Here is a 57,671-nt window from a genome sequence, read left to right on the forward strand (position 1 = left end):
GTGAAGTAAAAACACATTAGGAGTCTCCTACTATGAATGCAAAGTTTAAGCCTCTGGGTCTTGTTGCTGCAGTAGCAGCTGCGACCGCTGGCTACACTGGCGTTACCACTGCACAGACTGACGTGGCAGGCAATGGCCTGGGCGACGTTGGCCTGATCCCTTACTACACCGTACGTGACGGCTTCGTCACCGGTGTTCACGTGACCAACACCAGCGATCGCACTCAGGTTGTCAAAATCCGCCTGCGTCGTGGTGTCGACTCCATGGATGCCCTCGACTTCAACGTCATCATGTCTCCGAAAGACGTGTGGACCGGCTTCCTGCAGGACGAAGGTGACAACATCGTGTTCAACACGACCGACACCTCCTGTACTGCTCCGGCTGCTCAGAGCGGCAAGTTCACCATGCCCGGCATCTACCGCGAAGGCGCGGAAGAAGGCTACATCGAAGTTATCGCCATGGGTGCGCCCGAGAGCGAAGATGACCCGATCGCCGTTGCTGCCAAGCACACTTCCGAAGGCGTTCCCTTTGACTGTGCCGGTGTACGCTCCAACTTCTTCGCTGGCGGCACCTTCCAGGGTCAGCCCCGCGGTGTTGCAGCGCACGACACTACCAACCAGATCGGCGTAGCTACCGGTTCTCCCGATGGCGAAACTGTCTACACTCCCCCGGGCAACCCGCTGCAGGTTTCTTTCTTCCTGCGTGACGCGGCTTCTGGCCTGGAAATGGGCAACCAAGCCGTCATGCTGGAAAACTTCCTGGTTGACGAGCCGGCCATCACCAACCAACAGTTCGGTCTGTTCAGCGGCGACCTGCTGGGCTTCGACTACCCCGACCTGAACGGCGGTGTACCGGGCACTGGTAACAGCGGCAAGTTCGTCGAGCTGCGCAGCGCGATCGGCAATGCTTCCGTGATCAACGACTGGTCTGCCAACGCTGACCTGAACGTGGGCACCGACTGGGTTATCACCTTCCCCGGTCAGTACACCATGCTGGATCTGCCCCACTACTTCGCGTCTTTGCTGACCGAAGGCACCGAGGACGAGATCCCCTGCAACCGTGGCAATGCCCAGCCTGCAGGTACCTTTGAAGGTCTGGAAGGTGGCTGTGACCACCGCGATATCCCGGCCATCGCGTCCTTCGACGTCTATGACCGTGAAGAGCAGCAGCGCGCTCTGCCCGACGGTGAGCTGGTTGTATCTCCCCAGCTGCCCGGCGCGGAAGTCCGCACCCAGCTGCCCTACGAAGTTAACGTTGTACAGTGGGGCGCCGAGCCCGTACTGGGTAGCGTGAACTCCGACATCGTGGTTCAGGTTCCCGAGAGCCCCTTCGGCTGGGCGGAGCTGAGCGTTTCCAGCAACACCAGCGGTGACCTGGCTGTGTGTGAAGCCACTTCCAGCAACTCCGGCGTCAACATCGCTGGCGGTGCGAGCGAAATCGTTGCTGCGGTTACTGCCTACGGCTGTGACACCACCGGCGTTGTAGCTGGCGAGATCCCGAAAATTGGCTTCGTCGCTTGGGAGCGTAGCTTCCCCGGCAACCCCGATGCCAACTACGGTCGCGCTATCGAGCACGCCTACGGCAGCGGCTTCTAATCGAAGCTAACCCGTTTAGCTGAGAAGCACCTGAAAGCCGGCACCGCGAGGTGCCGGCTTTTTTATTATTTGCAGACCACGTCAATCAGGAAGGGAGTACCATGTTGAAACGCCAACTCTGGCTGGCCCTTGGCCTCTGTGTATCCGTGTTTGTCCAGGCTGGAGAAGAGATCGTGATTCGTGACGGCGATGTCACGGTTACTCGCGCCGAATTTGAGGAAATTGTCGAGCGTTGGAGTCGCGACATGCGTGAAGCGGCCGCCAATGATACCGGCGATCGCCTGGAGTTGATCAATATCGCCGTGACCAACAAGAAGCTCGCGCAGGCAGCGGACACGTTGACGCCCGAGGCCGATGGCGAGGATTACTGGACCCTGTATTTCCGTGAACAAAATCTCAAGCGCCGCTTCATGATCGATCGCTTCGTGGCCAATGTCGAGGTGCCCGAGCTGTCCGATCTGGCCCGCGAGCGCTATGCAACCGAAAAGGACAAGTACGCGAAGGTGCCGGAGAAGCGCCTGACCTCGCACATCCTCTGGGTCTGTCCCCCCGGGCAATGTGAACGCGAGCCCGTTCGCGAGGAGGCCCGGGAAGTGCTGGCGCAGCTGCGCGACGGTGCCGACTTTGAAGCGATGGTGGAAAAGTATTCCGGTGATCCCGGCTCTCGCAAGAAAGGTGGCCGCTTTGAGAAATGGTTCAGCCTGGGCGAAAAGGGTGTCGAGCCCCGCTACACCGGTGGTGCCTTTGATATCGAGGAAGTCGGTGCCTATTCCGACCTGGTGGAAACCCAGTTTGGTGTCCACATCATTCGCCTCGACGACGTTCAGAAAGCGCACTACAAATCCTTCGAGGAAGTTCGCGACCTGATCATTCGCACGCTGCGTGGCGAGTACGTCAAGGCCGCGGTGAAGGACTACGAGTCCAGTCTGTCGCTGAGTGACGAGGTGCGTATCGATGGTGCGGCGATGGAAGATATCTTCGCTCCCTACAAGAGCGCCCCGTAAGCCATGTCGGTGCTGCTGGTGGTCGGCATGCACAGGTCCGGAACCTCGGCCCTGTGCGCTGCACTGCGAGCCTGCGGCGCCAGCTTCGGCGACCGTCTCCTGGACCCCCTCGCCGGCGTCAACGACGAGGGTTTCTGGGAGGATGCCGAGGTCGTGGAATGCAACGAGCGACTGCTGGCAGCAGCCGGCGGCAGCTGGTACGCCCCCGGGGATGCGGTCCTGGGGGGAGACTGGCCTGCCGCCGCGCTGGCTGACTTCCGCGCCGATGCCCAGCGCATCCTGGGCCGGGGCTTTGGCAGTCCCGATAGCCTCTGGGCAATCAAGGATCCGCGCTTTTGCCTGACCCTGCCGCTCTGGCTGCAGGCCTGCGAGGCCACCGGCCTGCAGCCGCGCGTCTGCTATATCAGCCGTGCGCCGCGGGAAGTCGCGGGATCACTGCTGCGGCGCGATGGCTTCCCCGAGGCCTACGGCCTGCGCCTGGATCTGGCCTACCGGCAAGCGGTTATGGCTGCACTCCCGGTTGAGACCCTACGTGTCGATTACCCGGCATTGCTGGCCTCTCCTTTGTCTGTCCTGGCGCGCTTGTCCGAGGCTTTGCCGCTCACTGTGGATGAGGCGGCGCTCGCACGCGCCGTGCGTTCCGATTTGCGCCATCAGCAGGTCGAGACCGGGGGTTCCCTGCTGTCCCGCGCCGATATCGGGGCGGAGGAGCTGGCAGACCTGGCGGCACTGATTGATCAGCAGTATTCCCTGCAGGGTGCACTGCAGGGAATACTGGACGGCCTGGTTGCCCGGGGCCGTGAATTGTCTGCCATCGGTGAATCCCATAGCCGGGCCCTGGAGGCCATCGCGGCGAAGGATGCGGACATCGGCAGGCTTGCTGCCGAGCTGGAGGAAGCCCTGGCGGTGATTGCGGGTAAGGACCGTGATATTGAGGGCCTTGCGACGGAGCATCGCCAGGCGCTGGCCACAATCGACGAGCGCGATGCGCAGCTCCGCGAGCTGGATGGCCGGTTGGCAGAGATCGGTACCTTGCACAGCCACGCGCTGGAGGTCATCGCCGACAAGGACACCGAGATTCAGGCCTTTTATCGGCTGCCTGTCCTGGGTCCTGTGTTGCGCCTGGTACGCTGGTGGCGCCAACGCCGGCTTGCCGGGGGTGAGGGATGAGCGGGATAATGGCGTCGGGTTTATCAGAATGAGTTGGAGACAGTGCGTCTATCTTCCAGACAACGCGAGGTGATCAACGAAGTGCTTCGACGGCATTTCGGTGAACAGACCCGAGTACTTCTGTTTGGCTCGCGCGTCGACGATAGCAAACGTGGTGGCGATATTGATCTCTACGTTGAGCCACAAATTCAGTCGCCCGCAGTATTGATCGATGCCAAGTTCGCGGCTCTTGTGGAGTTGAAGCAGAAGCTGGGAGACCAGAAAATCGATCTGGTGATTCATCGTCCGGAAACGCCCTTGTTACCTGTTCACCAGGTGGCGCTCCGTGAGGGTGTGGTGTTGTGAGTGCGGAAAAAATCACCTCACTGCTGTCGATCTGCCAGCGTCACGCGGAGCGCCTTCAGTGGGCCATGAGTCAACTGAGTCACTTGCAGCCCTTCGATCCCGAGCGGCTAGAAAAAGTCGATGACACGACTATGGCTATCATGGACCAGTTCGCCTCACGCTTTTCAAAGTTACAGGATGCAATGGGCGCTCAGTTATTACCCGCGGTTCTGGATCTCACTGCGGAGCAGGGCGAGCTGACGACATTTATCGATAAATTGAACAGGCTGGAAAAAATGGGCGCCATTCACTCCACGGAGCGCTGGATGATGTTGCGGGAGATGCGCAATCAGTTTGCCCATGACTATCCCGAAGAGCCCGAAATACAGGCCAGCTTGCTGGACAAGGCCTTTACTCAATCGAGGCTGTTGCTGGACGAGTTTGAGCGTGTGAGATCGTTTATAAACCGTTATCTGCCAAGCACTGCGGCGACCTCCTGACGTGCGCGAGATTGACATCGTCATCCCCGTCTACGATGGGCTGGAAGAAACGCGCCGCTGTCTGGACACTGCTCTGGCGACCACGGACCCCGCGTGGTCGCGCCTGGTGCTGGTCAATGACGCCTCGCCCAATCCGGCCATCACGGCGCTCCTGCGCGAGCTGGCAGAGGCCCACCCCGAGCGTATCGTGCTTCTCGAGAACCCGGAGAACCTGGGCTTTGTCGGGACTGCCAACCGGGGCATGCGCCATGATCCGGCGCGGGACGTCCTGCTGCTGAACAGCGACGTCGAAGTCGCCAACAACTGGCTTTGGCGTATCCGCGAAGCCGCGGAGCGCCATCCCGATGCGGCCAGCATCACGCCCTTCGCCAATAACGCTACCATCTTCAGTTTTCCCAATTTCTGCAAGGACAATACACTGCCCTTCGGGGCCGATCTCGCCACCATCGACGAGGTGTTCGCCGAGAGCTTCATCGCAGAGGATGTCTACGAAGTGCCCACGGGTGTGGGCTGTTGCATGTACCTGCGGCGGGAGGCTTTGCAGGCCGTGGGCGACTTTGACGAGGCGACCTTCGGGCGCGGTTACGGCGAGGAAAATGACTGGTGTCAGCGAGCCATTCGCGCCGGCTGGCGCAACCTCCACCTGGCCAACTGCTTCGTCTTTCACAAGGGTGGCGTCAGCTTTGCCGAAGAGCAGAGCCCTCGGATTGCGCGGGCAATGGAATTGTTGGACCAGCGCTACCCCCGCTACCACAGCGACATTCAGGCCTATGTCGCCGCCGACCCGGCGCGCGCGGCGCGCACCCGTGCACTGCTGGGCCTGTTTGCCCGCGTGTCGCGCCCCAAGGTGCTGTTTATTTCCCACAAGCTTGGCGGGGGAGCCCAGCAGCACGTGGATGAACTGGCCCGCCTGTATCGTGATCAGGCGCTGTTCCTGCAACTGACGCCGGAGCGGGAGGGCGAGTCGGTCGTACTGAGCGTCTTCGAGGGTGGTCAACGTTTGCTGGACGGGCTGCACTTCGTGGTGGACCGGGACTTTGAGACGCTGGTCGCGCTGCTGCGCACCCTGGGTGTCGGACGCCTGCATTTCCATCACACCATGGGTGTTCATCCGCGCCTCTGGGTGCTGGCAGAGGCACTGGGCTGCGGACACGACCTCACGGTCCACGACTATTACCTGGTCAACGGCAATCCCACCCTGACCGATGCCGATGCGCGCTATGTGGAGGAGTCCGCCGCGGACTTTGATCGGCGCTGCGCCGATCACTATCCGCTGCCGGAGGGTGTCACCCCCGAGGGTTGGCGGGAGGGCCAGTCCCTGTTGGTGCATCGCGCGCAGCGTGTCATCTTCCCCTCCACTGACAGTGCCGAGCGATTCCAGCGGTATTTTTCCCTGGCGGAACCGGTGGCGGCCTGGCACCCTGATTTTCAGGCCTCCCAGCCCTATCCCGAGCCAAGCTGGCAGTGGGATGGCAGCCGCCCGCTGAAGGTATTGGTGGCGGGCGCCATCAGTCGGGAGAAGGGAGCCGATGTGCTGGAGGGCGTTGCCAGGGCGCTGAGTGCTCAGAATATAGAGTTTCACCTGCTGGGCTATGCCTACCGAGCGCTCGACCGGAGCGTGATCACACACGGTCCCTATGCCGCCGAAGAAGCCTGGCAGTTGATCGAGGAGATTGCGCCGGACGTAATGTGGTACCCGGCTCTCTGGCCCGAGACCTACAGTTACACCCTGAGCCTGGCCCTGCATCTCGGACTGCCGGTGGTGGTGCCCGATATTGGGGCCTTTGTCGAACGGGTGGCGGGGCGTGAGCACAGCGTGATCATGCCCTGGGCCACGCCGGTGTCCGGCTGGCAGGGTTTTTGGGAAAGTGTGCTGTCGGATCAGGTACTGCCGGCCCAGGTATTGCCCGAGACGTCGCCGCGGTCACCCGCCCGACGGGATTTTTATCGGGAAGACTACCTGTCGCCGGTGACCGCCCGGAGCGGCGAGCTGCCGGCGGCCTTGTGGCTTCAGCTCACCGGCAACCTGCGCCCGGGCCTGCCGGTGCTGGGGCGGCGAGAGCGATGGCTGGGTCGTCTGTGGCGCCTCAGTCGCCATCCCTGGGTCGCCCGGCTGGTGGCCCTGGTGCCCTTTCGGCTTCAGCAGTGGCTCAAGCGCTGCCTTTCCCGTCGGCCAATGCACGAAATCGTGCGCTGAGCCTGTACAATCCGGGAAACACGCGAGAGAAGTTGAGTTCCGTGGCAACCGTCTACCTCCATATCGGCGCCCCCAAGACAGCGACATCCAATCTGCAGGCCATTCTTGCCGGTAGCCAGAAGGTGCTGCGCGCCCAGGGTGTGCTGTATCCCGAACAGTGCCGTCATGGCGACGCACACCACGTCCTGGTGGCGGACCTGATCGACAAATACCAGTCAACGCGCATGCCGGACCTGTGGTACGGCGATTTCCCGCGGGGAGAGGCCTGGTCGCGTCTGGCGTCGGAGCTGGCCTCCGCAGGGCCGGACATTCACACGGCGATTGTCAGTACCGAGCTGTTCTTCGGGCAGTCGATCAATATTGACCGAATGCTGGGGGATATCCGGGCCGCGCTCAGCGGTCACGCGGTGAAGGTGATCATGTACCTGCGCCGCCAGGACCAGCTCTACGCCTCTTTTTATAACCAGGATGTGAAGGGCGCACGGCAGTGGGCGGGTACCGCCTATGAGTTCTATGAAACTCACCAGATTTTTCAACGGGATTACGATCAGATCGCCGACCTCTGGGGGCGGGCTTTCGGGGCAGAGAATCTCATCGTGCGACCCTATGAGCCAGAGCAGTGGCTGAACGGCGATATTGTGGCCGACTTTTGTCACAGCACTGGCATATCTGCCCTGCCCGCAGCCCCCCTGGCGGCCAATGAGAGCCTGGGCGCGTCGCAGCTGTACATCAAGCGCTGCCTCAACCACGTGGGTTACGAGAAAGTCGATAACGATGCCGTGCTGGGCCTGTTGCAGAGGCTTTGCCCCGAGCCTCCACTGAAGACAGTGCGTTACGTCAATCGGGCTTGCTATAACCGCCTGCGCAAACGGTGGGAGGCGACCAACCAGCGCCTCGCCGGGATCTACGGCAACCAGGGGCAGTTCTTTCGCCAGGCGATCCCGGCGGCCGCGCACGTGGAGGCGCCGGAAACGGAGGAGGACCGCCTGCTGGAGTTTGTGCGCGCCGTGCGCAAGGCGGGGCGCGGGCGACGTCTTGGCAGCTTTCGGAGTCTGTTTGCCCGGGCCAGTCTGCTGATCATCGCCGAGCAGAATCTGTGGGCGATGGTGCCGCGGGATGAACGCATGGTGCTCGAAGACTGGGCACAGGACAGCCCGCGGGCACAAGCTGCAGCGGTGAGAGCCTGATGCTTTCGTCGCATCCACCGCCGGCCCTGCCCACAGCGGGACTGCTGGAGCGATGTGGTCCACACGAAAGCCGCATCCGGGAGATATTCACGCAGTTTGACTACCGCAACGACTTCCAACCGGTAAAGGAGCCTGTCTGCGCGTTGCTTTTTACCAACCGCTCCGGATCGACCCTGGTCACCGAGTATCTGCGTGCCACGGGCCGTGTGATGGCGATGGGGGAACCCCTGAATCACCCGATCGTGGCGCGTCGCGCCGAGAAGTTCCAGTTGACGGGCTTCCCCGAATACATGGCGCACGAGTACCGGCGCTGGCACAAGCCAGGGGCGATCTACGGCTTGAAGGCTTCCTGGGATCAGGCACTCATGCTCTGGCGTGCCGGCATCGTACCCGGCTATTTCCAGGATGTACTCTGGGTTCGCGTGCGTCGGCGTGACCTGCTGGGGCAGGCGATCTCCTTTACCATTGCCGAGCAGACACAGCGCTGGCACAGCTTTGATGCGGGCGAGCGTCCGCCACCGCAATACGATTTCCTGCGTATTTTGCGACGTGTCCAGTCCCTGGCCCAGGCCAACGGGGCCCTGGATGCCCTCTGTGCGACGCTGGATTTGCAGCCCTACGAGATCGATCACGATGCCTTTGTTGCAGAGCCTGAAGCTGGCACGCGCCGACTGGCGCGACACCTTGGCCTCGGCGAGGTACAAATCGACCCCGAGGCCTTGCGCATGAACCGTCAGCGGGGCTCCCTTAACCGGGAATTTCGCGAGCGCTTTTTGCGTGACTACCGCGCGCAGGTCGGCCGCGCCTCGGACCCGAATTCGCCGTGAGTAGCGGGTCCGGTCAGTCAGCGGATACTGCGGTCGGTTGGCGGCAGGCACTTTTCAATCGCCGCATGCTGATCTGCATCTTCACCGGGCTGGCGTCGGGTATGCCCCTGTATGTGTTGATTCAGCTGGTTCCGGCCTGGTTGCGGGATCAGGGGGTGTCTCTCACCGAGATCGGCCTGTTCGCCCTGGTCGGTATTCCCTACACCTGGAAGTTTCTCTGGGCCCCTTTGATGGATCGCTGGGTGCCGCCTCTGCTGGGGCGCCGCCGTGGCTGGATGTTCCTGTGCCAACTGGCGCTGATTGTCTCCATCGGTGTTCTGGGGCATTTCGACCCCCGCGATTCGACCTGGATGATCGCCTGGCTGGCTTTCGCTGTGGCCTTCTTCAGTGCCAGCCAGGATGTGGCGCTGGACGCCTTCCGGCGGGAGATCCTGCCCGATCGGGAGCTGGGGCTCGGCAACTCCATCCATGTGCAGGCCTACCGGATCTCCAGCCTGGTACCGGGCTCGCTGTCACTCATTCTTGCGGACCTGCTGCCCTGGGCGGTGGTGTTCTGGATCACCGGGGCGTTCATGCTGGTGGGGGCGGCGATGAGCCTTGCGGTGGACGAACCGAACTCCGAACTGCCCCTGGGCAAGGGCCTGCGAGCGTCGGTGATCGCGCCCTTCCGCGAGTACCTGCAGCGGCGCGGCTGGCACGGTCTCTTTCTGGTGCTGGGCTTCATGTTCCTGTACAAAATCGGCGATAACATGGCGACGGCCCTGGCCACGCCTTTTTATCTGGATACCGGCTTCAGCATGACCGAGATAGGCCTGGTGGCGAAGCACGCGGCACTCTGGCCGGCCATTGTCGGCGGGCTGTTGGGGGGCGTCGTCATGTTGCGCCTGGGTATTAATCGTGCACTTTGGGTCTTTGGCGTCGTGCAGGTGGTCAGTATCCTGGGATTTGCCGTGCTGGCCCAGAGCGGACCGGTTCTCTGGTTGCTGGCGGCCGTGATCAGCTTTGAATACCTGGGGGTGGGCATGGGCACTGCCGCCTTCACCGCCTTTATCGCCCGGGAGACCAGCCGCATGTATGCCGCGACCCAGTTTGCCCTGTTCACCGCCCTGGCGGCCCTGCCGCGAACCTTTGCCAATGCCAGTACCGGGGTCATTGTGGAAACCGTGGGCTGGTACCACTTCTTCCTGCTCTGCGCCCTCATCGCACTGCCGGGGATGCTCCTGCTGCTGTGGGTTGCCCCGTGGCGGGAGCCGCAGCCGTGAGTGCCCGGCCGCAGCGCGTGATCGCAGTGCTGGGCATGCACCGCAGTGGTACCAGCTGCCTGACCGGTTCCCTGCAGGAGGCGGGCCTTGAGCTGGGCAAGTATCACGCCTGGAACCCCTACAATTTGAAGGGCAACCGGGAAAATCAGGATATTGTCGATCTTCACGATGCGCTGTTGGCCGCAAACGGCGGCGGCTGGGATCGGCCTCCCCGGCGGTGTCGCTGGTCGGAGGCATTCCAGGACCGGGCCCGCGCACTATTGGCTGCCCACGCCGAGGTGCCGGTCATGGGGTTCAAGGACCCGCGCACGCTGTTGGTACTGGATGGCTGGAAGGCCTTGATACCGGGGCTGGAGTTTGTCGGCATCTTCCGGCATCCTGAGGCTGTGGTGCAGTCGCTGGAACGGCGCAGTCAAATGCCCAGGTCGCAGGCACTGGAGCTCTGGTATCGCTACAACCGGGTGCTTCAGCGCGAGCAGCGTCGCTATGGATTTCCTCTCTTGTGTTTCGACGAGGAGGAGGCGGCCTTCAATCGGAAGGTTGACCAGGTGGTTCGCTATCTGGGTTTGAAGCCGCCGGCGCAGCCACAACGGTTTTACGATAATCAATTAAAAAATTTCGCCGCCCGGTCAGGGGCCCGAACACCCCTGAAAGTTCGCTGGTTATACGGGAGCCTGCGGCGCGCGAGTCTGTAACGGATGTGTCATGCTGTCACGACTTTTCGGAAAGGCAGATAGGAACAGCCCGGTCGGTCGAGGACCCATCATCAGCATTGTGGTGATTGTCTACGACATGCCGGAGCAAGCGGAGAATACACTGCGCTCCCTGCTGCCGGGCTACCAGCGCGGGGTGGAAGGCGAGGAGTACGAGGTGATCGTCGTTGAAAACGGCTCACCCCGCACCTTGTCCCGGGATTTTCTTGCCACCTTGCCGTTCAATTTTCGCTATGTGCTGCGGCATGATGGTGAGCCGAGTCCGGCCCGCGCGATCAACCATGGCGCCAGCCTGGCACAGGGGGAGTTTGTCTGTGTCATGATCGATGGCGCTCGCATGCTGACACCGGGAGTGGTCCGCAACCTCTTGCTTGGGCACCGGGTGGCCGACCGCGCCGTGGTCGCCGTTCCCGGCTACCACCTGGGCTATGAGCTGCAGCAGCAGGCGGTCAATACGGGCTATAACCGGGCTTGTGAGCGTGAGTTGCTGCATTCGGTCAACTGGCCGGATAATGGTTATCGCCTCTTCGACATCGCCTGTTTCAGTGGTTCCAGTGCTCCCGGATTTTTCCTCCCCAATAGCGAGAGCAATTGCATCAGTTTGCCCCTGGACCTGTGGCAGGATTTGGGAGGTTACGACGAGCGATTTGATTTGCGCGGTGGAGGCCTGATCAACCTGGATCTTTACAAGCGGGCCTGCGAGGCCCAAGGCGTACAGCATGTCATTGCGCTGGGCGAGGGGACTTTTCATCAGTTCCACGGTGGCGTAACCACCGGTGGCCAGTCCACATCGGTGCGTGAAAACTACATTGCCCTTAGCCATGCACAGTACCGCGAGCTGCGTGGGCAGGAGTTCCGCAGTCCCCAAACACAACCCCTGTTCCTGGGAGAAATTCCGCCCTAGGCGCAGAAGTTTGTCTATTATTCTGCCGCCCGCATTCTGGCCGAACGGGGTGAGCTTAGTCCGTCGGGGGAATCCATCCGTCCCGGCGCCGTGGCCTGAGGAAAGCGAGTGAGTTCTGTCTATTTTCCCCCTTCCCTGCAGCATTTCGAGCCCCGCCGTATGGTCTTCTCCACCTGGGTGGACCATCTGCCGTTTGCCTACGACCTGGTCACCGCCCTGCGGCCCGAGGTGGTGGTGGAGCTGGGTGTTTATAATGGTTTGTCGTTTTTTACCTTCTGTCAGGCCATGCAGGAAAACGACATCGACGGCGTGGCCTATGCCATCGACTGCTGGGAGGGGGACAAGCATACCGATCACTATGACGACAGCATCTATCGCGATGTGCAGCAGCACGCCCGGGAGCACTATCGGGGCTTTGCCTACCTCTTGCGGATGTATTTCCACGAAGCACTGCGCCACTTCAATGATGACAGTATCGACCTCTTGCACATTGATGGCCTGCACACCTACGAGGCCGTGAAGGAGGACTTCACCACCTGGTACCCCAAAGTGAAGCCAGGCGGCATTGTCCTCTTCCACGATGTCATGGCGCGCCTGCAGGATTTTGGCGCCTGGAAGTTCTTCGAGGAGCTGCAGGCCGAGCACGCCGAGACTTTCCGCTTCAATCACGGCTTCGGACTCGGCGTGTTGCGCAAGCCTGGCGGGCAGCCGCGGGAGACCGAGTTGACCGGGCTGCTGTTTGACCGCGATGAAGCGTCGGTCAAGCGGCTGCGCCAGTTCTACACCCATGCGGCGCACTTTCTCGAGGCGCGACGCCAGGCCAAACGCCTTAAAGAGCTGATCGGGGCGAAGAAGAAGGGCGGGCAGGGCAAGCAGGCCGCGGATGGCTGAGGGCCGCCCGTGAGGGTGAGTGCGCGGGCCGCTCTTGCCCTGGCGCTATTGCTGGCGGCGGTAGCTGCCGGCCACGCGGAACCCGCCGTTCCGCGGCCCAATCTCCTGCTGATCGTGGTCGATGACCTGGGGGTGAACGACCTCGGGGCCTGGGGCAACACGGAGGTGGTAACGCCCAATATCGACAGTCTCGCCGCTCGGGGCCTGCGTTTCACGCGACACTACACCGATACCACCTGCGCGACCTCCCGAGCCATGATGCTGACCGGACAGGAACCGGCGCGCCTGGGTTTTCGGCCGGTTCACCAGGGGATATCACCGGAAGTGGTTACCCTGGCCGACGCGCTGCGGGAGCAGGGCTACTCTACCCATCATGTCGGCAAATGGCACCTTGGCTACAGCACGCGCTTGGCCTGGCCGTTGTCGCAGGGCTTTGATACGTTTTTTGGCTTCCTCGACCAGCATCTCCTGCGCGGCCCTCATCCGCCGGGGACTTGGCAGCCAGGCAGGCCGACTCACCGCAATCCCTGGTTACAACGTGACAACCAGCCCCCGCAGGCGACTCGCGGCTGGCTGGACGACTTGCTGGTGCGCGAGGTGGAGGCCTTTCTCCACCAGCGGGGTCGCGGGAGCGAGCAGCCCTGGTTTCTGAATCTCTGGCTCTATGCCCCGCATACACCCCTGCAGCCCATGCCGGGCTTCGCAGGGCGTTACCCGGATACGCCCCGGGGGCGGTATCTCGCGCTACTGGAACAGCTTGATCACCACGTGGGGCGGGTACTGTCGGCCCTGGAGGTCGCTGGCCTGAGCGGGAACACGCTGGTTCTGCTCGCCAGTGACAACGGCGGGACCGAGAAAGCCTACCCCAGTAATGCGCCCTTCGGCGGACGCAAGATGGACTATCGCGAGGGGGCGGTGCGCACGCCGCTGATTCTCGCCTGGCCGGGAGAGGTGGAATCCGGCGTCGTCGAGAACACGGTCACGGCCCTGGATTATCTGCCTACACTCCTGGCGGCTGCCGGTGGTTCGCCAGAAGCCGGGCTTCGCGGCCGCGACCTGCTGAAGGTTCGCCGAGATTTGGCGCCCCCGGCGGAACCGCTGTTCTGGGAATCGGCGAGTATCGCCGGAAACAGCTGGGCTGTGCTCTCCGGCGATGGGCGCTGGCGCCTCAGTACCTTCCTCAATGCATACCGGCAGTTGAATGACCTGCAGGCTGATCCCGCTGGTCGCGTCAATGTCATGCAGCAAAACCCCGACCGTGTCCGGGCACTTACCCGTCAGTTTCGGAACTGGCAGCGAGTGACGCGGGAGCTGCCACTGAAGATCGATCGTCTGGATGAGTCGGGAAAGGCCCGGGTTACCGGCCAAAGTCTGCAGCGCGCTCCCGGGTTCGCCGGCCATACCTTTGCCATCGGTATCCGCGGCGAGGGGGACGGTGTTCTGGCCAGCCAGGCCGGACAGTGGTTCCTGATGCGCCTGGGAGGCCAACTGCAGGTGCGTATTCACGATCACGACCTGCACTCGCAACCCGTTGCCTGGCAGTCCGGGGCTTGCAATAGCCTGGTTCTGAGCAGTGAGTTTCGTTTCAGTCTAATGTTGCCGGAAACCGATGTTGCCGAGCTGCGCCTGTTCGTTAATGGCGAGGCGGTATTGTCCGAGCGACGACCTCGTCCGGCACTCCCGCCCGATGATTTTTTGCAGCCTTTGCTTATCGGGCACGGCGAAACGGGGCCGGATTTTGCCGGCAGGCTCGGTCAGCCGCTTGTGTACAATCGCAGTGTGGGAATCCTTCCCGCGGACCGGCAGGAACTTGACAGCGAACTCGCTCTTCTGGCCGAGCGCGTATGCGAGACGACATGATTCAACAGACTTTCGAGGAGCCCGAAGCAACCCGGCAGGCACTGGAGCGGGCTCAGGCCCTGGCTGGCAGGGGGCAATGGCGGGCAGCCGTGGAGGCGCTTCAGCTTGCCGAGCAGGCAAGGCCGACCGCGCTGCTGCAGCGTGCGCTGGTTGACCTGCGTATTCAGGGGGGGCGTGCACTGGCGGGTAGCGGGCAGGGGCTCGCCGACCCCTTGGCCGCTGGAACTGAACCCCGCAGCGGGGCGGTAGAACGGCAGGCACACCGGGCCGCTGGTCTGCCCGAAGTGACCGCTGCCGAGCTCAATGCCGCTGTGGTGCGCGAGGCCCTGTCCGAGCGCGGCGCACTGCTGGTGCGGGGGCTGGTCGACCGCGAGCGCGCGCTGTCCCTGCGCCACCTGGTTGATCGGGTGATTGCCGCGCGGGAGCAGCGGGTACCCTGTGAAGAGTCTTCAGCCGCATGGTATGCGCGCTCGCCCGAGGTGCACGGTGGCCCCGCACGTTTTTTTGCAGCGCCGGGTGAGTCGGTGTCAGCCAGTAGTTCACTGTGGACGGTCGATTCGCCACTCGCTACTGCGCGGCTTCTGACGCTCTACCACCAGTTGCGCCTGCCGGAACTGCTGAGCACCTACTTTGGAGAGCCCGCCCTGCTTTCGGTCAAGAAATGGGTGCTGCGCCGCGTGGCACCGGACAATGGGGCCGAGGCAGGCTGGCATCAGGATGGGCGCTTCCTGGGAGAGGGCATCGCGACGCTGAACCTTTGGCTGTCCTTGAGCGATTGCGGTGGTGACACGGAGGCCCCGGGAATGGAAATTGTCGCCAATGGTCGCCGCGATATCCTTCCCACCGGCAGCCACGGTGCGGATTTTGACTGGACCGTGGGGCAGGGCCTGGTCGACCAGGTGGCACCGGACACCCGCTTTGTCCCCCGCTTCGCGCCAGGCGATGCACTGATTTTTGATCACTTCAACCTGCATCGCACTGCTTTCGGAACGGCCCACACTCTGCCGCGTTACGCGATCGAGGCCTGGTTCTTCGCGCAGTCGCGGGCACCTCTCAAACAGCAACCGGTATTGTTCTGATGCGTGTGTCCGTCATTGTCGTGGGCTATCAGATGCAGCGGGAGTTACCGAGAACCTTGCAGGCGCTGTCACCCCGCTATCAACTGAACTGTGAGCCGACGGATTACGAGGTCATCGTGGTCGATAACGGCTCTCCCGAGCCACTGGAGACCTCGCTGCACAGCGTTCCGGAGGATCTCTCCCTGCGCTGGCTGCGCCTGGATCCGGCCCCGGTGTCACCGGCGCAGGCCCTGAATCGCGCGGTCGCCATGGCCCGCGGGGATATTGTCTGCCTCATGGTCGATGGGGCCCATCTCCTGACACCGGGTGTGCTCGACTGGGCCGGGCGCGCCTTTGCCGCTTTCGATGAGCCGGTGGTGGCGGTGCGCTATTTCTACCTCGGCCCCGGCGAGCAGCCCGAGACCGTGAAGTCGGGCTACAACCAGACCCGCGAGGATGCGCTGCTGGACAGCATCGACTGGCCGCGGGATGGCTACCGCCTGTTCGAGGTGGGTACGCCCCTGTGGGGGGGCGCGGAGCGAATCACCTGGTTCAACCGCATGTTCGAGTCCAACTGCCTGTTTATGCGTCGAGACCTGTTTCTGGCTCTGGGTGGGGCCGATGAGCGATTCGATCTGCCCGGGGGCGGTTTTCTCAACCTGGACCTGTACAAGCGTGCGGTCGACAGCGAGGGTGTGGTGCCGGTGCAGCTGGTGGGTGAGGGGAGTTTTCACCAGGTTCACGGCGGTACTACGACCAACAGCAGCGATACACTGCGCGATGCACGGCTGGCAGATTACCTCGCCCAGTACCAGGCATTGCGCGGCCACCAGCGCCTGGTCAGCGACAAGCCTTTGACCTTTCTCGGTCACCTGCCTACCCAGGCGTCGAAGATCCACCTGCGCAAGCGGGGGAACCCGGTCGACTGAGTGGGTTGCGGTGGGGTCGCTCCGGGTTCCGGGCGATCAGGCCGTGGGGGCTTCGTCGGACCCGGGCGCGAGATCTCCCCAGGCGAGAGGCACCTGATTGCGGGGAAAGCTCTGGCTGCCGAAGAACCAGGTTTCCAGGGCGTAACGGGTTTGATGCAGATCTTCGCGAAACTGGGTGCGGTGCAGGCAGTAATGGTCAAAGAACAGTGCGTCACCGGCCTCGAAAACCGGTGCGACGGCTGCGCGACCGGCAAACTCGCGATCCACGGTATCGGGTGCCACCGACCAGCCAAAATAGGCGTCTTCCGCGCTGACAATCTCATTCAGGCGCGCCGGAATCAGGTCCAGGCCGGGGGCACCGGTGTCGCCCCCGCAGCGGCTCAGTGGCAGCCAGAGGTTCACGCTGCTGATATCCGTGCCCATGAAGGCGCCGTCCTGGTGCCAGCCAGCGGGGGACACCGGCAGCACGCTCCGACGCAGTACCCACTTTTTCGCTGTCAGGCAAGGCTCCTCACCCAGATAGCTACGCAGTAGCTCATAGAGCCCGAGCTCGGTATAGAACCGGAGCAGAGCCTCCGCCACGACCGGTGCCTCCACGCACATCGCCGAACCGGAGGTGTTGTGGAAGCCGCGGGAATAGGCGAGCTCGGCACCCTGCATGATTTCTCGCAGTATGTCCGGTGGATCGTAGTAGGCGCCACGGGGTGTGTCGTCGGCGGGCGTGCCCAGGGCGGTGGCACAGCGGTCAATGACCCGGTCACATAGCTCGCGTAGCTCGGCTGCTGTTTCCGGGGCAATCAGGCCGCGCACAATCATCGCACCGTGATTGCACAGGCAGTACTCGAGCGTGGCCGGGTCGAGCTCCTCGGGCTGGATTTCCGGGATGCCCTCGCACAGTGTCAGTTGGCGCGCTTGCGTGTGTGGAAGGAGTTGGCGCGGCCTGGCGCTGGGGCTGCGCTCGCGGAAGGCCGCGATACGCCCGTTGAGTAATTCCCGGTCTTGATCGTGCTCACCGTTATCGAGCACCCGCAGGGTCGTGCTATACATGGGGATATCCGGATCTCTTATTGTGCAGTCATTACGCGGTGATGGGTTCTGAACGTCGTTGACCATAGCATAGCCAAGCCGCGTGGCGGGTGACGTCATGGTGTCGCAACGGCTTTTTTGTCGGTCGCAGTACGCGTGCCCGGTGTCGGTGTTTTGCGCTTCCAGCGCAGGAAGGGGCGCTCAATCATCTGATAGGTGACCCAGGCGCAGAGAACAGAAAGTACCAGTGCCAGGGCAGGCAGGGCGAGAGCTTGCCAGGATGTAGAGTACTGCGCTTGTCCGAGCCAGTCCTCCAGGGCCCGTATCAGGAAAAACAGGATCGGCACATGGTTCAGGTACACGGAGTAGGAGAGCTTGCCCAGGGTGGCCATATGGCGGTTGAGCAACAGCGCGCTGCCGAGGGGGCGGTAGCTCAGCAGCAGTGCAGCCAGCAGAGCCCAGACGCCAGCTTCCCAGGTGTGCCGGAGGTGCCATAGACGTTCGGCGTTCCAGTCCCCCAATGCTGCGCCACGCTGCAGCAGGTAGGTCATTGCCGCCAGCAGAACACATGCCACGACGGTACTGAGCAGGCGCCCATCCCGGTTCGGGGTGCTGCTGCCAAAGCGCACATACCACCAGCCCAGTGCCACACCCACGGCAAAGGCGGGAAGGCGTCCGAACAGTGATTTGGATGCAAACCAGGAGACCATGGGAGTGGCGGGTGCAATCGCCAGTGCCCAGTAAAGATAGGCGAGCAACCAGATGCCGAGCGCGAGGTAGAGCAGTGTCCGGGCATGGCCGCCGCGCAGATAAAGCCAACAGGCAAGCGGCAGCAGGAGGTAGAACTGAACTTCCGTGCTCAGCGTCCACCACACGGCGCTGAATGGGGTGATGTCGAAACCGACGAACTGGAATGTTGCCGCCTTGAGTGCCGGGCCCCACTGCCCGCTGATGCCGGCAGCCAGCAGCACGAAGCTCAGATACAGTGGCAGGATGCGCAAGGCCCTGGCTCTCAGGTAATGCGGTATCGAGGGTTCCGGAGCACCCCGCTGCATCTGCAGCCAGGGTAGGCTCAGAAGGAACCCGCTGAGAACGAAGAACAGCGTGACACCGGTGTTGCCGGCAACGACCCAGGATTCCAGAGGGCCCGGCGCGGTGCGCGGCTCTCCCCACGTCATGCTGTAGGCGTGGAACAAAAAGACCATGAGAATCGCCAGGCCACGCAGGCATTCGAGCTCGAAACGGTAACTGGAAGGGCGGCGCAGCCCCTCTACGAGATCTATCGTTGTGTGTGTTTCGCGGCTCATTGCATCAGTCGGCAGCGCCTGCGGCTGGCCCGGGAGTTGTTCCGGATTTGCTCCGCGCCGCGATGCGGCGGTCATAGGCCATGCGTTGCCGGACTGCGTCATCCCAGTCTTCGGGCGCCAGCGCGTGCAGACTCGCGTCCCAGCTGGCCAGGGCATAGGTCTTGCGGCGCCAGTAGTACTTCAGCGACGGATCCCGCCAATCCCGGTAGATCGCCTCCCAGGCCTGTCGCTGGAAGTGTGGCTGCAGGGATTGTGCGGTGAGGGGCTCGCCCTCGCGCTGGAAACGGTAGTCCACGGAAAGCCGCATGCAGTCGGTCAGATTGGGCAGTGCCCGGTGCACGGTGAGGCTGTGAAATATCAGCATGTCCCCCGCCGCCATGTCCCCGGAGACCCAGGGTAGCCTGGCGTGTCGCGCATCCATCGCACACTGCCGGTGGCCGGCTCCGAGTGAAAATTTCAGCGGCAGCAGGCCCAGCTTGTGGGAGCCCCGGAGGATTGCCAGGGGGCCAAGCGCCTGTGGGCAGTCTCCCAGGGGTAGCCAGCTGGCGTAGAGTTCCGTCGTGCCCTGGTTGTTGGGGAAGTCCTGGTGCGGCGGTGTTGTCCATTCCGTGTTGGCGGGAAAGACCAGGCGGCAGATGGACAGCGGATGGGGAAAGGCACTGGGGCCAAGCAGGGCGCGCATCGGTGCCAGAATCGCGGGGTCGTGGGCGAGGGCGTGAAAGCTCTCCAGGTGCTGGATCTGGTCGTAGACGCCGAAGTAGTCGGCGTCGCCTTCCACGACCGGCCGGTGGCAGGTGTGTGCCCGCAATGGGTCCGGGCCGTCATCTATCCAGCCATGCTGGACACAAATCGCGACAATTTCACGGCGCAGATCCGCCAGCTTCTCGCGATCGACAATGCCCCGCAAGTACAGGTAACCCTCGCGCTCGAAGCGGGTGCGCAAGGCCAGGTCGTCGCCGAGGGCGTCACTGGAGTCGGTAAAGGCCTGCATGGCGGCGTCAGCTGTGGTTTTTATCGAGCACTTAGCATTCCACTGAAAGCTCCCGAGATCAATCCTCTCCGTGTGCGGTCTCGGTAAGACCCGGTATTTTGGCGGCTTCCGGCAAAGCGCAGTTCGCGATGGGCTTGCATCGTCGCCATTCGCCCCCATAGAGTACACAGCGGCGCTCTCACTCCCTGCGCCGGGAGATGCTATGCGACTTCTCTTATTGCTGTTGCCCTGGCTGGAACTGTTCACCTTGATCCAGCTGGGGGTCGAAACCAGTGCCCTGACGGCGCTGGGCTGGGTCCTCCTTACCCTGGTCCTGGGGATCTTGCTGCTGCGGAAGCAGGGCGAGGGTATGCTCCGCCGCCTGCGCGAGACCCAGCAGGGCTTCGTCATCAACCCCGGCTGGCTGGTGGACGATATGGCCATGGGCCTGGCGGCGGTGCTACTGATGGTGCCCGGCCTGATTACCGACGCCTTGGCCGTATTGGTGATGATCGGGCCACTGCGCCGGCGGCTGGCGCGGGCCCTGGGTGGCCGGCGGCCCCGGCGGGAAGCCCCCGGCGATTCTCCGCAGGATGCCACCACCCTCGAGGGCGATTATCGCCGTCTGGATGATTGAGGCGGAAGTCCTTGCCCCCGCTGCAGCTGTTGCTTTTGCAACTGCCTGACTTACCAAAGAAAATTCTCCCACTGAAAAAATTTTGGCACTCTCGGTAAAAGAGTGCCAAAACACCCCTTGAAAACCCCCCGGTCGCCCCAATATCACCGGCAAGCCCCCGTTGGGGCCTGCCCTCGCGGGCCTGTATAACACCGTAACCAGGAGATCTTGATCGATGAAAATCCGTCCGCTGTACGACCGCGTCGTCGTTCGTCGCAAGGAAGAGGAAGAAAAAACGGCCGGTGGCATTGTTCTGCCCGGTTCCGCCAAGGAAAAACCGAACCAGGGTGAAGTGGTCGCGGTTGGCGAAGGCAAGGTGCTGGACAATGGCACCCAGCGCCCCGTAGCCGTCAAGGTTGGCGACAAAGTGGTGTTCGGCCAGTACGCCGGTAGCAACACCATCGAAGTCGATGGCGAGAAGCTCATCATCATGAGCGAAAGCGAAATCTACGCCGTCGTCGAGTAACTGGCGATACGTTCAACCGATTCATCAACTTCGATAGTCAAAGGATTAGATCATGGCAGCTAAAGATGTAATGTTTGGTGATGACGCTCGCCAGCGCATGCTCAAGGGCGTCAACATCCTGGCCGACGCGGTCAAGGCAACCCTCGGTCCCAAGGGCCGCAACGTGATTCTGGACAAGTCCTTCGGTGCACCCACCGTGACCAAGGACGGTGTTTCCGTGGCCAAGGAAATCGAACTGAAGGACAAGTTCGAGAACATGGGCGCGCAGATGGTCAAGGAAGTCGCCTCCCGCGCCTCCGACGACGCCGGTGACGGCACCACCACCGCGACGGTACTGGCCCAGTCCATCGTCAACGAAGGCCTGAAGTCCGTAGCCGCCGGCATGAACCCGATGGACCTGAAGCGCGGTATCGACAAGGCCATCGCCGCCGCCGTGCAGAAGATCCAGGAAGCCTCCATCCCCTGTGAAGACAACAAGGCCATCGCGCAGGTTGGCACCATCTCCGCCAACAGCGACAGCCAGGTTGGCCAGATCATCGCCGAAGCCATGGATAAAGTGGGCAAGGAAGGCGTGATCACCGTGGAAGAGGGCACTGGCCTGGACAACGAGCTGGATGTCGTCGAGGGCATGCAGTTCGACCGTGGCTACCTGTCCCCCTACTTCATCAACAACCAGGAAACCATGAACTGCGACCACGAGTCGCCTTTCATCCTGCTGGTTGACAAGAAAATCTCCAATATCCGCGAGCTGCTGCCCCTGCTGGAGCAGGTGGCCAAGTCCTCCAAGCCGCTGGTGATCATCGCGGAAGACGTGGAAGGCGAAGCCCTGGCCACGCTGGTGGTCAACAACATGCGCGGTATCGTCAAGGTTGCTGCCTGCAAGGCACCGGGCTTTGGTGACCGTCGCAAGGCCATGCTGCAGGATATCGCCATCCTCACCGGTGGTACCGTGATCTCCGAGGAAGTGGGCATGGATCTCGAATCCGCCACCCTGGAGCACCTGGGCACCGCCAAGCGCGTGACCATGGACAAGGACAACACCACCATTATCGATGGTTCCGGTGAAAGCGCCGCGATCGAAGCGCGGGTCAAGGAAATCCGCGTGCAGATCGAGAACACCTCCTCCGACTACGATCGCGAGAAGCTGCAGGAGCGGGTTGCCAAACTGGCCGGCGGCGTTGCCGTGATCAAGGTTGGCGCTGCCACCGAGATCGAGATGAAGGAGAAGAAGGCCCGCGTTGAGGACGCCCTGCACGCGACCCGTGCGGCGGTCGAGGAAGGCGTGGTTGCCGGTGGTGGTGTCGCACTGGTGCGCGCCGTGACCGCGATCCAGGATCTCAAGGGCGACAACGAAGACCAGAACCACGGTATCGCGGCGGCCCTGCGTGCCATGGAAGGTCCCCTGCGCCAGATCGTTGCCAACGCCGGCGACGAGGCTTCCGTGGTCCTGGCCAACATCCGCAAGGGTGAAGGCAACTACGGCTACAACGCCGCGACTGGCGAGTACGGCGACATGCTGGAAATGGGCATCCTGGATCCCGCCAAGGTGACCCGTACTGCACTGCAGGCTGCCGGCTCCGTGGCTGCCCTGATGATCACCACCGAGGTGATGATCGCCGAGAAACCGGAAGACAAGTCTGCCGGTGGCGGTATGCCCGACATGGGTGGCATGGGCGGTATGGGTGGCATGGGCGGCATGATGTAAGCGGCCCGCGTACCCACGCGACACTGGAAACCCCGCCTAGCGCGGGGTTTCTTTTTTTCGGGCAGTGTGTTTATTTGTGGCGTGACCCCGCCGGGAGGCTTGGGTCTACAACCATAAACAGAATCGGGAGCACGACATGTCATCCATGATCATTGAGTTCATCCTTCGCTGGTTTCACGTGGTGTTTGGCATCGTGTGGATCGGCATGCTCTATTACTTCAACTTTGTTCAGACCGAGTATTTCAAGGAGGCCGAGGCCGCAGCCAAGGCCGACGCGATGAAGAAGCTCGCCCCGCGGGCGCTCTGGTGGTTCCGCTGGGGGGCGATGTTCACCTTCCTGACCGGCTTCGCGCTGCTGCATTTCGTCGGCGCCATGAGCAACATGGTGGCCAGCTCGCTGATCTGGGTGGGCGCCCTGACCGGTACCCTGATGTTCCTCAATGTCTGGCTGATTATCTGGCCCAAGCAGCAGGTGGTGCTGGGCATGAAAGAGGGCGATGCCGCGGCCTGTGCGGCCAAGGCCGGCCTGGCCTCGCGCACCAACACCCTGTTCTCCGGGCCGATGCTGCTGGGCATGCTGGGCTCCAAGCATGCTCCGTTTATTGAGGCCAGCACCACCGGCTTGATAGCGAGCTGTGCGCTGATCCTGCTGCTGGAGCTGAATGCGCTGTTTGGCAAGCCCGGCCCGATGGCCTCCGTGGTGGGTGTGGTACACATGAGTGTGCTGCTGACCGCGGTCATCTGGCTGTTGCTCGCCTTCCTCTGACAGGCAGTTGCCTGCGCAGCGTCGCTGCCCGCGGCCGGTTTGTCGGGCAGGGCGCGGCGAGGCCCTCCGGAGGCCAGCCGCTCAACGGCTGGCCTTTTGTGTATAATGCGCGGCTACATTTCCCTGCTTGAAGAGCAGCCATGGCCCAGGACGATCTCGATCACATTCCCTCCATCGTGCCCGGCCGGGATGACGACGATCCGGCACCGGTCAGCCGGCCTCGCGGTGCGCGTTCGGAAGCTTCCCCCCGCTCCGGTAGTCGCGGCAGCGGCGGTGGACGCGGAGGCAGCGGTTCTCCTCCGGGTGCCGGGGGCGGTGGCTCCCGGGCCGGCATCGCTGTTGCCGTGCTCGCGCTGCTGCTGGCCGCCGGTGCGGCCTTCTGGGCCTGGCAGCTGCAGCAGAAACTCGGTCAGGCGAATGTCACCATGGAGCGTTACGCCCAGCGTATTGCCGACCTGGAGGACCGCCTCTCGGATACCGATGAGGGCCTGAGCCAGAATACCCAGGCCATGGCGGTCAAGATCAAGGAGCTGTACTCCGAAGTCGACAAGCTCTGGGCCTCGGCCTGGCGCCGCAACAAGGCCGCCATCGAAGAGCTGCAGAAATCCAGTTCGTCCCAGGGCAACAAGCTGTCGGCGACCGAGAAGTCGCTGGCTTCGGCCCAGGAACAGCTCAAACAGGCTTCCGCGGACCTCGCGCGCCTGAAGAGCGTTGCCGGTGATCTGGAGCGATTGATGAGCAGTGCCAAGGCCAACCAGGCCGCGGTCGACCGCGCGACCGAGACGCTCAACCGTCTGAGTGGCCAGGTGGCCGGCCTCGCCAAGAAGGTCGAGAACCAGGAGCAGTGGCTGCAGTCCATCGATGCCTTCCGCCGCCAGGTGAACGGCTCCCTCACCGAATTGCAGGGTGCGGTGCGCAGCCTGCAGGCCACGCCGTGAGGCCGCCCCGCGGCGGCCTCCCTACACTTTTCGTTTAGCGATACAGGAACTTCGCCATGACCGTCATTCGTCAGGACGATTTTATTGACAGCGTAGCCGATGCGCTGCAGTTCATCTCCTATTACCATCCGGTCGACTTTGTGCAGGCGGTGCACAAGGCCTGGGAAATGGAGCAGAATCCCGCGGCGAAAGATGCCATGGCCCAGATCCTGATCAACTCGCGCATGTGCGCCCAGGGGCACCGGCCGATCTGCCAGGATACCGGCATCGTCACCGTGTTCCTGAAAATCGGTATGGACGTGCGCTGGGATGCGAAGCTCTCGGTGGCGGACATGGTCAACGAGGGCGTGCGTCGGGCCTATACCCACCCCGATAACGTCCTGCGCGCCTCCATTCTCGACGATCCGGCGGGTGCCCGTCGCAACACCAAGGACAACACCCCGGCGGTGATCCACATGGAAGTGGTGCCCGGCAACACCGTGGACGTGCAGGTGGCGGCCAAGGGCGGCGGTTCCGAGAACAAGTCCAAGTTGGCCATGCTCAACCCTTCCGACAGTATTGTCGACTGGGTGGTGAAGACCGTGCCGACCATGGGGGCAGGCTGGTGTCCGCCGGGCATGCTGGGCATTGGTATTGGCGGCACCGCGGAAAAGGCCGCGGTCATGGCCAAGGAATCGCTCATGGACCCCATCGATATCCACGAGCTGCGCCAGCGCGGCCCCGCCAATCGGGCCGAGGAACTGCGCCTGGAGATCATGGATGCCGTGAACAAGCTGGGCATCGGTGCCCAGGGCCTGGGTGGCCTGACCACGGTACTGGACGTGAAGATCAAGGACTATCCGACCCACGCCGCCTCCCTGCCGGTGGCAATGATTCCGAACTGTGCCGCCACCCGCCATGCGCACTTCGTGCTGGACGGTTCCGGCCCCGCCCTGCAGACACCGCCGGACCTGAACGACTGGCCGGATATCACCTGGGAAGTGGGCGAGGGCGTGCGCCGTGTCAACCTGGACACGGTGACGCCGGAAGAGGCGGCCCAGTGGCAGCCGGGCGACACCCTGCTGCTCTCCGGCAAGATGCTCACCGGGCGCGATGCGGCGCACAAGAAGATGAAAGAACTGATTGAAAGCGGTGAAGGGCTGCCGTCGGACGTCGACCTGAAGGGGCGTTTCATCTATTACGTCGGCCCGGTGGACCCGGTGCGCGACGAAGTCGTGGGGCCGGCGGGTCCTACGACCTCGACCCGCATGGACAAATTCACCGACTTTATCCTCGAGCACACGGGGCTGCTGGGGATGATCGGCAAGGCCGAGCGCGGCCCCGCGGGTATCGAGGCGATCAAGAAGCACAAAGCGGTCTACCTGATGGCCGTGGGTGGCGCGGCCTACCTGGTGTCCAAGGCGATCACGGATGCCCGTGTCGTGGCCTTCCCGGAGCTCGGGATGGAGGCGATCTACGAGTTCGAGGTCAAGGACATGCCAGTGAGTGTGGCGGTGGATGCCCGCGGCGTCTCGGTCCATGAGCAGGGGCCGAAAATCTGGCGCCAGAAGATCGAGGAACAGGCCCTCGAGCTGATCTGAGGGATGTGCGCTCGGCCTGACATCCGCATGTTAGGGGCCCGCTAGTCGTGGCGGCCCCGAGCTTCTACTGGCACGACTACGAGACCTTCGGCACGGATCCGGCCCGGGATCGCCCGGTGCAGTTCGCCGGGCTGCGCACTGACGCCGAGCTCAATGTCATCGGCGAGCCGCTGGTGATCTACGCCCGCCCCGCCAATGATTTCCTGCCCCAGCCCGGGGCCTGTCTGGTCACCGGCATTACGCCTCAGCTGGCGCTGGAGCGCGGCCTGCCGGAATGTGAGTTCATTGCCCGCATTCACCGCGAACTGGCGCAGCCGGGGACCTGTGGCGTGGGCTACAATTCCCTGCGTTTTGACGACGAAGTCACCCGTTTCACCCTGTATCGCAACTTTTTTGATCCCTACGCCCGGGAGTGGCAAAACGGCAACTCCCGCTGGGACCTGATCGATGTGCTGCGCACCGCCTGGGCGCTGCGCCCCGAGGGTATCGAGTGGCCCCTGCGGGAGGACGGCAGCGCCAGCTTCCGGCTCGAGGATCTCACCGCCGCCAACGGGATTGAGCACAGCGGCGCCCACGACGCCCTCGCCGATGTCGAGGCCACCATTGCCGTGGCTCGTCTGGTCCGGCAGCGGCAACCCCGCCTGTTCGATTACCTGCTGGCTCTGCGTGACAAGCGCGCAGTGCAGGCCATGCTGGATATCCCGGCGATGAAGCCGGTCCTGCATGTGTCCGGCATGTTCGGGGCGCAGCGGCACAACATTGCCCTGATCGTGCCGCTGGCGAAACATCCCAGCAATCGCAACGAGGTGATCTGCTTCGACCTCCACAGTGACCCGGCGATGCTCCGCGAGCTGCCGACGGAGGAGCTCCAGCGCCGCCTGTTCAGCCGCGCCAGCGAGCTGGCGGAAGGCGAGGCCCGTCCCGGCCTGAAGAGCGTCCACATCAACCGCTGCCCCGTGCTGGCTCCGGCGAAGATGGCAGACCCGGCCACGGCCGCCCGGGTCGGACTGGACGGCGAGCGTTGCCGGGCGCACCTGGCCCAGTTGCGGGCCTGGCAGCAGGAGGACCCCGAGGGCATGCAGGCGAGTCTGCGTGCACTCTACGAAGGGCGCAGCTTCGAGCCGGTCAGCGACCCCGACCGCATGCTCTATAGCGGCGGTTTTTTCTCCGACAGCGACCGCGCCAGCATGCAGCAGATCCAGCGGGCCACGCCGGCGGAGCTGGCGCAGCAGACCTTTGTCTTCGAGGATGCGCGCCTGCCGGAGATGCTCTTCCGCTACCGGGCGCGGAATTATCCCGAGAGTCTGGATGCCGCCGAGCAGGCCCAGTGGGAGGAATTCCGTTACCAGCGCCTGACCGATCCCGAGGCGGGGGGCAGCCTGGTGCTGGAGGATTATCTGAATGAGGTGGAGTCATTGCTGGAGAGCGAGCGCTCCCCCGAGCAGCAGCGGGTGTTGCAGGCCCTCCTGGAGTACAGTGACCTGCTGTTGGTCTGATTAGCGGTAATATCCCGCCCCCGAGGGTGTGCCGCCATGGGCAGGCCACTGTCGCGCCCGTATAATGGCGCCCATCGGCGGCGCTGTCGCCCCGTAGCAGCCCAACAGGAGTCCCTGCGTGCAATTTGCCGGAAGCCATATCCTGTCCATCGCCCAGTTCCAGCGCCATGACGTGGAACGGGTTTTCCAGGTCGCTGACCGCATGCGTCCCTACGCCCACCGGGAGCGCGTGACCAAGGTCCTCGACGGTGCCATTCTCGGTGCCATGTTCTTCGAGCCCAGCACCCGCACCCGCGTCAGCTTCGGCGCGGCCTTCAACCTGCTGGGTGGGGAGGTGCGGGAAACCACCGGCTTTGAAATGTCGGCGATCGCCAAGGGCGAGTCGCTCTACGACACCGCCCGTGTGCTGAGTGGCTACTCCGACGTGATTGCCATGCGCCACCCCCAGGAGGGCTCGGTGGCGGAGTTTGCCGCGGCCAGCCGGGTGCCGGTGTTGAACGGTGGCGACGGCAGCAACGAGCACCCCACCCAGGCGCTACTCGACTTGTATACCATCCGGCAGGAGCTGGCGGCGCGCGGCCGGGGCATCGACAAGTTGCGCATCGCCATGGTGGGCGATCTGCGCTATGGCCGCACGGTGCATTCCCTGTGCAAGCTGCTGTGCCTGTTCGAGGGCGTGCAGGTGGTGCTGGTGTCCCCCCTGGAGTTGCGCATGCCCGAAGACATTGTCGAGCAGATGCGCGCGGCGGGCCTGCAGGTGGAGGAGTCCGACGCCCTCGAGGCCAGTATCCGCCACGTCGATATTGTCTACTCGACCCGCATCCAGGAGGAGCGCTTCGCCTCCCGCCAGGAGGCGGATCTCTACCGCGGTCGCTTCCGCCTGAACCAGGCGATCTACACCGAGCACTGTGAGCCGAACACCGTGATCATGCACCCGCTGCCCCGGGATTCCCGGGCCACGGCCCGCGAGCTGGACGAAGACCTGAACGACAACCCCAATCTGGCGATCTTCCGGCAGACCGACAATGGCATGCTGGTCCGGATGGCCCTGTTTGCCCTGGTGCTCGACGTGGTTGAGCAGGTGGATCGCCACGCCCGCGACGTTAACTGGTACACCGCGAGGCGTTTCTGATGCGCCTGCGATTTGGCGAGGATGCCGTGCGGGTGCTGGGTGAGGAGACCGCCTACCGGGGTTTTTTCAGCCTCCGCCGTCTGACCCTGCAGCACCGGCTTTTCGCCGGCGGCTGGAGTGAAACCTTGACCCGGGAGCTGTTCGAGCGCGGCGATGCCGTCGGGGTTTTGCCCTACGAGGTGGAGACCGACAGCCTGATCCTGCTGGAGCAGTTCCGTCCCGGCGCCCTGCGCGAGGGTGAGACTCCCTGGATGCTGGAGTTGATCGCCGGGGTGGTGGAGGCGGGTGAAGACGACGCCACGGTGGCCCGCCGGGAGGCGCAGGAAGAGGCCGCCTGCGAGTTCAGTGACCTGGTGCCGATCGCCCGCTACTACCCAAGTGCGGGCGCCTGTACCGAACAAGTGCGCCTGTTCTGCGGGCGCGTGCTGCGGGCGGGTGTCGGTTCCGTCCAGGGAGCAGATGCCGAGGGTGAGGATATCCTCGTGCACCGTGTGCCCCGGCGCGAAGCCCTGGCCATGCTCGAACGCGGCGAAATCGTCAACGGCCATACCCTGGTGGCCCTGCAGTGGCTACAGCTGCAGGGCGACGCCCTGCTTCAGCGCTGGCGCTGAGGGCGGGATGAGCGAGGCTCCTCGTTCCGCAGAGCGCCGACCCGTCGAAGGGCTGCCGTCGGATGGCGGCCCCTCGGAACGCCGCCCGGCGGATGGCCGCCCCGGCCTCCTGCGGTCGAGCTTGCTGGTGAGCAGCATGACCATGGCCTCGCGGGTGCTGGGGCTGGTGCGTGACGTGGCCATGGCCGCGGTGGTCGGGGCCAGTGCCAATGCCGACGCCTTCTTCGTCGCCTTCAAGATTCCCAATTTCCTGCGGCGCCTGTTTGCCGAGGGCGCCTTTGCCCAGGCCTTCGTGCCGGTGCTCGCCGACTATCGGGAGCAGGGCAGTGTGGCGGCGGTGCGGGCACTGGTGGATCGGGTCGCCGGGGCCCTGGGGGGAACCCTGTTGCTGGTGACACTGGTGGCGGTGCTAGCCGCGCCCCTGGTCACCGCGCTGTTTGCCCCCGGCTTCGTCGCCGACCCGGCCAAGTACGGGCTGACCGTCGAGCTGATTCGCATCACCTTCCCCTACCTCTTGCTGATCTCCATGACCGGCTTTTGCGGGGCGATTCTGAACAGCTATGGCCGTTTCGCGGTACCCGCCCTGACGCCGATTTTCCTGAATCTGTCGCTGATTGGCGCCGCGCTGCTGGCGGCGCCGGCCTTTGCCGAGCCGGTCTATGCCCTGGCCTGGGGGGTCGCTCTGGCCGGGGTGATACAGCTGCTGTTCCAGCTCCCCTTCCTGTACCGCCTGGACTTGGTACCCCGGCCGCGCTGGGATACCCGTCACGAGGGCGTGCGGCGCATACTGCGGCTGATGGTGCCGGCGCTGTTCGGGGTATCGGTCAGCCAGATCAATCTCCTGCTGGACACGGTCCTGGCCTCCTTTCTGCCCACCGGCTCGGTCTCCTGGCTATACTATTCGGACCGTCTAATGGAGTTGCCCCTGGGGGTATTCGGGGTGGCCATTGCCACGGTCATATTGCCCAGCCTCTCGGCGCATCGTGCCGGCGCACGCATGCGGGACTTCAGTCTGACCCTGGACTGGGCGGTCCGCTCGGTCCTGTTGATTGCCGTGCCCGCGGCCGCCGCTCTCGCACTGCTGGCCGAGCCGATTCTGATCACCCTGTTCCAGTACGGTGCCTTCGAGGTCGGTGATGTGGCGATGTCGGCGCACAGTCTGCGCGCCTATCTCCTGGGGCTGATGGCCTTCATGTTGATTAAGGTTCTGGCCCCGGGCTTCTATGCCCGTCAGGACACCGCGACCCCGGTGAAAATTGGTATCGTGGCGATGGTCGCCAACATGATCCTCAACCTCGCCTTCGTGCTGCCCTTGATGCATTTTTTCCAGCTCGGTCACGTGGGTCTGGCCCTGGCCACCAGCGTGGCCGCCTGGTTGAACGCCGCGCTGCTGTGGCGTGGCCTGCGCCGGGAGCAGGTCTATGTTTTCCAGCCTGGCTGGGGTGTCTATCTCTTCCGCCTCGCGGGCGCATCCCTGGGCATGGCCGGGGTGCTGCTGTGGCTGACACCGGCCGCCGCGACCTGGCTGGACTGGTCGCTGTGGCGCCGCGCCCTGCAGCTGGCGATGGTGGTGCTGGCCGGGGGGGGTGCCTACCTGCTGCTGCACGCGCTGACGGGCACGCGGCTGTCCCAGCTGCGTACGCCGGGGTCGCCGGCATAGGCTGCGGGCCCCAAGTTCGCTATACTGCCCGGCTTGACTTAACAGGGCGATAAGGTATCCATGGAGCTCATTCGCGGCCTGCACAACTTGCGGCCCCGACACCGCAATTGCGTGGCCACGCTGGGCGCCTTCGACGGTGTTCATCTGGGGCATCAGGCGGTCATCGGCCAGCTCCAGGCCCGTGCGCGGGAGCTGGATCTGCCCGCGGTGGTGATCTCTTTCGAACCCTTGCCCCGGGAGTACTTGCGGCCTCTGCAAGCGCCCGCCCGGCTGATGAGTTTTCGCGAGAAATGTGTGGCGCTGGCGGGGCTGGGTGTCGACCGCGTTTTGCGCATCCGCTTCAACGAAGCGGTGCGGACCATGCCGCCCCGGGCCTTTATCGAGCAGGTGTTTGTCGAGGGCCTGGGGGTCAAGCACCTCGTACTCGGGGACGATTTCCGCTTCGGCCGTGCCCGGGAGGGCGATTTCGAGATGATCGCCGCCGAGGGCGAGCACTACGGCTACCAGGCGGAGACCACCGATACCTACACCCTGGACGGCGAACGGGTCAGCAGCACCCGCATACGCAAGGCGCTGGCGGACGCCGATTTCGCTCTGGCGGAGCGCTTGCTGAGCCGCCCCTACAGCATTTCGGGCAAGGTGGTCTACGGACGCCAGCTCGGGCGCGAGCTGGGGTTCCCGACGGCCAATCTGCAGTTGCACCGGCTCCGTTCGCCGCTGTCGGGGGTCTACGCGGTGCGTGTGCACGGCGCCGGCCTGTCGGGTGCGCCGGGAGTGGCCAACGTGGGCACGCGACCCACGGTGAACGAGAGCATCCGCGCCAATCTTGAGGTGCACCTTCTGGAGGGGAGGCCCGAGCTCTACGGCCGCCGCATTGCGGTGACCTTTCTGCACAAGCTGCGCGATGAGCAGCGCTTCCCCTCGGTGGAAGTGCTGCGGGAACAGATAGCCGCCGACACGGCGGAGGCGCGCGCCTGGTTTTCCGGGCGGCGAAATCATGACGGTTGAGTTGACGGCGAGATGACGGATTACAAGGACACACTGAACCTGCCCAAGACGGCCTTCCCGATGAAGGCGAGCCTGGCCCAGCGGGAGCCGGCCCGGGTCAAGGCCTGGCAGGAGGGCGATCTCTACGGCAAGTTGCGCGCCGCGCGTGCCGGGCGGCCCCAGTTCATTCTCCACGACGGCCCGCCCTACGCCAACGGTGACCTCCACCTCGGGCACGCCGTGAACAAGATTCTCAAGGACATGATCGTCAAGTCCCGGACCCTGGCGGGCTACGACGCGCCCTATGTGCCCGGTTGGGACTGCCACGGCTTGCCGATTGAGCTGAACGTCGAGAAAAAGGTGGGTAAGCCAGGGGTCAAGGTTTCCGCGGCAGAGTTCCGGCAGAAGTGCCGCGAGCACGCGACCCGCTATGTGGATGCACAGCGCGCGGATTTTCGCCGTATGGGCGTGATCGGCGACTGGGACGAGCCCTACCTGACCATGAATTTCCAGCAGGAAGCGGACATCGTCCGCACCCTGGGCCGGATCATCGCCAACGGTCATCTGCACAAGGGGACCAAGCCGGTGCACTGGTGCCTGGATTGCGGTTCCGCACTCGCCGAGGCGGAGGTGGAATACCAGGACAAGCGTTCCAGCGCCATCGACGTGGCCTTCGTCGCGGTGGACCCCGGCGCCTTTGCCCGCGCCTGTGACAGTGCGTGGTCCGGTGAGGTCGCAATCCCCATCTGGACGACCACCCCCTGGACGCTGCCCGCGAACATGGCGGTCTGCCTGAGCCCGACGTTGGAGTATGTACTGATCGAAGGCGAGGGGCGCGCGCTGCTGGTCGCCAGCGAGTTGGCGGAAAGCGTGGCGACACGTCTCCAGCTCGACGGGGTCAAGGTACTCGGGCGCTGTCGCGGAGACGCTCTGGAGCATCAGGCCCTGCGCCACTGCTACCAGGACCGCGAGGTGCCGGTCATCCTGGGTGACCACGTCACCACCGAGGCGGGCACGGGGGCCGTGCACACGGCGCCGGCCCATGGCCAGGAGGACTTCGCGGTCGGTCAACGCTACGGGCTCGAGGTTTACAACCCGGTGGGTGGCAATGGCGTCTACCTGCCGGAGACCGAACACTTTGCCGGCCAGCATGTGCTCAAGGTGGACGAGGCCATGCTGGCTCTGCTGCGCGAGCACGGTACCTTGCTGCACAGTGAGGCCTACGATCACTCCTATCCCCACTGCTGGCGACACAAGACGCCGGTGATCTTCCGGGCCACGCCACAGTGGTTTATCGCCATGCAGCAGAACGGTCTGCTGGATGCCGCCAAGGCCGCGGTGGAGCAGGTCAGCTGGGTGCCGGACTGGGGCAAGGCGCGCATTGACGGCATGCTGGCCCAGCGCCCCGACTGGTGCATTTCCCGCCAGCGGGCCTGGGGCACGCCCATCCCCCTGTTTTTGCACCGTGAGACCGGTGAGCTGCACCCGCAGACGGCGGAGCTGATCGAGGCTGTTGCCCAGCGCATGGAAAGCGGCGGTATCGATGCCTGGTTCGACCTGGAACCGGCGGAGCTGTTGGGCGATGCGGCCGCGGACTACGAGAAGGTGACCGATACCCTCGACGTCTGGTTTGACTCCGGGGTGACCCACGCCTGTGTGCTGCGGCGTCGCGAGGAACTCAGGGCGCCGGCAGATCTCTACCTGGAGGGCTCCGACCAGCACCGCGGCTGGTTCCAGTCCTCGCTGCTGACCGGCCTCGCCGCCTACGGTGAGGCGCCCTACCGTCAGGTACTGACCCACGGCTTCACGGTAGATGCCCAGGGCCGCAAGATGTCCAAGTCCCTGGGCAATGTGATCGCGCCGAAGGAGGTCATGAATGACCTCGGCGCCGATGTCCTGCGCCTGTGGGTGGCCGCTACCGATTACCGCGGCGAGCTGACGGTGTCGAAGGAAATTTTCAAGCGTACCGCCGACGCCTACCGCCGGATTCGCAATACCGCGCGTTTCCTGCTGGCCAACCTGAATGGTTTTGAGCCGGCCCGGGACCTGCAGGCCTTCGACCGTTTGCTGCCCCTGGATCGCTGGGTCATTGATCGCGCCGCGAGGCTCCAGGACGAGCTGGCGGCGGCCTACGAGGGCTACCATTTTCATCAGGTGTACCAGAAGCTGCACAACTTCTGTGCCACTGACCTGGGTGGCTTCTACCTGGATGTGATCAAGGACCGGCAGTACACCACCCAGGCCGACAGCCTGGCTCGCCGCTCGGCACAGACGGCGCTGTACCACATTGCCGAGGCCCTGGTGCGCTGGATGGCGCCGGTGCTCAGCTTTACCGCGGAGGAGATCTGGGAAAACCTGCCCGGTGAGCGCGATGAGTCGGTCCTGCTGTGCGAGTGGTACACCGGCCTGCAAAGGCTGCCCGCGGACGAGCCCATGGGCCGGAATTTCTGGGACTCGGTCATGGCGGCGCGCGCGGCGGTGAATCGGGAGATCGAGGTACAGCGGGGTGCGGGAGCGGTTCGCGGCTCCCTGGACACAGCGGTGACGCTCTACGCGGATGCCGGGCTGGCGGCGACCCTGGCTGCGCTGGGGGATGAGCTGCGCTTTGTCCTGATTACTTCGGCGGCGACAGTGCGCCCTCTCGCCGAGGCACCGGACGGTACGGCAGGCACGGAGTTGGCGGGCCTGCGCCTGCAGGTAGTGCCCAGCGAGGCACCCAAGTGCGAGCGCTGCTGGCACCGGCGCGAGGATGTCGGGAGCCACGCCGGCCACCCCGGTTTGTGCGGCCGCTGTGTAGAGAACGTGGAAGGTGCCGGTGAGCAACGTTTCTACGCCTAGGCCCTGGCCACTGTGGCTGTGGTACGCCCTGGCGCTGTTGGTCATTGTGCTGGACCAGGCGACTAAACACCTGGCCGAGGGGCTGCTCGCGTACGCGCAGCCCCAGGCGGTGACTCCCTGGTTCAACCTGACCCTGCAGTACAACACCGGTGCCGCCTTCAGTTTCCTGAGCGATGCAGGTGGCTGGCAGCGCTGGTTTTTCACCGTCATTGCACTGCTTATCAGTGGCGTACTGGTGGTTTGGCTCTACCGCCTGCCGCGTGTGCAGCGCCTGTTGCCGCTGTCCCTCGCTCTCATCCTGGGTGGGGCCGTGGGCAACCTGTGGGACCGGGTGGTGCTCGGTCACGTGGTGGATTTCATTTCCCTGCACTATGCCGGGTATTACTTCCCGGCCTTTAATCTGGCGGACTCCGCGATTACAGTGGGAGCTGCCTGCATGATTCTGGACAGTTTCCGCTCCCACCGGGAGCCGGAAAACGCCTGAAGGAGGTCGTCATGGCCACGGTATCGGCGGTGCCCGTCAGCGAGGGCACCCGCGTCACACTCAATTTTGCACTCACCCTGGAAGACGGATCCGAAGTTGACTCCAACTTCGACCGCGATCCGGTGGACTTCGTGGTCGGCGACGGCAGTCTGCTGCCCGGCTTCGAGCGCCTGCTCTTCGGCATGATGCCGGGGAGCCGGGAACGCTTCACCGTATCGCCCGAGGATGCTTTCGGCCAGCCCAACGAGAACAACGTCCAGGTGCTCCCACGGAGCCAGTTTGAGACGGAGGAACTGGAGGAGGGCATGGTGTTCTCTTTCGCCGACGCCAGCGGTGCCGAGCTGCCGGGGGTTGTGGCTGCCTTCGACGACGAGGCGGTGACCGTGGACTTCAACCACCCGCTGGCGGGCCGGACACTGCTGTTCGAGGTACTGATCCACCGGGTGGAGCCGGCGGAGTTGCACTGATGGATGTGCGCCTGGCCAATCCCCGCGGTTTCTGTGCCGGTGTCGACCGCGCGATTGATATCGTCAATCGGGCCCTGGAACACTTCGGCGCGCCGATCTATGTGCGTCACGAGGTCGTGCACAACAAGTTCGTGGTAGACGATCTGCGCAGTCGCGGTGCCATTTTTGTCGATGAGCTGGACGAGGTGCCCGACGATAGCATCGTGATTTTCAGCGCTCACGGGGTGTCGAGGGCGGTGCGCAAGGAGGCGGACCGGCGCTCCCTCAAGGTCTTCGATGCCACCTGTCCCCTGGTGACCAAGGTACATATCGAGGTGGCTCGCTACAGTCGGGAGGGTGCCGAGTGCATCCTGATCGGCCACTGTGGCCACCCCGAGGTTGAGGGGACCATGGGCCAGTACGATCGGAGCGCCGGGGGTGATATCTATCTGGTGGAGGACGAATCCCAGGTCGATTCACTGCCAGTACGCCGTCCCGAGCACCTGTTCTATGTCACCCAGACCACCCTCTCGATGGACGATACGGCGCGGGTGATTGATGCCCTGCGCCGACGTTTCCCGGCGATCCAGGGGCCGCGCAAGGACGACATCTGCTACGCGACGCAAAACCGCCAGGACGCGGTCAAGCAGCTGGCCGCAGACTGTGATCTGGTGCTGGTAGTGGGGTCCCTGAACTCTTCCAATTCCAATCGCCTGCGCGAACTGGCCGAGCGGATGGGAGCCGAAGCCTATCTGGTGGACAGTGCCGAAGACCTGCGGCCCGAGTGGCTGGCGGGCAAGAGCCGGGTGGGCGTGACGGCGGGGGCGTCGGCACCCGAGGTCCTGGTGCAGGCCGTGATTTCGCGCCTGCAGGACCTGGGCGGGGCAGCGCCGGTGGAGCTCGAGGGGCGTCCCGAGAACGTGACTTTCTCACTGCCGCGGGAATTGCGCATTCCCCTGCGCCATCTGGATTAGGCGCTTTTCGGCAAATGTGTTCCCCGGCTGGTAATCCCCAGCCTGTGATCTAGTCTCCATGGCACAGGGAGGTGTGCCATGGACAGGATGTCCCTATCCGGCCCCCCACGGGGCCTGACGCTGCTCGAACTGTTGGTGGTGCTGGCGGTACTGGCGGTGCTGGCCGCGCTGATGGTGCCGGGCTTTCAGACCCTGCGGCAGGCCGTATTGATCCGGCTCGAGGCAGGGCGGCTGCTGCAGGCCGTCAGTCTGGCCCGCAGCGAGGCCATGTTCCGCGGGGAGACAGTGACCCTCTGTCCAACGGCCCCTGACCCGGCGGGTGACACTGAACACTGTCGCGGAACCTATAGCCAGGGCTGGATGCTCTATGCCAATCCAGGGGGCCTGGCGCAACCCGTCACGGCGGAGCAGATATTGCAGCGCTGGCCGGGGCGGCCGAACCTCACCATTGTCAACCGCGCCGGCACGCAGCTGCTCGACGCGCGGGTCAGCTGGCGTGCCGATGGCACTGCCCGGCGCAACCTCACCTTCATGGTCTGTTCACGTCAAAAGCCGTCGCTGGTGTCCTGGAGCCTGGTGCTCAACCGCCTGGGAAGACCGCGGCTGGCTCGCGGCTGGGGTGACTGCAATGCGTCGGTCTGACCCCGGGCAGCGGGGCTTTGGCCTGGTCGAGGTGATGCTGGCAGTGCTGGTTGGCAGTCTCGGCATGCTCGGGCTGGCGGCCAGTCAGTTGCTGGCCAGCCGCATGCTGGACGAGGCCCGGCAGCGCAGCCAAGCCACGCTACTGGCGGTCGACATGCATGCGCGACTGCGAGCGAATGCGGGGCACATGGCGCTCTATCCGGTGCATGGGCTGGGTGCTGAGCCGGAGCCGGTGCAAACACGCGATTGTCGTCAGGTCAGCTGCTCACCGGCGGACCTGGCGCGCTTTGATCTCGATCAGTGGGCCCGCCAGCTCGCCGGCAGGCCTGGGCAGGGCCCGGATGCCGCCGGGACCCTGCGTGCCTGTGTCGACGTGTCCGGGCGCCTGGTAACCGTTGCCCTGGCTTGGCGTGGGCGCGGAGCGGCTTTGCCGGACCCGCCCTTCCTCGATTGTCCCGCTGGGGAGAGCCCCGGGCCAGGCCGGCAGCGGGGCTTGCGACTGAGCAGCTGGGGTAGAGGCAGGTGAAGGCGCGAACGGCAGGGCTGACGCTGGTGAGCCTGCTGGTTGCCGTGGGCCTCGGTAGCCTGTTGTTGCTCAGCCTGAGCACCCTCTGGCTCCAGGCGCGCCTGGAACTGCAGCGCGGGGAAGCCCTGGCCAGGCTGCAGGACACCGGACGTCATGTTCTCGGAATGCTGCAGCGGGAGGTGGCGCTTGCCGGGTACGCGGGGGGTGTGCCATCGCGACACGTGGAGAGCCGCGTGGATGCCAGCCTGGCCTGTTCAGACGGTGTGGACTGGGCAGTGAGTGCGCACCCGGCGGTGGATGTCGCCCCGTCGCCCGGCACACCGTCGGTGACAGTGGCCGGGCATCAGCTTGATTGTATACCCGGTGAGGATATCCAGCCGGGGAGTCCTTTGCTGGTCCTGCGACGCAGTGCCACCTGGCCTGCGCTCACGCGCGACACCTCCTCCATGCCGGCCGACGGACGCTGGTACCTGGCCCGCGACGGCAGCAGGCTGGAGGCGGACTGGCTATTTCTTCCCGAAGGTGCCTCCCGCGAATCGATACCTCTGGGGCAACACCAGAGCTATTGGGACTGGCGCGTTGCGATCTTTTACCTCCGTCGCTGGTCGCAGCGACCGGGAGACGGGATCCCAACGCTATGCATGGAGCACCTGCAGGTGCTGCGCATGGTCACCGAGTGTCTGGCTGAGGGGGTCGAGCAATGGGTGCTGGAATTTGGCCTCGACCTGGATCACAACGGTGTGGTGGATACCTACCGGGAGGCGCCGGCGGCGGAGCACCTGGCCCGCGCGCGCATGCTGCAGGTACACCTGCTCCTGCGCAGCGTGAGTCCGCTCGCCGGGCCGCGCCAAGCGCAGGAGCTTCACCTCGGTCCCCGCAGACTTCAGCGGCCCGCTGACGGCTACTTCCGGCGTACCCTGGCGCTGGCCCTGCCCCTGACCAATCTGGGCTTGCAGCGTGATATGGAGCGGCTGCCGTGAGGTCGCTGCGACAGGCCGGACTGGTTCTGCCCGCGACCCTGCTGCTGTTGCTGTTGACCTCCCTGGTCACCGTGACCTTGCTGCGGGTTGCACAGGCGGAGCAGCGCCTTGCGGGCAATCTGCAACAGTATCAACAGACGCGTTTGCTGGCCGAGGCACTGTTGGCGCAACTGGTCCGGGAAACGGCCGCTTTTGACCCGTCCCTGCCGCCTGGCGCACTGCGCTGTCGTCCCGGTGCCGGCTGCGAGCGGGATGACCTGATCCTGGTGCTGCCGGAGGGCGCTCTGCCAGTCGGTATGCAGGCCAGTTGGTCAGTGCGTCGCCTGCAGCCTGCCTGGCTGGAACGCTGGCCCTTTCGACAGCGCGAGTCCAGCGTGTCGATGGCCCTCTCAAGCCCGACGGCAGTTTTCGAGGCCAGTGTGACGGTAGACGCCCGTGCGTTGCAGGGGGGGCGATCGCGGCGTGCGGTCGGGATTGCCCTGCGCGGGGAGCCGCGAACATGACCCGGTACTCCTGGTTTCTAACCCTGTGCCTGTTGTTGGCGAACCCGGTATGGGCGGATGACCTGGTGGCCTATCGCCTCGGCGAGACTTGCGACGACCCGGAGCAGGCGCCGGGCTACAGCCTGCCGGGTCCGGGACTCGGTCGGCACATGCTGCCGGGATTGCCTCCTGCAGGAACGGCGCCTGCGGGGATGCCGATGGCGATGTATCTGCCACTGTTTCAGCCCGGTCATGCCCCGGCCTGGCCCGGCAACCTGAAGAAGCTCCAGATACACGGCGGGCGTGCAGTGGATGCCATGGGGCACTCGGCCCTGGAAGACAGTGGAGAGCGTACCGGGCAGCTGAAGTTGTCGGCCACGACCCTGTGGACACGCGTGGATCAGCCCTTCGGCGAATCGCCGGACGGTGGCGACCTGAAGCGCGGTGGCGCGGGCCAGCAGTTGATGCTGGCGCCAGTGTCGGAGGTGCCGGCCCCTGGGCAGCGCAGGGTTCTGGTAGAACCCCTTGCCCATCGCAATGGAGAGCTCGCCGATATCCCCCCGCTGCTCGCGGATGCCGCATCGGCGCGGGAGCTAAGGGCCGAGCTTGGCGTCAGGGATGAGGCCGAGGCGCGGGCGGTACTGCGCTGGGCGCGGGGGCTGCCGCCGGCGCAGGGTGATGTGACCGCACCCTGGCGGCTCGGGGCCATCCTGCACAGCCAACCCGTCGTGGTGGATTACGGACCCGATCCGGCCGGCGCAGAGGGCGCACGCCTGCGGCGAATCCTCTTTGGCACCCAGTGGGGTTTCTTGCACATGATCGCAGACGACGGAGGTGGGGCCGAAGGCAGGGAAATATTTGCTTACCTGCCGCGCCAGCATCTTGGCAATCTCGCAGCGCTATCGCAGGTACAAGCGAATACCGTGAACTTTACTCACGGCCTTGACGGGAGCCCGGTCGTGCTGCGTCGCGATGTCGACGGCGACGGACGCATTGAGCCAGTGGCCGGGGACTGGATACGGGTTGCATTTGGCATGCGTCGTGGCGGGCGCGGCTACCAGATGCTGGATATCACGGATCCCGACGGGCCGCCGCGACTGTTGTGGCGTATCCGGCCGGAAGGGGATTATGCGCGCCTGGGCCTGGGTTTCTCCAAGCCGGTGAGTGGGCGCGTGCTCTACGAGGACGGAGAGCGCGACGTGCTGATATTCGGAGCCGGCTATCACGGTGGCCGGGATGGCGAGGGAAAACCGCTGGGCAAGGATGCGTCCGACGATCCGGATCCTGTCGGGAATGCCATCCTGGTGGTGGATGCGGCGACAGGCAAGCTTGTCTGGCAGGCCAGCGCCAACACCAGCGGATCCGCGGCCCCTGCTCATCGGCAGCCCGCCATGCGTCACAGTATCCCCTCGCAGGTTGCGGTGTTGCGCAATCACCGCGGTCTCATCTACCGCGCTTACCTGGGCGACACTGGTGGTCAGGTGTGGCGGGTGGAGTTGCCCCCGGGGCGGGATCCCGACCAGAGGGAGCGCTACTGGCGAGCCCGTCTCTTCGCAGACCTGGGGGAGCTTGGCGAGACTCTGCGGCCGCGCCGGTTTTTCCATGCGCCGGCCGTGTTCCAGGCGCGCGACACGTCGGGTAGGCCCTTCGATGGTGTCGTTCTGGCCAGCGGCAATCAGGCACAGCCGCTGGATCTGCAGGGACGGGATTACCTTTTTTACCTGCGGGACTACCAGGTGGGTCCCACAGCCGGGAATGTGACGCCCATTGACGCTGAGGCGCTACCCGATCTCGCCGACTGTGCCCACGATATTCCCCTGTGTCGTTCCGGGCGGCAGGCTGGCTGGAAAATGGCCCTGCAGGGGCCCGGTGAGAAGGGGCTCTCGAGGCCCCACCTGGCAGGGGGACGGTTGTGGTTCACCAGCTATCTGCCGCCGCAGCGCCGCGAGGACTGTGAGCGCTCCCCGGGGCGAAATCGCCTGTATCGTCTGCAGTTGCTCGACGAAGGGCCGCCGGCACGGGTGCGTATGCTGACGCTGGCGCCGGGGCTGCCCGCGAGCATCGCCAGGGTCGGGTGGCAGGCCTGGGTGCCAGCCGGGCCGGTGCCGGTCGACTGGCTGCCAGAGCTGCCCGCGGAGGGGGCGGAAAACGCCAGCCTGCCGCGGCAGCTGTTGCCGGCCGCGGTGCGGCGCCTGGTTCCCCTGTATTGGCACGATCTGGAGCGCGAGTAGGCATGATCAGGGCGAGGGGGTTTTCTCTGCTGGAGTTACTGCTCGTCCTGGTCCTGCTGGGCTGGCTGGCGACACTGGCGCTGCCAGGGTTTCAGGAGCAGATACTACGTGCTCGCCGGGTGGTCGCCACCACGGCGCTGTGGGAGTTGATGCTTCGCCAGGAGCAGTACTTTACTCGCCACCGCCGCTACGCCATGGACCTGTCCAGTCTTGGCGTGGGGCACGGCGATCATTTTTACCTCGATGCCCACGGCAGGAGGCAGGAGGAGCCCGGAATTTACCGGATTTCGGTGGTGCAGGGAGAGGCGCAGACACTGCGCCTGCTGGCCACGGCGGTGGGGCGCCAGGCTCGAGACCATCGCTGCGCACGGCTGTGGCTCGACAGTACCGGCGCACACGGCAGTGTTACCCGCGAGGCGTTGGCGGATGCGGCGGAGAGTGTGCTGGCCACCGGCAAGTCGGCGTGCTGGCCGTGACTGCGCTCGAGAATGCCCGAAGCAGGCAAGCTCAGTCGTCCAGACCGAGCTTCTGCAGTCGGTAGCGCAGGCTGCGGAAGGAGATGCCCAGCTCCCGCGCCGCAGCCGTCTTGTTGCCGCCACAGGTCTCAATCGTCGACGTCAATACCTGGCGTTCGATAGCGTTCATGTAACCGTCGAGGTCGCCCCGAGCCGCGGTCAGTGGGGGCGGGGTCGACACAGCGGCATCCAGGGTTCGCTGCATCTCGGGGTTGCCCTCGGTGGGAACTGCGCCTGACCCGGTGTTGTTCGGGTGGCCCCGGCTGCTCTGATGTCCTTGCAGCTGCAGGTCACCGGCGTCGATGCTACTGCCCTCGGCGAGGGCCAGCGCGCGTTCCAGCATGTTTTCCAGTTCCCGGACATTGCCGGGAAAGGCGTAGTCCTGCAGCGTCGACAGGGCGGAAGGTGTCAGGCGCACGGCTTCGCTGGCGCCCAGCCGGAGAAGGAGAACCTCGACGAGTTGCGGCAGGTCTTCCCGATGCTCCCGCAGGGCCGGTATGTGCAAATCGATGACGTTGATGCGGTAGAAAAGGTCATTGCGGAAGCGCCCCGCTTCCACTTCACTGGCCAGGTGCCGGTGGGTGGCGCTGAGCAGGCGGATATCCGTTGCCTGCTCGCTCTGGGCACCGACCGGGCGCACGGCCTTTTCCTGGATTGCGCGCAGCAGTTTGACCTGCATGGGCAGGGGCAATTCGGCGATCTCGTCGAGGAAGAGCGTACCGCCCTCTGCTGCCTGGAACAGGCCCTGCTTGTCGCGACTGGCACCGGTAAAGCTTCCCTTCAGATGGCCAAAGAACTCGCTCTCCATCAGCTCGGGGGGGATGGCGCCGCAGTTCACAGCGATGAAGGGCCCCTCCGCAAGCGGCCCTTCGGCGTGGATCAGTCTGGCCACCACTTCCTTGCCCACCCCGGATTCGCCGTGAATATGCACCGGTGCCTGGCTGCGCGCGAGTTTGCGGATTTGCTGCCTCAAGCCCTGCATCGCAGGCGATTGCCCCACGAGTTGCAGGCGTGCGCCATTGGCAGTGGTGTTTGCGCTCCGCCGGGGCAGTTTCAGGGCTGTCTGCACCAGGCTGCGCAGGCGCTCGAGTTCGATCGGCTTGCTGATGAAGTCGAAAGCGCCTCCCTTGAGGGCCGAGATGGCAGTTTCCACACTGCCGTGCGCCGTGATAACCGCGACCGGCAGATCCGGGTACTCTCGCTGGATCAGCTCCACCAGGCTGATGCCATTGCCATCCGGAAGTCGCATGTCGGTCAGACAGAGATCCGGCGTGCGCTGCTGCAGCTGATGTCGCGCTTCCTGCAGGGTGGCGGCGCAGTGAGAGACGAGGCCCATCCGCTCCAGTGTGAGACTCAGCAGCTCGCGGATGTCGGGCTCATCGTCAACAATGAGGACGGACTGTGTGGTGCCCTGATTCATCGGAACCCCCGCGGGCTCAGTGTTATGCGGAAGCAGCTTTCGTCCTGTCCGGTTCTCCGGTAGCGCAGGCTGGCCCGGTTGATTTCACAGAGTTCCCGGCTCAGATAAAGGCCCATGCCACTCCCCTCGGTGACGGTGGTAAAAAAGGGTTCGAAGAGTTTGGGCTGGTCCTGCGGGGAGACACCCTCGCCGCGGTCCAGCACATCCAGCAGGCACTGACGCGTGGCCGGGTCGGTGTGAACCTCGACGCGAGCCGCCGCATTCCCGCCGGCCATCTTACTGTGACGCAGGGCATTGTCCAGCAGGTTGCCCAGGATCCGCCGCAGGTTCTCCGGGTCGAATTCAATCGTGAGATCGGGTTGCTCACAGTGGAAGTCTATGCGGGCGGGGTCCTGGAGTAGCGCCTGATAGCGTTGCAGGAAACCGGGGATCCATTCGGCGAGCCGAATGGGTGCGGGGCGCGGTGGCTCCCGGCGGGAGATCCGCATGATACTTTCGATGGTCTGGTTAACCCGCACGCTATGCTGCTGGATGATCTCAGCCAGTCGCTGGTCGGCGGGCTGCAGATCGGCTGACTCCTGCAGCAGCTGGGCAGCGTGACTGATGGCTCCCAGTGGGTTGCGGACCTCGTGGGCAATGCTGGCTGTCAGGCGCCCCAGCGAAGCCAGTTTGAGAGATTGTGCATACTGGGCCACGGGTCGGTGATCCTCGAGAAAAATCAGCGTGCTGGCTACCGCCTCCGGCCCCAGGTGCAGGAAGTGAGCGGTCACCAGGGGGCTGTCCTGGTTTACCTGGAAAGGTTCCGGGCGATGCTCACCGCTCAGCTGCCAGTCTCGGCATTGTCTCGCCAGTTCCGGGCTGTAGGTTGCCAGTGAGGTGGGCTCGGCGAGCGGGCGGTCGCGGTCGAGCGGCAGCAGTCTGCGTGCCGCCTCGTTGATCCGGCGCGCTTGCCCCCGATCGTCCAATAGCAGCACCCCGGCCTGCAGGTGCTGCACAATCTGTTCGTTCAGTCGCTGCAACTGGTGCAGGTCGGTCGCACGGCTGCGCGCCAGGGCCTCGGCGCGCCCCAGCCTCGAGGCGATCAGCTGGACCAGCAGCGACACCGCGAAGATCAGCAGGCCCAGCAGGCCCGCGGGCAAGAGGCCGTTCAGGTCCTGGGCCCCGCGAAGTATCAGCCACACGGTATCCAGCAGCGTCACCAGTACGCTGATTGCCGCCAGCAGGGTGGCAAGGATGCGCCGACTGAGCATGACCGCGCTGGCGGCGACGGTGATCACCATGAGCACCGGCAAGCCGCTGCTCATGCCGCCGCTGGTGTCGGCGAGCAGGGCAATGATGGTGATGTCTACCAGAAAAACGACAAACAGGCCGTGCTGGGAGAACTTCCAGTGGCGAAGGACGGCCACCAGCAGGAGCAGGGCCGTCGACAAGTAGCCCAGGGACCCCAGAAGGTAAAGGCCCGGGTTGAGGTGCCCCACGAGCTCGCGGGCGGTGGGGCTGACCAGCATGCTCAACAGCGCCACGGACAACAGCAAACGGTAGCCGGCATAGACACGCAGCAGCGCCAGGCTGTGCTGCGGCGGCGCGCTGGCGATGTGTGTCGATGGCGAGGTGAGCAGCGTCACTGTCAGTCTGTCCTGAATCCTGGCCATTTCAGTGTATCAGGAAGCACCGGGTGCGCGGGGCTGGCAGCGGGCTGCGCTTTCCCGGAAAATGGCTGGCTTGATCTGAGAGGACCGCAGCCCATGAGTACCCTGAACCTTCTGATGGCGCAGATGAACACCCTGGTAGGTGATTTTGAAGCGAATACCGATCGCGTGATCGAGATCATGCGCCGCGCGGAAGAAGAGCACAGCAGCCCGGTGATCGTATTCCCCGAGCTGACACTCAGTGGTTATCCCCCGGAGGATCTTCTCCTGCGCCCCAGCGTGGAGCTGCGGGTTGCCCGGTCACTGCGCCGCCTGTGTGAAGCCATGCAGGGCGACGCCTGGCTGGTGCTGGGCTTTCCCCGGCGCGAGGGGATTGTCCTTTACAACGCTGCTGCGGTCCTGCATCGGGGGGAAATCGTCGCCGAATACCACAAGCAGTGCCTGCCCAATTACCAGGTATTTGACGAGGTGCGCTATTTCCAGCCCGGCAGCGAGGCCTGTGTTGTCGATATCCAGGGTGTAGCCGTGGGTCTCACCATCTGCGAGGACATCTGGGAAACCGGCCCGGTACGGCAGGCGGCGGAGGCGGGCGCGGAGCTGATTCTCAACCTGAATTCCTCCCCCTATCACCGGGGCAAGCGGGTGGAACGCTGGGAGCTGGTGGCCGAGCGTGCCCGCAGCAGTCATTGCCCGATCGTCTACGTCAATCAGGTCGGCGGTCAGGATGAACTGGTCTTCGACGGCGGTTCCTTCGCCGTGGGTGCCAATGGCGCGTTGCGTGCGGCGGCACCCAATTTTGTCGAGGGAGAGTTCTGGCTACAGGCTTCCCGCGACGGTGATGCGGTGGTCTTGCACTGCGACGAGCCTCCCGCGGAGCCCCTCGATGAGCTGGAAGCGACCTGGCGGGCCCTGGTGCTTGGCTTGCGCGATTACGTCAACAAGAACCGCTTCCGCGGCGTGGTGCTGGGGCTGTCCGGCGGGATCGACTCGGCCCTGACTCTGGCTGTGGCGGTGGAGGCCCTGGGGCCGGAACGGGTCGAGGCTGTCATGATGCCCTTCCGCTACACCTCGTCGATGAGCGTGGAGGACGCCGCCGAGCAATCCCGTATGCTCGGGGTCAAGCACAGCGTGATTTCCATTGAGCCGACCTACGAGGCGTTCATGGATGGCCTGAGCGAGGAGTTTGCCGGTACCGAGGTGGATACCACCGAGCAGAACCTGCAGGCGCGCTGCCGTGGTGTTTTCCTGATGTCCATTTCCAACAAGAAAGGCCTGCTGGTCCTCACCACGGGCAACAAGAGTGAGTTGGCCGTGGGTTACTCGACGCTCTACGGTGACATGGCGGGGGGCTTCGACGTGCTCAAGGACGTGCCCAAGACCCTGGTCTTCGAGCTGGCGCGCTACCGTAACCGGCTGTCCCCCTGCGTGCCCCAGCGGGTCATCGACCGGCCGCCCTCGGCCGAGCTGGCGCCTGACCAGAAGGACGAGGACAACCTGCCGCCCTATCCGGTGCTGGACCGCATCCTCGAGCTGTACGTGGAGCAGGACTACAGCGCCGCGGCGATCATCGCCACCGGCCTGGATGCCGAGCAGGTCCACAAGGTGATCCGGCTGGTGGATCTCAACGAGTACAAGCGCCGCCAGGCCCCGATCGGGGTGCGCATCAGTCGTCGCGGTTTTGGTCGCGACCGGCGCTACCCGATTACCTCGGGCTGGACGCCGGGGGAGTAAATCAGTCGTAGAGCTCGCGGGTGTCGAATTGCGGCACCTCCGGCGGGTCGAACAGGCCGAAGGTGGCCTTGTTGACCCAGGAGCGTTCCTGGCCTTCGAGGGAGTAGTCGCTGCGGAAACGGCCGTTTTCGTCCAGCGCGGGGTAGCTCGGATAGTTCATGGCCAGCACCTCGATGGTGTCCTGGGCCAGGTCCTTCATCCCGAGCAGGATGTAACCCTGGGCCATGATGGCCAGGGCATCCGGCACCGCCGGGGTGCGCTGGAAGTTTTCCACCACGTAACGACCGCGGTTGGTGGCGGCGAGGTAGGCGCCGCGGCGGAAGTAGTAGTTGGCCACCAGGATTTCGTGCCGGGCCAGCAGGTTGCGCAGATGTACCATGCGCGCCCGCGCGTCCTCTGCATAGGGGCTGTCGGGGAAGCGGTTGACCAGCTGGGAGAACTCGGTGAAGGCCTCCCGGGCATGGGACATGTCGCGGCTGCTTTCATCCGTGGGCAGGAAGCGGTCGAACAGGTCGCCACCGGCACTGTAGGCTGCCAGCCCCTTCATGTAGTAAGCGTAGTCCACGCTGGGGTGCTGTGGGTGCAGGCGGATGAAGCGGTCGGCGGCTTCCACCGCGGCTTCCCGCTCATAGGCATTGTAGTGGGCGTAAATCAGCTCCAGCTGGGCCTGCTCGGCATAGCGGCCGAAGGGATAGCGGGATTCCAGCATCTGCAGGGCCCGTACCGCCAGACTGTAGTTGCGGCTGCGCAGGTAGCGCTGGGCCGTCTCGTACATCTGCTGTTCACCGGAGTCGGCAGTGATGCCGTCCACGTCATCGTTGCTGGCGCAGCCGGTGATCAGGAGGGCCAGCAGCAGAGCCGTGGCAAATTTGACTGTATTCAACAAGGTGGCAACCGCTTGCGTGTTAACATGAGTGAGTATGCGCAGGGCGTTATTTAACCACAGCGCCGTTGGCGCCGAAACAGGTATTCTGATGACAGAAAGGATCAGGCAACAGGCGGAGGTTCCCGACGGGCTGGCGGGCGAGCGTCTCGACCAGGCAGCGGCGCAGCTGTTTCCCGACTATTCCCGCTCGCGCCTGCAGGACTGGATCCGCAAGGGGGAGCTGCGCTGCGACGGGCGGGCGGTGAAACCCCGGGAAAAGGTCACACAGGGCGCCCTGCTGGAGCTGGACGCGCTGTGCGAGGAGGCGGTGAGCTGGGCCCCACAGCCGATTTCCCTGGACATCCTCTACGAGGACGAACACCTGCTGGTGCTCAACAAGCCGGCGGGGCTTGTGGTGCACCCCGCCGCCGGCCATGCCGACGGCACCCTGGTCAATGCCCTGATCCACCATGACCCGGCCTTTGCCCAACTGCCCCGGGGGGGGATTGTGCACCGCCTGGACCGGGAGACCTCGGGGGTGATGGTGGCGGCCAAGAGTCTGCTCGGTCATCACTCCCTGGTTGACCAGCTGCACGCCCGCAGCGTCAAGCGCCAGTACTGCGCCGTCTGCATCGGCGCCCTCACTGGCGGCGGCACGGTGGAGGCGCCCATTGGTCGCCATCCCCGGCAGCGGAAGAAAATGGCAGTGGTGGAGCAGGGCGGCAAGCCGGCGGTAACCCACTACCGGATTGCCCGGCGTTTTGCCCACCATACCCGGCTGGCGGTGAACCTGGAAACCGGCCGTACCCACCAGATTCGCGTGCACATGGCCTGGCGTCACTACCCGCTGGTTGGCGACCCGGTCTACGGCGGTCGCCCGCGGATTCCGCCGGGTGCCTCGCCCCGGCTGATAGAGACGCTGCGCGGCTTTGCTCGGCAGGCTCTGCACGCGGAATCCCTGGGGCTTTTGCACCCGGCGAGGGGCGAGCCGATGCAGTTCGACTGTCCACTGCCGGCGGATATCGCGGCTTTGCTGCAGGTTCTGGAGGAAGAGGATGCCATTGACACCGCCGTGCATCCTGCCTGACTGGCCGGCACCGGCCAATGTCCTGGCATTGGCGACGACGCGACAAGGCGGTGTCAGTACGCCGCCCTGGGACACGCTGAATCTGGGCGATCATGTTGGCGATGAGCCGTCTGCTGTCGACCAGAACCGATCCGCTTTGGGGCAATTGCTGCCGCCCGGCAGCCGGATTCAGTGGTTGCGTCAGGTACACGGCAATGTGGTGGTGCGCGCCGCCGGAGACGGGTTGCCTCCGTCAGCGGATGCCAGCTGGAGTGATCAGCCGGGCATGGCCTGTGCCGTGCTGACAGCCGACTGCCTGCCGCTGTTGCTGTGCGACCGGGCGGGTACGGCCGTTGCCGGTGTGCACGCGGGCTGGCGCGGGCTGCTGGCGGGGGTGATCGAGCAGACCGTTGCGACCATACCCGCAGCGCCCGCAAGCCTGCTCGCCTGGTTGGGCCCGGCTATCGGCCCGACGGCTTTTGAGGTGGGCAGCGAGGTGCGTGAGGCCTTCTGTGCGGCACCGGGTGCCAATGCGCGCGAGCACGCCTGTTTTCGCGTCTCTGCCCTGGCGGCAGACCATTGGGTGGCGGACCTCTACGCGCTGGCCAGGCTGCGTCTCTACCGGCTCGGTATTCAGGCCGTCTACGGGGGCGGTTATTGCACCGTCCGCGATTCCCGGCGCTTCTACTCCTATCGCCGCGACGGGCAAACCGGTCGCATGGCCAGCTTGATCCAGCTCAAGCCCGACTGAATTCCCTCTTTCCTTGACATGCCCCCACTTGAAACAGGGGCATTGCTGCCCCATAACTGTTGCCAGTGAAACTGTTATTGCCGGCGCCGTGTCTGCCGGCCAGGGAGATTGCAAGCAATGCGCATGGACAAATTGACCAACCCGCTGCAGAACGCGCTGGCGGATGCCCAGTCACTGGCATTGGGCAAGGACAACAACTTTATCGAACCGCTACACCTGCTGGCTGCCCTCCTGCAGCAGCAGGGCGGCACCGCGCGGCCCCTGCTGCAGAAGGCGGGTGCCGCCTTGCCGGCGCTCACCGCTGGCGTCAGTGCCGCGATCGAGGCGCTGCCGAAGGTCTCCGGCACCAGCGGCGATATCCACGTCTCCAACGACCTGGGGCGGATACTCAACGTCAGCGACAAGCTGGCCCAGCAGCAGGGGGACGCCTACATTTCCAGCGAGCTGGTGTTGCTGGCCATGCTCGAGACCAAGGGCAGCGCAGGCGATCTGCTGAAGAAGCACGGTGTGACCGCACTGGCTCTGCAGGGTGCGATTGAACAGGTACGTGGAGGGGAGTCCGTGCAGAATCCGGAAGCCGAGGAATCCAGGCAGGCGCTGGACAAATATACCATCGACCTGACAGCACGCGCCGAAGAGGGCAAGCTGGACCCGGTTATCGGCCGCGACGATGAAATCCGCCGCACGATCCAGGTCCTGCAGCGGCGCACCAAGAACAACCCGGTGCTGATCGGTGAGCCGGGCGTGGGCAAGACGGCGATTATCGAGGGCCTCGCTCAGCGCATCGTCAATGGCGAGGTGCCCGAGGGGCTCAAGGACAAGCGGGTGCTGTCCCTGGACATGGGTTCCCTGCTGGCCGGTGCCAAGTTCCGCGGCGACTTCGAGGAGCGCCTCAAGGCGGTGCTCAATGAGCTCTCCAAGCAGGAGGGCCGCATCATCCTGTTTATCGACGAGCTGCACACCATGGTCGGTGCCGGCAAGGCCGAGGGCTCCATGGATGCCGGGAACATGCTCAAGCCGGCCCTGGCCCGGGGCGAATTGCACTGCGTGGGTGCCACGACCCTGGATGAATACCGCAAGTACATCGAGAAAGATGCCGCCCTGGAGCGCCGTTTTCAGAAGGTGCTGGTGGACGAGCCCAATGAGGAAGACACCATCGCCATCCTGCGCGGTCTGAAGGAGCGCTACGAGGTGCACCACGGCGTGGACATCACCGACAGCGCCATCATCGCCGCCGCCAAGTTGTCCACCCGCTACATTACCGACCGCCAGCTGCCGGACAAGGCGATCGACCTGGTGGACGAGGCCGCCAGCCGCATTCGCATGGAGATCGACTCGAAGCCGGAATCCATGGATCGCCTGGAACGCCGCCTGATCCAGTTGAAGATGGAGCGCGAGGCGGTCAAGAAGGACTCCGACGAGGGCGCCAAAAAGCAGCTGGAGTTGCTCAACGAGCAGATCGAGAAGGTCGAGCGGGAGTACTCCGACCTGGAGGAGGTCTGGAAGGCGGAGAAGGCCTCCCTGCAGGGGGCGGCCCAGATCAAGAGCGAGCTGGAACAGGTCAAGCTGGACCTGGAGGCGGCGCGCCGTGCCGGCGACCTGACCCGCATGTCCGAGCTGCAGTACGGCAAAATGCCGGAACTGGAGAAGCAGCTCGCCGCCGCCCAGGAGGCGGAGACCGCCGAGCGCACGCTGCTGCGCAACAAGGTCACCGATGAGGAGGTTGCGGAGGTGGTCTCGCGCTGGACCGGCATTCCCGTGGCCAAGATGCTCGAGGGCGATCGCGACAAACTCCTGCGCATGGAAGACAGCCTGCATGCGCGGGTCGTGGGCCAGGACGAGGCGGTCAGGGCGGTCTCGGATGCCGTGCGCCGCAGCCGGGCCGGCCTCTCCGACCCCAACCGGCCCAATGGCTCCTTCCTTTTCCTCGGTCCCACCGGGGTGGGCAAGACCGAGCTGTGCAAGGCCCTGGCCGAGTTCCTGTTCGACAGCGAGCAGGCCATGGTGCGGGTGGACATGTCCGAGTTCATGGAGAAGCACTCGGTGGCGCGTCTGATCGGGGCGCCTCCGGGCTATGTCGGCTACGAGGAAGGCGGCTACCTGACCGAGGCGGTTCGCCGCCGGCCCTATTCGCTGCTCCTGCTGGACGAGGTGGAGAAGGCCCACCCCGATGTGTTCAATATCCTGCTCCAGGTGCTCGAGGACGGCCGTTTGACCGATGGCCAGGGTCGCACGGTGGACTTCCGCAATACGGTCATCGTGATGACCTCCAACCTGGGGTCGGATGTGATCCAGGAAATGGCGGGTGAGGAAAACTACAGCGCCATGAAGTCGGCGGTCATGGGTATTGTGGGCAGGCACTTCCGCCCGGAGTTCATCAACCGCATCGACGAGACAGTGGTCTTCCACCCACTGGCGGCGAGCCAGATCCGCGGCATCGCCGAGATCCAGCTGCAGTCACTCAAGAAGCGGCTGGCCGAACGCGATCTGCAGATCGAGATTAGCGATGCCTTCATGGAGCGCCTGGCCGAAGTCGGCTATGACCCGGTTTACGGCGCGCGACCCCTGAAGCGAGCCATCCAGCAGGAGCTGGAGAACCCCCTGGCCCAGCGCATCCTGTCGGGTGAGTTTGTCGCTGGCGATACCATTACCGTGGAGGTGGCAGGGGAGGAGACAGCCTTCGGGAAGCGGTGAATTCCCCGCGGGCCTGCGAGCAGCAGGGGGTAAGCAGCATGCCTCCGCGGGTCTCGCAGGCCTCTCCCGAGGGGTGCCCCGGGGCGTGATCTGCCTCAGGTTTTGGTGGATTTATGAGCAAATCCGCCCTGCCTCTGTCATGTCGTTCCCTGGACTGTGCTAAATTGGTTGCGTTGGCAGTTTCCAGAGGCGGGTAGCCTGGGCCCTCGAAAGGCCTGCAACCGGGTGGTGATGAACAGATCTTCTGACGGCTTTACCTTGATCGAGTTGATGGTGGTGATCGCCGTCGTCGCCATACTGTTGACCGTGGCCGGCCCCAGTTACCAGAAGCTGATTGAGCGCAACCGTCTCAAGGAGGCTTCCCAGGCGTTCAAGTCGGACCTGCAGTTTGCCCGCATGGAGGCGATAAAGCGCAGCCGGAATGTGTTTTTCTCGCGGACGGCAGGCAACGCGGGGAGCTGGTGTTATGGCATGGGAACGCTTGACTGTGACTGCGCGCAGACTGACACCACCGCCGCTGATTTCTGTGATATCAAACGCGTGGCGGGCGCGAGCTATCCGGTGGTGAGCCTCGCAGCGGGAGGGACGACCGAGTTCGACTTTCGCCGGGGGACCGCGACTGCCATGAGTTCCGTGCTGACCACTCTCCACTATGCGGCCCAGGTGCGCGTCAATGATGTCGGCCGGGCCGACGTCTGCGACCCGGATCCCATGCCGCTGGATGCCGATGGTGACCCCCTGGAGGGCCTCTATGGTAGCTGTGAATAAACGCCTGCCTTCAGCGCGGCTTGCCCCGCTCTATCCCCGGCAGCGGGGCTTCAGTCTCGTGGAACTGATGGTTTCCATTGTGCTGGGAATGGTTGTGGTTGGTGCAGCCGTGGCGGTGTATGTGGCAATGCTCCAGAGTTCCACCGGTACCGTGCGCACAGCCCGCCTGAACTACGATATGGGGTCGCTGGTGACCTACATGGCCAACGATATCCGCCGGGCAGGTTACTGGGGCGGGGCGGCAGTTGGGGCTGACCCCCTGCTGAATCCTTTCACCGCGGCGGCGGAAGATATCCAGATCCTGGCCGACTGGGACGGCAACGGTAACCCGTGCATCGTCTATAGTTATGATGCGGACAACGACGGTGCTCAGCAGGACAGCGAGCGCTTCGGTTTTCGCCTCAACGACGATGGCAGTATCGGCATGCGCATGGATGGTACGGTGCTGGCGAGCTGTTCCGACGATGACGGAACCTGGGAGCGTGTGACGGTGCAAGACAATTCCGAGGTCGTGCAGGTGACCGATCTGCAGTTTAGCTTCGAGCCGCTTACCGCTGACAACGACGGTAGTGACGGTGCTGGCCCATATCCGGTACAGCCACAGTCCAGCTGGTGTGACAATATTGACGACAGCGTGCCGGAAGAGGCTTCTGCGCCGGACTGCAGTGGCCTGACCACGGCACCCAGCGCCGGCGATGCGCTGGTCGTACGACGGCTGGTGAACATGCGCATGACCGGGCAGGCAGGCCGCGACACCGAAATCAGCCGTTCACTGGCAACCACCGTCAAACTGGCCAACGACCGCCTGTTCAGGCAGCCCTGAGGTAGACCATGAAACGCGTGTCTCGCTATAGATCACCGGCAGCCCAGAGCGGTGCGGTCAGCCTTTTGACGGCGCTGATTCTGGTTATCGCGGTCACCTTGCTGGCGCTGTTCAGCGCCCGCATCGTGGTCAACGAGACGCGCGTCGCTGCGAGTGATTACCGTACCAGCCAGGCTGTGGAGGCGGCCATGGCCGCGCTGGATGAGGGTATGGCTGCATTTAATGCCAATGGGGCCACGATCGACCCCGCGTTTGCTGCACCCACGCAGGCGCAGCTGGATACCCTGACGGCCAACTGCACTGCCACGCCGCCCACGGCGGCGACCACCAACGCCCAGGAAGTTGGCATTCCCAGCCTGGCAGCACCTGCGACCCTGGGGCTGTACTACTATGCCAATACTGTTGCCGGGGGCGATCGTTGCGGCGCCAATGGTGAGGACGATGCCGGGACGATTGTTGCCATGGGCTGGAGTGACGATTGCAGTGCCCGGCGCACGATATCTGCCTGTCTCGGCAGTGTGCCGATCTTTCGTGACGGCAATGGGCCCAAACAGCCGTTTATTACCGGGGCGGGGATTGGGGTTTTCGGTAATGCCAGCATTATCAACCGCTATACCAATATCTCTATCTGGGCGGGTGACAGTACAGCGATCTCCGGCGCCTCCTTCGCGACCTATTTACGTCCCTCTTACACCTCCATCACGGACTACACCGCTGCGGAGCTTCAAGACAATGACCCCAGCAACAATGCTCAGCTGGTGTCCAACCGGAATTCAGGCTTCGGCGTCGATGTGGTGCTTGGCGATGTCAGCTTGGCCAACCTGACCGACAATGAGTTTTTCGGGCTGTTTTTTGCCCAGAACAAACAGGCCATGAAAGATTTGGCGGAAACGGGCGGCAACCGCCTGGATCCCGGCACCGCCCCGCCGCCCAATGGCGCTGAAGTTACCTCGGGATTGTATTGGATTGGCAGCTCTGCCGATCCCATGGGGCTGGATGGCGATAGCGGGAATGACCGGGGCGGCTCGACCTCCATCGGGGGCAATAACGTCTATGGCTCCGTCGAGGAGCCACTGGTCCTGATTTTCAATGGTGACCTCGCCCTTTCCGGCGGGGTGGAAATCTACGGTCTTGTCTATGTGACCGGGCAGCTGAAAGTCACTGGTACCGCGACGGTCTACGGCGCGGTAGTCAGTGAAAATGGCCCCAACGCAGGGGGCGGCACCCTGAACATCGTGTATGTTCCCTTCGGGGGTGATAGCGGCTTGAACGAACCGCGTGTGGATGATTCGGGTGTCATCATCCCCGGTTCCTGGCGCGACTGGTAAGGCCTCGGTTGAGGTACGGAGACTGGCCATGAAAAACCTGGGCTTGCGAAAATTGAATACCGGTATCGGCATCATCGAGGTGCTGATAACGACGCTGGTGATTGCCCTCGGTCTGCTGGCCGTGGCCCGTTTCCAGCTGGGTATTGTCGGGGAAAGCCGCGACAACAAGGCGATGGTGGAAGCCAGAAGCTACTGTGAGAGTGGCATAGAGGACATGCGCCGGGTCATGTCCCGCGGCGAATTCGGCGTCGGCGGTCCCCTCGCGGAAAACCTCGCCCCGACAGCGGAAACCTTTAGCGGCAAGAGTGCCAGCTTTTCGCGTACGCTGGTGGTCGAGAATCTGCCGCAGCCCGGGGTCACATCGGAGGACGACGTCCGGCAGAAACGCATCACCGCCACCTGCAGCTGGGAGGATGGTGAGGTCGAGTTGCAGACTGTCATGTCCCTTCACGACGCGACCAATTCCGCGCTTGCCACCAACCTCGGTGGTGGGGGCGGGCCGGCATTGTCGCCAAGCCTGAACGCCGGCTCTTCCGATGACATCTCCGAATCCGTCCCCCTGGAGGCGGGCGATGAAGGTTACGGTTCCCCCGGCCAGGTGGTGTTGATTGACGATGAGTATTACATCGTCGAGCAGTCGGGCCTGAGCGCCTCCAAGAGCCAGGCATGCAGCGCAATATCCCCCGTGGTTCTGCCCTTTGAAAATGGGCTCCGAGCCCGCCGCGTGGATAACGATGGCTACGAGGGCCTCGAGGCAATTGAGCTTTTTGAGGTGGTCGAAGATGAGGGTACCGAATTCTGTGTGCCGCGCGTTCGTTTCAATGGCGGTGTCGTGATTCCCATGCGGGGTATCGTTCATTCCCGCATCAGTGGCACCGACAAAGGCAGCTACCTCCCTGTCGAACTGTTTACACTGAACGTGTCCGAGAGCGGTACCTATTGCGTTTTCGACCCTGACGAGGGGACCACCAGCGCACCTTATACCTGCTACGTGGGTGGCAACTGTGCGCATGGGCCCGAGGGTAACGACGACGAAGATTTTACCCAGTGCCCGACCACACGCCCGGCAAATATTCTCTCCACCGTGGGCGAGGGGGGCTGGCGCGGCCGGATTGGTCTGCTCAATGTTGCGAGCGAGGGCTATAACGTCTGCTTTTTTGAAGAGGTCGAGACCGACACGGATTCAACCCGGGATACTGCTCGCGATTATTTTTCCTATACCACTGGACCTGATAATGCCCTGGGCACTGTCGACGATCGTCACCAGGGGATTAACAAGCCCTATGCCTGCCATGACCTGCTGATCGTTGACGGGGTTTCCAACCCCAATCACTCGGCATTGCGCAAGGCCTGTAAAGCCCAGGCGGAAACGATAGGTGGCCTTCGCCTGGCATCGAAGGTCATCCGCCGGGACGTCGGCGGTGGTACCTACAATAATGTCTACGATCCCGTTGTGGATATTTCCAATTGTTCAGAGCTTCCGGGTACGGATTATCTGATTACCGGTAACCTGGTGAACCAGATTGGTTCGCCTCAAGTGGTGGTTTCTGCAGGTGGTTTGACCTGGCAGTGTGATGTCGATGTTGGCAGTTATTCTTGTGAAATCACCACGACAGAAGATAGCGCCCAGATTTCGGGTGTGCAGTCCGGTCAGAGTTATCCGGATCCGCCATGCAGTGTTTCGCTCGATCCAGCTACACCCACGGTGAGTGGCTGCACGATAACGTTCCCGGAAAGCACAGATCCCACGTATCGTGTCTCCGGCTTTATTTTTGGAGCACAAGCAGCGACCGAAATTTCCGCGTCAGGTGGGTTAAGCTCACTGGACGTCGTGGTCGATAATACGACTATCGGATGCACGGCGGGAGAGTATTCCGATCCTGACCCCGCTTTTCCTGATTCCTCTGGCGGACGCCCCTATGAGTGCTCGTTCACAACGTCCGCGCCCGCTGTTGCTGAGGAAAAAACGGTCCAGCTTTTTGCGGATCCGCAATCCAGCTATAGTGTGGACTTCATAGATGGGGCCAGTGGCATCATGGACCTGTTTATTTACGATGGTGAAGATCCACGACAAATAGCGGGTCCTGATCTCTCAGTCGCGCTGGTAGCAACCTATGAGCTGTCGGGTTCGATCAGTATTGGCGATATCGGCAGCGGTGAGGTGGACCCCGCGGTGAACCCGCTTGAATCCATCACCTGTACGCTCCAGGATCCCAATGGCGGCTGGAAGAAGAACACCTCGGGCTCCTACAGTTGCGTGCTGCCTGCTGGGGACAGGACGGTAACCTACTCCATTTCTCCAAAGTGCTCCCCGGCCAAAGGAAATAAACCGTCCTACAAGTATGTGATTAGCGGCGGGTCGGCTTCCTCAGACTCGGGCAGTCTCACACTGGATATTACTGTAAACAGTAATCTGACCCGCAACATCACAATTTCATTGAGTGATACCCCCTGTGGCTGAATACGCCCGGGAGCGATCTAGGGAGTCGATGTGAGGTCTGAGAACAGGGGGTTCACCCTCATCGAGCTGATGATTGTCGTCGCAGTTGTCGGCATTTTGATGGCGATTGCCGTGCCGGCCTACCAAGACAGCGTGCGCAGTGCACGTCGTTCGGACGCTCTCGCGGCGCTGGGGGATGCGCAGTTGCGCCAGGAAAAGTTCCGCAGCAACTGCCCGCACTACGCCCAGGGCCTGGCTGCTTCAAGGGTCTGCAACC

The 57,671-nt window shown here is 63.9% G+C and carries 51 protein-coding genes (1 of these 51 only partly in view); 45 read left to right on the top strand and 6 right to left on the bottom strand.

Annotation, left to right across the window (positions count from 1 at the left end):
* Window positions 1-32 precede the first annotated feature (32 nt).
* The 15 genes from ACYVGS_RS15060 to ACYVGS_RS15130 all read left to right on the top strand — a co-directional run bounded on the left by ACYVGS_RS15060 (window position 33) and on the right by ACYVGS_RS15130 (window position 16,421).
* Window positions 33-1,595, top strand: a complete 1,563-nt coding sequence (locus tag ACYVGS_RS15060) for a hypothetical protein (protein ID WP_460589502.1) — start codon at window positions 33-35, stop codon at window positions 1,593-1,595.
* A 101-nt stretch (window positions 1,596-1,696) separates the two neighbouring features.
* Window positions 1,697-2,599, top strand: a complete 903-nt coding sequence (locus tag ACYVGS_RS15065; protein ID WP_460589503.1) for a peptidylprolyl isomerase — start codon at window positions 1,697-1,699, stop codon at window positions 2,597-2,599.
* A 27-nt stretch (window positions 2,600-2,626) separates the two neighbouring features.
* A complete protein-coding gene (locus ACYVGS_RS15070; RefSeq protein WP_460589504.1) occupies window positions 2,627-3,769 on the top strand; it encodes a sulfotransferase family protein in 1,143 nt (380 codons plus the stop codon).
* Between the two features lie 69 nt (window positions 3,770-3,838).
* Window positions 3,839-4,114 carry a hypothetical protein gene (locus ACYVGS_RS15075; RefSeq protein ID WP_460589505.1) on the top strand — a complete coding sequence of 92 codons (276 nt, stop codon included), beginning with the start codon at window positions 3,839-3,841 and terminating at the stop codon, window positions 4,112-4,114.
* Window positions 4,111-4,593: a hypothetical protein gene (locus tag ACYVGS_RS15080; protein WP_460589506.1), complete on the top strand. Its 483-nt coding sequence runs from the start codon at window positions 4,111-4,113 to the stop codon at window positions 4,591-4,593. The genes ACYVGS_RS15075 and ACYVGS_RS15080 overlap by 4 nt, the downstream gene beginning before the upstream one ends.
* 1 nt (window position 4,594) lies before the next feature.
* Window positions 4,595-6,790, top strand: a complete 2,196-nt coding sequence (locus tag ACYVGS_RS15085) for a glycosyltransferase (protein WP_460589507.1) — start codon at window positions 4,595-4,597, stop codon at window positions 6,788-6,790.
* A gap of 41 nt (window positions 6,791-6,831) precedes the next feature.
* The gene (locus tag ACYVGS_RS15090; RefSeq protein WP_460589508.1) at window positions 6,832-7,977 is read left to right on the top strand and encodes a hypothetical protein; all 1,146 of its coding nucleotides are present in this window, start codon (window positions 6,832-6,834) and stop codon (window positions 7,975-7,977) included.
* A gap of 143 nt (window positions 7,978-8,120) precedes the next feature.
* Entirely contained in the window at window positions 8,121-8,804 is a 684-nt protein-coding gene (locus ACYVGS_RS15095; RefSeq protein ID WP_460589509.1) for a Stf0 family sulfotransferase, read from the top strand.
* Window positions 8,805-8,869: 65 nt separating this feature from the next.
* Window positions 8,870-10,066 (top strand): AmpG family muropeptide MFS transporter, encoded by a 1,197-nt coding sequence (locus tag ACYVGS_RS15100; RefSeq protein ID WP_460589560.1) that lies wholly within the window; start codon window positions 8,870-8,872, stop codon window positions 10,064-10,066.
* The gene (locus tag ACYVGS_RS15105) at window positions 10,063-10,761 is read left to right on the top strand and encodes a hypothetical protein (protein WP_460589510.1); all 699 of its coding nucleotides are present in this window, start codon (window positions 10,063-10,065) and stop codon (window positions 10,759-10,761) included. The genes ACYVGS_RS15100 and ACYVGS_RS15105 overlap by 4 nt, the downstream gene beginning before the upstream one ends.
* A 10-nt stretch (window positions 10,762-10,771) precedes the next feature.
* Window positions 10,772-11,683, top strand: a complete 912-nt coding sequence (locus tag ACYVGS_RS15110; protein WP_460589511.1) for a glycosyltransferase — start codon at window positions 10,772-10,774, stop codon at window positions 11,681-11,683.
* 108 nt (window positions 11,684-11,791) lie between these two features.
* The gene (locus ACYVGS_RS15115; protein WP_460589512.1) at window positions 11,792-12,574 is read left to right on the top strand and encodes a class I SAM-dependent methyltransferase; all 783 of its coding nucleotides are present in this window, start codon (window positions 11,792-11,794) and stop codon (window positions 12,572-12,574) included.
* Window positions 12,575-12,583: 9 nt separating this feature from the next.
* Entirely contained in the window at window positions 12,584-14,434 is a 1,851-nt protein-coding gene (locus ACYVGS_RS15120; RefSeq protein WP_460589513.1) for a sulfatase-like hydrolase/transferase, read from the top strand.
* Window positions 14,431-15,513, top strand: a complete 1,083-nt coding sequence (locus ACYVGS_RS15125; RefSeq protein ID WP_460589514.1) for a phytanoyl-CoA dioxygenase family protein — start codon at window positions 14,431-14,433, stop codon at window positions 15,511-15,513. The genes ACYVGS_RS15120 and ACYVGS_RS15125 overlap by 4 nt, the downstream gene beginning before the upstream one ends.
* The gene (locus tag ACYVGS_RS15130) at window positions 15,513-16,421 is read left to right on the top strand and encodes a glycosyltransferase family 2 protein (RefSeq protein WP_460589515.1); all 909 of its coding nucleotides are present in this window, start codon (window positions 15,513-15,515) and stop codon (window positions 16,419-16,421) included. Before ACYVGS_RS15125 ends, ACYVGS_RS15130 begins: the two co-directional genes overlap by 1 nt.
* 36 nt (window positions 16,422-16,457) lie before the next feature.
* Here the strand turns inward: ACYVGS_RS15130 and ACYVGS_RS15135 are convergent, their stop codons facing one another.
* The 3 genes from ACYVGS_RS15135 to ACYVGS_RS15145 all read right to left on the bottom strand — a co-directional run bounded on the left by ACYVGS_RS15135 (window position 16,458) and on the right by ACYVGS_RS15145 (window position 19,745).
* Window positions 16,458-17,468, bottom strand: coding sequence for a phytanoyl-CoA dioxygenase family protein (locus ACYVGS_RS15135; RefSeq protein WP_460589516.1), 1,011 nt, complete (start codon window positions 17,466-17,468; stop codon window positions 16,458-16,460).
* 95 nt (window positions 17,469-17,563) lie between these two features.
* Entirely contained in the window at window positions 17,564-18,856 is a 1,293-nt protein-coding gene (locus ACYVGS_RS15140; protein ID WP_460589517.1) for an acyltransferase family protein, read from the bottom strand.
* Entirely contained in the window at window positions 18,759-19,745 is a 987-nt protein-coding gene (locus tag ACYVGS_RS15145) for a phytanoyl-CoA dioxygenase family protein (protein ID WP_460589518.1), read from the bottom strand. The genes ACYVGS_RS15140 and ACYVGS_RS15145 overlap by 98 nt, the downstream gene beginning before the upstream one ends.
* Before the next feature lie 202 nt (window positions 19,746-19,947).
* On the opposite strand from ACYVGS_RS15145, the gene ACYVGS_RS15150 reads away from it, so the two are divergent.
* The 21 genes from ACYVGS_RS15150 (at window position 19,948) to ACYVGS_RS15250 (ending at window position 41,820) form a co-directional block, all read left to right on the top strand.
* Window positions 19,948-20,361: an FxsA family protein gene (locus tag ACYVGS_RS15150; RefSeq protein ID WP_460589519.1), complete on the top strand. Its 414-nt coding sequence runs from the start codon at window positions 19,948-19,950 to the stop codon at window positions 20,359-20,361.
* 214 nt (window positions 20,362-20,575) lie between these two features.
* Entirely contained in the window at window positions 20,576-20,866 is a 291-nt protein-coding gene (groES, locus tag ACYVGS_RS15155; protein WP_460589520.1) for a co-chaperone GroES, read from the top strand.
* A gap of 52 nt (window positions 20,867-20,918) precedes the next feature.
* A complete protein-coding gene (gene groL / locus ACYVGS_RS15160; protein WP_460589521.1) occupies window positions 20,919-22,571 on the top strand; it encodes a chaperonin GroEL in 1,653 nt (550 codons plus the stop codon).
* A gap of 136 nt (window positions 22,572-22,707) precedes the next feature.
* Window positions 22,708-23,337 (top strand): urate hydroxylase PuuD, encoded by a 630-nt coding sequence (locus ACYVGS_RS15165; protein ID WP_460589522.1) that lies wholly within the window; start codon window positions 22,708-22,710, stop codon window positions 23,335-23,337.
* Window positions 23,338-23,477: 140 nt separating this feature from the next.
* Window positions 23,478-24,275 (top strand): hypothetical protein, encoded by a 798-nt coding sequence (locus ACYVGS_RS15170; protein ID WP_460589523.1) that lies wholly within the window; start codon window positions 23,478-23,480, stop codon window positions 24,273-24,275.
* A gap of 56 nt (window positions 24,276-24,331) precedes the next feature.
* On the top strand, window positions 24,332-25,855 hold the full coding sequence (locus tag ACYVGS_RS15175; protein WP_460589524.1) for a fumarate hydratase: 1,524 nt from the start codon (window positions 24,332-24,334) through the stop codon (window positions 25,853-25,855).
* A gap of 47 nt (window positions 25,856-25,902) precedes the next feature.
* A complete protein-coding gene (gene sbcB / locus ACYVGS_RS15180; protein WP_460589525.1) occupies window positions 25,903-27,351 on the top strand; it encodes an exodeoxyribonuclease I in 1,449 nt (482 codons plus the stop codon).
* A 118-nt stretch (window positions 27,352-27,469) separates the two neighbouring features.
* Entirely contained in the window at window positions 27,470-28,483 is a 1,014-nt protein-coding gene (locus tag ACYVGS_RS15185) for an aspartate carbamoyltransferase (RefSeq protein ID WP_460589526.1), read from the top strand.
* Window positions 28,483-29,094 carry an NUDIX hydrolase gene (locus ACYVGS_RS15190; RefSeq protein ID WP_460589527.1) on the top strand — a complete coding sequence of 204 codons (612 nt, stop codon included), beginning with the start codon at window positions 28,483-28,485 and terminating at the stop codon, window positions 29,092-29,094. The genes ACYVGS_RS15185 and ACYVGS_RS15190 overlap by 1 nt, the downstream gene beginning before the upstream one ends.
* Before the next feature lie 7 nt (window positions 29,095-29,101).
* Window positions 29,102-30,754 carry a murein biosynthesis integral membrane protein MurJ gene (murJ, locus tag ACYVGS_RS15195; RefSeq protein WP_460589528.1) on the top strand — a complete coding sequence of 551 codons (1,653 nt, stop codon included), beginning with the start codon at window positions 29,102-29,104 and terminating at the stop codon, window positions 30,752-30,754.
* Between the two features lie 60 nt (window positions 30,755-30,814).
* Window positions 30,815-31,762 carry a bifunctional riboflavin kinase/FMN adenylyltransferase gene (gene ribF, locus ACYVGS_RS15200; protein ID WP_460589529.1) on the top strand — a complete coding sequence of 316 codons (948 nt, stop codon included), beginning with the start codon at window positions 30,815-30,817 and terminating at the stop codon, window positions 31,760-31,762.
* Window positions 31,763-31,774: 12 nt separating this feature from the next.
* Entirely contained in the window at window positions 31,775-34,579 is a 2,805-nt protein-coding gene (gene ileS / locus ACYVGS_RS15205) for an isoleucine--tRNA ligase (RefSeq protein ID WP_460589530.1), read from the top strand.
* Window positions 34,557-35,063, top strand: a complete 507-nt coding sequence (gene lspA / locus ACYVGS_RS15210; protein ID WP_460589531.1) for a signal peptidase II — start codon at window positions 34,557-34,559, stop codon at window positions 35,061-35,063. Before ileS ends, lspA begins: the two co-directional genes overlap by 23 nt.
* Before the next feature lie 11 nt (window positions 35,064-35,074).
* A complete protein-coding gene (locus tag ACYVGS_RS15215) occupies window positions 35,075-35,530 on the top strand; it encodes an FKBP-type peptidyl-prolyl cis-trans isomerase (protein ID WP_460589532.1) in 456 nt (151 codons plus the stop codon).
* Window positions 35,530-36,483: a 4-hydroxy-3-methylbut-2-enyl diphosphate reductase gene (ispH, locus tag ACYVGS_RS15220; protein ID WP_460589533.1), complete on the top strand. Its 954-nt coding sequence runs from the start codon at window positions 35,530-35,532 to the stop codon at window positions 36,481-36,483. Before ACYVGS_RS15215 ends, ispH begins: the two co-directional genes overlap by 1 nt.
* 78 nt (window positions 36,484-36,561) lie before the next feature.
* A complete protein-coding gene (locus tag ACYVGS_RS15225) occupies window positions 36,562-37,125 on the top strand; it encodes a GspH/FimT family protein (RefSeq protein ID WP_460589534.1) in 564 nt (187 codons plus the stop codon).
* On the top strand, window positions 37,112-37,651 hold the full coding sequence (gene pilV / locus ACYVGS_RS15230; protein WP_460589535.1) for a type IV pilus modification protein PilV: 540 nt from the start codon (window positions 37,112-37,114) through the stop codon (window positions 37,649-37,651). The genes ACYVGS_RS15225 and pilV overlap by 14 nt, the downstream gene beginning before the upstream one ends.
* Complete coding sequence (locus tag ACYVGS_RS15235) at window positions 37,648-38,631, top strand: PilW family protein (protein WP_460589536.1); 984 nt, start codon at window positions 37,648-37,650, stop codon at window positions 38,629-38,631. Before pilV ends, ACYVGS_RS15235 begins: the two co-directional genes overlap by 4 nt.
* Window positions 38,628-39,134 (top strand): PilX N-terminal domain-containing pilus assembly protein, encoded by a 507-nt coding sequence (locus tag ACYVGS_RS15240; protein WP_460589537.1) that lies wholly within the window; start codon window positions 38,628-38,630, stop codon window positions 39,132-39,134. Before ACYVGS_RS15235 ends, ACYVGS_RS15240 begins: the two co-directional genes overlap by 4 nt.
* Window positions 39,131-41,344 carry a pilus assembly protein gene (locus tag ACYVGS_RS15245; RefSeq protein WP_460589538.1) on the top strand — a complete coding sequence of 738 codons (2,214 nt, stop codon included), beginning with the start codon at window positions 39,131-39,133 and terminating at the stop codon, window positions 41,342-41,344. The genes ACYVGS_RS15240 and ACYVGS_RS15245 overlap by 4 nt, the downstream gene beginning before the upstream one ends.
* 2 nt (window positions 41,345-41,346) lie before the next feature.
* Window positions 41,347-41,820, top strand: a complete 474-nt coding sequence (locus tag ACYVGS_RS15250; protein WP_460589539.1) for a type IV pilin protein — start codon at window positions 41,347-41,349, stop codon at window positions 41,818-41,820.
* A 31-nt stretch (window positions 41,821-41,851) separates the two neighbouring features.
* Here ACYVGS_RS15250 and ACYVGS_RS15255 read toward each other — a convergent pair whose 3' ends face one another.
* The gene (locus ACYVGS_RS15255) at window positions 41,852-43,279 is read right to left on the bottom strand and encodes a sigma-54-dependent transcriptional regulator (protein ID WP_460589540.1); all 1,428 of its coding nucleotides are present in this window, start codon (window positions 43,277-43,279) and stop codon (window positions 41,852-41,854) included.
* Complete coding sequence (locus tag ACYVGS_RS15260; protein ID WP_460589541.1) at window positions 43,276-44,904, bottom strand: sensor histidine kinase; 1,629 nt, start codon at window positions 44,902-44,904, stop codon at window positions 43,276-43,278. Before ACYVGS_RS15260 ends, ACYVGS_RS15255 begins: the two co-directional genes overlap by 4 nt.
* 120 nt (window positions 44,905-45,024) lie before the next feature.
* Between ACYVGS_RS15260 and ACYVGS_RS15265 the strand changes: the two genes are divergently transcribed.
* The gene (locus tag ACYVGS_RS15265; protein WP_460589542.1) at window positions 45,025-46,659 is read left to right on the top strand and encodes a glutamine-dependent NAD(+) synthetase; all 1,635 of its coding nucleotides are present in this window, start codon (window positions 45,025-45,027) and stop codon (window positions 46,657-46,659) included.
* 1 nt (window position 46,660) lies between these two features.
* Here the strand turns inward: ACYVGS_RS15265 and ACYVGS_RS15270 are convergent, their stop codons facing one another.
* Window positions 46,661-47,545: an outer membrane protein assembly factor BamD gene (locus ACYVGS_RS15270; RefSeq protein WP_460589543.1), complete on the bottom strand. Its 885-nt coding sequence runs from the start codon at window positions 47,543-47,545 to the stop codon at window positions 46,661-46,663.
* Between the two features lie 88 nt (window positions 47,546-47,633).
* Between ACYVGS_RS15270 and rluD the strand changes: the two genes are divergently transcribed.
* The 8 genes from rluD to ACYVGS_RS15310 all read left to right on the top strand — a co-directional run.
* Window positions 47,634-48,611, top strand: coding sequence for an RluD family protein (gene rluD, locus ACYVGS_RS15275; protein ID WP_460589544.1), 978 nt, complete (start codon window positions 47,634-47,636; stop codon window positions 48,609-48,611).
* Window positions 48,580-49,341: a purine nucleoside phosphorylase YfiH/LACC1 family protein gene (gene pgeF, locus ACYVGS_RS15280; RefSeq protein ID WP_460589545.1), complete on the top strand. Its 762-nt coding sequence runs from the start codon at window positions 48,580-48,582 to the stop codon at window positions 49,339-49,341. The genes rluD and pgeF overlap by 32 nt, the downstream gene beginning before the upstream one ends.
* A 117-nt stretch (window positions 49,342-49,458) precedes the next feature.
* Window positions 49,459-52,035, top strand: a complete 2,577-nt coding sequence (clpB, locus tag ACYVGS_RS15285) for an ATP-dependent Clp protease ATP-binding subunit (RefSeq protein WP_460589546.1) — start codon at window positions 49,459-49,461, stop codon at window positions 52,033-52,035.
* 231 nt (window positions 52,036-52,266) lie between these two features.
* On the top strand, window positions 52,267-52,803 hold the full coding sequence (locus tag ACYVGS_RS15290; protein ID WP_460589547.1) for a GspH/FimT family pseudopilin: 537 nt from the start codon (window positions 52,267-52,269) through the stop codon (window positions 52,801-52,803).
* Window positions 52,787-53,626 (top strand): prepilin-type N-terminal cleavage/methylation domain-containing protein, encoded by an 840-nt coding sequence (locus ACYVGS_RS15295; RefSeq protein WP_460589548.1) that lies wholly within the window; start codon window positions 52,787-52,789, stop codon window positions 53,624-53,626. The genes ACYVGS_RS15290 and ACYVGS_RS15295 overlap by 17 nt, the downstream gene beginning before the upstream one ends.
* A 98-nt stretch (window positions 53,627-53,724) precedes the next feature.
* The gene (locus tag ACYVGS_RS15300) at window positions 53,725-54,954 is read left to right on the top strand and encodes a hypothetical protein (protein WP_460589549.1); all 1,230 of its coding nucleotides are present in this window, start codon (window positions 53,725-53,727) and stop codon (window positions 54,952-54,954) included.
* Between the two features lie 28 nt (window positions 54,955-54,982).
* Window positions 54,983-57,415 (top strand): type IV pilus modification PilV family protein, encoded by a 2,433-nt coding sequence (locus tag ACYVGS_RS15305; RefSeq protein ID WP_460589550.1) that lies wholly within the window; start codon window positions 54,983-54,985, stop codon window positions 57,413-57,415.
* 30 nt (window positions 57,416-57,445) lie between these two features.
* Window positions 57,446-57,671, top strand: partial view of a type IV pilin protein gene (locus ACYVGS_RS15310; protein WP_460589551.1) — the 5' portion only. It continues 215 nt past the right edge of the window; only the first 226 of its 441 coding nucleotides appear in the window; its start codon is at window positions 57,446-57,448; the stop codon falls past the right edge of the window.

It is taken from the genome of Haliea atlantica (assembly GCF_054779855.1).

Excerpts from the sequence above, each read along its gene's own strand:
- ACYVGS_RS15060 (WP_460589502.1), top strand. The coding sequence starts at position 33 with ATGAATGCAAAGTTTAAGCCTCTGGGTCTTGTTGCTGCAGTAGCAGCT.
- ACYVGS_RS15065 (WP_460589503.1), top strand. The coding sequence starts at position 1,697 with ATGTTGAAACGCCAACTCTGGCTGGCCCTTGGCCTCTGTGTATCCGTG.
- ACYVGS_RS15070 (WP_460589504.1), top strand. The coding sequence starts at position 2,627 with ATGCACAGGTCCGGAACCTCGGCCCTGTGCGCTGCACTGCGAGCCTGC.
- ACYVGS_RS15100 (WP_460589560.1), top strand. The coding sequence starts at position 8,870 with ATGCTGATCTGCATCTTCACCGGGCTGGCGTCGGGTATGCCCCTGTAT.
- ACYVGS_RS15110 (WP_460589511.1), top strand. The coding sequence starts at position 10,772 with ATGCTGTCACGACTTTTCGGAAAGGCAGATAGGAACAGCCCGGTCGGT.
- ACYVGS_RS15125 (WP_460589514.1), top strand. The coding sequence starts at position 14,431 with ATGATTCAACAGACTTTCGAGGAGCCCGAAGCAACCCGGCAGGCACTG.
- ACYVGS_RS15130 (WP_460589515.1), top strand. The coding sequence starts at position 15,513 with ATGCGTGTGTCCGTCATTGTCGTGGGCTATCAGATGCAGCGGGAGTTA.
- ACYVGS_RS15135 (WP_460589516.1), bottom strand. The coding sequence starts at position 17,468 with ATGTATAGCACGACCCTGCGGGTGCTCGATAACGGTGAGCACGATCAA.
- ACYVGS_RS15140 (WP_460589517.1), bottom strand. The coding sequence starts at position 18,856 with ATGACGCAGTCCGGCAACGCATGGCCTATGACCGCCGCATCGCGGCGC.
- ACYVGS_RS15145 (WP_460589518.1), bottom strand. The coding sequence starts at position 19,745 with ATGCAGGCCTTTACCGACTCCAGTGACGCCCTCGGCGACGACCTGGCC.
- ACYVGS_RS15150 (WP_460589519.1), top strand. The coding sequence starts at position 19,948 with ATGCGACTTCTCTTATTGCTGTTGCCCTGGCTGGAACTGTTCACCTTG.
- groES (WP_460589520.1), top strand. The coding sequence starts at position 20,576 with ATGAAAATCCGTCCGCTGTACGACCGCGTCGTCGTTCGTCGCAAGGAA.
- groL (WP_460589521.1), top strand. The coding sequence starts at position 20,919 with ATGGCAGCTAAAGATGTAATGTTTGGTGATGACGCTCGCCAGCGCATG.
- ACYVGS_RS15165 (WP_460589522.1), top strand. The coding sequence starts at position 22,708 with ATGTCATCCATGATCATTGAGTTCATCCTTCGCTGGTTTCACGTGGTG.
- ACYVGS_RS15170 (WP_460589523.1), top strand. The coding sequence starts at position 23,478 with ATGGCCCAGGACGATCTCGATCACATTCCCTCCATCGTGCCCGGCCGG.
- ACYVGS_RS15175 (WP_460589524.1), top strand. The coding sequence starts at position 24,332 with ATGACCGTCATTCGTCAGGACGATTTTATTGACAGCGTAGCCGATGCG.
- ACYVGS_RS15190 (WP_460589527.1), top strand. The coding sequence starts at position 28,483 with ATGCGCCTGCGATTTGGCGAGGATGCCGTGCGGGTGCTGGGTGAGGAG.
- murJ (WP_460589528.1), top strand. The coding sequence starts at position 29,102 with ATGAGCGAGGCTCCTCGTTCCGCAGAGCGCCGACCCGTCGAAGGGCTG.
- ribF (WP_460589529.1), top strand. The coding sequence starts at position 30,815 with ATGGAGCTCATTCGCGGCCTGCACAACTTGCGGCCCCGACACCGCAAT.
- ileS (WP_460589530.1), top strand. The coding sequence starts at position 31,775 with ATGACGGATTACAAGGACACACTGAACCTGCCCAAGACGGCCTTCCCG.
- ACYVGS_RS15215 (WP_460589532.1), top strand. The coding sequence starts at position 35,075 with ATGGCCACGGTATCGGCGGTGCCCGTCAGCGAGGGCACCCGCGTCACA.
- ispH (WP_460589533.1), top strand. The coding sequence starts at position 35,530 with ATGGATGTGCGCCTGGCCAATCCCCGCGGTTTCTGTGCCGGTGTCGAC.
- ACYVGS_RS15225 (WP_460589534.1), top strand. The coding sequence starts at position 36,562 with ATGGACAGGATGTCCCTATCCGGCCCCCCACGGGGCCTGACGCTGCTC.
- pilV (WP_460589535.1), top strand. The coding sequence starts at position 37,112 with ATGCGTCGGTCTGACCCCGGGCAGCGGGGCTTTGGCCTGGTCGAGGTG.
- ACYVGS_RS15245 (WP_460589538.1), top strand. The coding sequence starts at position 39,131 with ATGACCCGGTACTCCTGGTTTCTAACCCTGTGCCTGTTGTTGGCGAAC.
- ACYVGS_RS15250 (WP_460589539.1), top strand. The coding sequence starts at position 41,347 with ATGATCAGGGCGAGGGGGTTTTCTCTGCTGGAGTTACTGCTCGTCCTG.
- ACYVGS_RS15255 (WP_460589540.1), bottom strand. The coding sequence starts at position 43,279 with ATGAATCAGGGCACCACACAGTCCGTCCTCATTGTTGACGATGAGCCC.
- ACYVGS_RS15265 (WP_460589542.1), top strand. The coding sequence starts at position 45,025 with ATGAGTACCCTGAACCTTCTGATGGCGCAGATGAACACCCTGGTAGGT.
- rluD (WP_460589544.1), top strand. The coding sequence starts at position 47,634 with ATGACAGAAAGGATCAGGCAACAGGCGGAGGTTCCCGACGGGCTGGCG.
- pgeF (WP_460589545.1), top strand. The coding sequence starts at position 48,580 with ATGCCATTGACACCGCCGTGCATCCTGCCTGACTGGCCGGCACCGGCC.
- clpB (WP_460589546.1), top strand. The coding sequence starts at position 49,459 with ATGCGCATGGACAAATTGACCAACCCGCTGCAGAACGCGCTGGCGGAT.
- ACYVGS_RS15290 (WP_460589547.1), top strand. The coding sequence starts at position 52,267 with ATGAACAGATCTTCTGACGGCTTTACCTTGATCGAGTTGATGGTGGTG.
- ACYVGS_RS15295 (WP_460589548.1), top strand. The coding sequence starts at position 52,787 with ATGGTAGCTGTGAATAAACGCCTGCCTTCAGCGCGGCTTGCCCCGCTC.
- ACYVGS_RS15305 (WP_460589550.1), top strand. The coding sequence starts at position 54,983 with ATGAAAAACCTGGGCTTGCGAAAATTGAATACCGGTATCGGCATCATC.